General features: G+C 43.4%; 49 protein-coding genes, 6 tRNA genes, 1 rRNA gene and 2 pseudogenes (1 of these 58 cut by a window edge). 45 read left to right on the top strand and 13 right to left on the bottom strand.

The annotated features are described in order from the left end of the window. The 9 genes from EBO34_RS15250 to dnaA form a co-directional block, all read right to left on the bottom strand. Window positions 1-100 (bottom strand): 16S ribosomal RNA (locus EBO34_RS15250); the annotation flags it as partial. A 340-nt stretch (window positions 101-440) separates the two neighbouring features. Beyond that, complete coding sequence (locus EBO34_RS15245) at window positions 441-1,529, bottom strand: HD-GYP domain-containing protein (protein WP_122900040.1); 1,089 nt, start codon at window positions 1,527-1,529, stop codon at window positions 441-443. A 201-nt stretch (window positions 1,530-1,730) separates the two neighbouring features. Then, on the bottom strand, window positions 1,731-4,271 hold the full coding sequence (gene gyrA / locus EBO34_RS15240; RefSeq protein WP_122900038.1) for a DNA gyrase subunit A: 2,541 nt from the start codon (window positions 4,269-4,271) through the stop codon (window positions 1,731-1,733). A 145-nt stretch (window positions 4,272-4,416) separates the two neighbouring features. Next, window positions 4,417-6,327, bottom strand: a complete 1,911-nt coding sequence (gene gyrB, locus EBO34_RS15235) for a DNA topoisomerase (ATP-hydrolyzing) subunit B (RefSeq protein ID WP_183163904.1) — start codon at window positions 6,325-6,327, stop codon at window positions 4,417-4,419. Window positions 6,328-6,396: 69 nt separating this feature from the next. Continuing rightward, window positions 6,397-6,693: an extracellular matrix regulator RemB gene (gene remB, locus EBO34_RS15230; protein ID WP_122900034.1), complete on the bottom strand. Its 297-nt coding sequence runs from the start codon at window positions 6,691-6,693 to the stop codon at window positions 6,397-6,399. A gap of 10 nt (window positions 6,694-6,703) precedes the next feature. Next, window positions 6,704-7,825, bottom strand: a complete 1,122-nt coding sequence (gene recF / locus EBO34_RS15225) for a DNA replication/repair protein RecF (protein ID WP_122900032.1) — start codon at window positions 7,823-7,825, stop codon at window positions 6,704-6,706. Between the two features lie 36 nt (window positions 7,826-7,861). Next, window positions 7,862-8,074, bottom strand: a complete 213-nt coding sequence (yaaA, locus tag EBO34_RS15220) for a S4 domain-containing protein YaaA (RefSeq protein WP_122900030.1) — start codon at window positions 8,072-8,074, stop codon at window positions 7,862-7,864. A gap of 768 nt (window positions 8,075-8,842) precedes the next feature. Further along, on the bottom strand, window positions 8,843-9,985 hold the full coding sequence (dnaN, locus tag EBO34_RS15215) for a DNA polymerase III subunit beta (RefSeq protein WP_122900027.1): 1,143 nt from the start codon (window positions 9,983-9,985) through the stop codon (window positions 8,843-8,845). 208 nt (window positions 9,986-10,193) lie between these two features. Further along, window positions 10,194-11,549 carry a chromosomal replication initiator protein DnaA gene (dnaA, locus tag EBO34_RS15210; RefSeq protein ID WP_122900025.1) on the bottom strand — a complete coding sequence of 452 codons (1,356 nt, stop codon included), beginning with the start codon at window positions 11,547-11,549 and terminating at the stop codon, window positions 10,194-10,196. Window positions 11,550-12,614: 1,065 nt separating this feature from the next. On the opposite strand from dnaA, the gene rpmH reads away from it, so the two are divergent. From rpmH to noc, 9 genes are all read left to right on the top strand, one after another. Continuing rightward, the gene (rpmH, locus tag EBO34_RS15200) at window positions 12,615-12,752 is read left to right on the top strand and encodes a 50S ribosomal protein L34 (RefSeq protein ID WP_026691795.1); all 138 of its coding nucleotides are present in this window, start codon (window positions 12,615-12,617) and stop codon (window positions 12,750-12,752) included. Between the two features lie 264 nt (window positions 12,753-13,016). Then, window positions 13,017-13,379, top strand: coding sequence for a ribonuclease P protein component (rnpA, locus tag EBO34_RS15195; RefSeq protein WP_122900021.1), 363 nt, complete (start codon window positions 13,017-13,019; stop codon window positions 13,377-13,379). Window positions 13,380-13,390: 11 nt separating this feature from the next. Next, complete coding sequence (gene yidD, locus EBO34_RS15190; RefSeq protein ID WP_122900019.1) at window positions 13,391-13,624, top strand: membrane protein insertion efficiency factor YidD; 234 nt, start codon at window positions 13,391-13,393, stop codon at window positions 13,622-13,624. A gap of 50 nt (window positions 13,625-13,674) precedes the next feature. After that, entirely contained in the window at window positions 13,675-14,478 is an 804-nt protein-coding gene (spoIIIJ, locus tag EBO34_RS15185) for a YidC family membrane integrase SpoIIIJ (RefSeq protein ID WP_122900017.1), read from the top strand. Beyond that, a complete protein-coding gene (gene jag, locus EBO34_RS15180) occupies window positions 14,478-15,095 on the top strand; it encodes an RNA-binding cell elongation regulator Jag/EloR (protein WP_122900015.1) in 618 nt (205 codons plus the stop codon). The genes spoIIIJ and jag overlap by 1 nt, the downstream gene beginning before the upstream one ends. 678 nt (window positions 15,096-15,773) lie before the next feature. Further along, window positions 15,774-17,150, top strand: coding sequence for a tRNA uridine-5-carboxymethylaminomethyl(34) synthesis GTPase MnmE (mnmE, locus tag EBO34_RS15175; protein ID WP_122900013.1), 1,377 nt, complete (start codon window positions 15,774-15,776; stop codon window positions 17,148-17,150). Window positions 17,151-17,190: 40 nt separating this feature from the next. Next, on the top strand, window positions 17,191-19,095 hold the full coding sequence (gene mnmG, locus EBO34_RS15170; protein ID WP_122900012.1) for a tRNA uridine-5-carboxymethylaminomethyl(34) synthesis enzyme MnmG: 1,905 nt from the start codon (window positions 17,191-17,193) through the stop codon (window positions 19,093-19,095). Window positions 19,096-19,117: 22 nt separating this feature from the next. Beyond that, on the top strand, window positions 19,118-19,834 hold the full coding sequence (gene rsmG, locus EBO34_RS15165) for a 16S rRNA (guanine(527)-N(7))-methyltransferase RsmG (RefSeq protein WP_122900010.1): 717 nt from the start codon (window positions 19,118-19,120) through the stop codon (window positions 19,832-19,834). A gap of 140 nt (window positions 19,835-19,974) precedes the next feature. Beyond that, window positions 19,975-20,814: a nucleoid occlusion protein gene (gene noc, locus EBO34_RS15160; RefSeq protein WP_122900008.1), complete on the top strand. Its 840-nt coding sequence runs from the start codon at window positions 19,975-19,977 to the stop codon at window positions 20,812-20,814. A gap of 153 nt (window positions 20,815-20,967) precedes the next feature. Here the strand turns inward: noc and EBO34_RS15155 are convergent, their stop codons facing one another. Next, window positions 20,968-21,246: a hypothetical protein gene (locus EBO34_RS15155; RefSeq protein ID WP_122900006.1), complete on the bottom strand. Its 279-nt coding sequence runs from the start codon at window positions 21,244-21,246 to the stop codon at window positions 20,968-20,970. 231 nt (window positions 21,247-21,477) lie between these two features. Between EBO34_RS15155 and EBO34_RS15150 the strand changes: the two genes are divergently transcribed. The 5 genes and pseudogenes from EBO34_RS15150 (at window position 21,478) to EBO34_RS15135 (ending at window position 25,001) form a co-directional block, all read left to right on the top strand. Further along, entirely contained in the window at window positions 21,478-22,239 is a 762-nt protein-coding gene (locus tag EBO34_RS15150) for a ParA family protein (protein WP_122900003.1), read from the top strand. After that, window positions 22,232-23,074, top strand: coding sequence for a ParB/RepB/Spo0J family partition protein (locus tag EBO34_RS15145; protein ID WP_122900001.1), 843 nt, complete (start codon window positions 22,232-22,234; stop codon window positions 23,072-23,074). The genes EBO34_RS15150 and EBO34_RS15145 overlap by 8 nt, the downstream gene beginning before the upstream one ends. Before the next feature lie 77 nt (window positions 23,075-23,151). Beyond that, window positions 23,152-23,849 (top strand): annotated as a pseudogene (locus EBO34_RS20975) (aminotransferase class V-fold PLP-dependent enzyme). Beyond that, a complete protein-coding gene (locus EBO34_RS20965; RefSeq protein WP_249414111.1) occupies window positions 23,788-24,282 on the top strand; it encodes an aminotransferase class V-fold PLP-dependent enzyme in 495 nt (164 codons plus the stop codon). Before EBO34_RS20975 ends, EBO34_RS20965 begins: the two are co-directional and overlap by 62 nt. Before the next feature lie 11 nt (window positions 24,283-24,293). Then, a complete protein-coding gene (locus EBO34_RS15135; protein ID WP_122899999.1) occupies window positions 24,294-25,001 on the top strand; it encodes a DUF554 domain-containing protein in 708 nt (235 codons plus the stop codon). Between the two features lie 47 nt (window positions 25,002-25,048). On the opposite strand, the gene yyaC is transcribed toward EBO34_RS15135, so the two are convergent. Then, the gene (gene yyaC / locus EBO34_RS15130) at window positions 25,049-25,672 is read right to left on the bottom strand and encodes a spore protease YyaC (RefSeq protein ID WP_249414110.1); all 624 of its coding nucleotides are present in this window, start codon (window positions 25,670-25,672) and stop codon (window positions 25,049-25,051) included. Window positions 25,673-25,767: 95 nt separating this feature from the next. Between yyaC and EBO34_RS15125 the strand changes: the two genes are divergently transcribed. The 12 genes from EBO34_RS15125 (at window position 25,768) to EBO34_RS15070 (ending at window position 36,824) form a co-directional block, all read left to right on the top strand. Next, window positions 25,768-26,796, top strand: a complete 1,029-nt coding sequence (locus EBO34_RS15125) for a YkvI family membrane protein (protein ID WP_122899995.1) — start codon at window positions 25,768-25,770, stop codon at window positions 26,794-26,796. 105 nt (window positions 26,797-26,901) lie between these two features. Continuing rightward, window positions 26,902-27,099, top strand: coding sequence for a DUF951 domain-containing protein (locus EBO34_RS15120; protein WP_183163897.1), 198 nt, complete (start codon window positions 26,902-26,904; stop codon window positions 27,097-27,099). A gap of 217 nt (window positions 27,100-27,316) precedes the next feature. Further along, a complete protein-coding gene (gene ychF, locus EBO34_RS15115) occupies window positions 27,317-28,417 on the top strand; it encodes a redox-regulated ATPase YchF (protein WP_122899991.1) in 1,101 nt (366 codons plus the stop codon). Between the two features lie 123 nt (window positions 28,418-28,540). Continuing rightward, the gene (locus EBO34_RS20760; RefSeq protein ID WP_183163896.1) at window positions 28,541-28,699 is read left to right on the top strand and encodes a hypothetical protein; all 159 of its coding nucleotides are present in this window, start codon (window positions 28,541-28,543) and stop codon (window positions 28,697-28,699) included. Between the two features lie 347 nt (window positions 28,700-29,046). Further along, complete coding sequence (rpsF, locus tag EBO34_RS15105; RefSeq protein ID WP_122899986.1) at window positions 29,047-29,334, top strand: 30S ribosomal protein S6; 288 nt, start codon at window positions 29,047-29,049, stop codon at window positions 29,332-29,334. Window positions 29,335-29,375: 41 nt separating this feature from the next. Continuing rightward, on the top strand, window positions 29,376-29,879 hold the full coding sequence (gene ssb / locus EBO34_RS15100) for a single-stranded DNA-binding protein (RefSeq protein ID WP_122899984.1): 504 nt from the start codon (window positions 29,376-29,378) through the stop codon (window positions 29,877-29,879). A gap of 54 nt (window positions 29,880-29,933) precedes the next feature. Beyond that, on the top strand, window positions 29,934-30,164 hold the full coding sequence (gene rpsR / locus EBO34_RS15095; protein ID WP_122899982.1) for a 30S ribosomal protein S18: 231 nt from the start codon (window positions 29,934-29,936) through the stop codon (window positions 30,162-30,164). Window positions 30,165-30,384: 220 nt separating this feature from the next. Beyond that, window positions 30,385-31,320, top strand: coding sequence for a YybS family protein (locus EBO34_RS15090; RefSeq protein ID WP_122899980.1), 936 nt, complete (start codon window positions 30,385-30,387; stop codon window positions 31,318-31,320). 12 nt (window positions 31,321-31,332) lie between these two features. After that, window positions 31,333-33,300 (top strand): DHH family phosphoesterase, encoded by a 1,968-nt coding sequence (locus EBO34_RS15085; RefSeq protein WP_122899978.1) that lies wholly within the window; start codon window positions 31,333-31,335, stop codon window positions 33,298-33,300. Continuing rightward, window positions 33,300-33,743 carry a 50S ribosomal protein L9 gene (gene rplI, locus EBO34_RS15080; RefSeq protein WP_122899976.1) on the top strand — a complete coding sequence of 148 codons (444 nt, stop codon included), beginning with the start codon at window positions 33,300-33,302 and terminating at the stop codon, window positions 33,741-33,743. The genes EBO34_RS15085 and rplI overlap by 1 nt, the downstream gene beginning before the upstream one ends. 63 nt (window positions 33,744-33,806) lie before the next feature. Further along, entirely contained in the window at window positions 33,807-35,171 is a 1,365-nt protein-coding gene (gene dnaB / locus EBO34_RS15075; RefSeq protein WP_122899974.1) for a replicative DNA helicase, read from the top strand. 366 nt (window positions 35,172-35,537) lie between these two features. Continuing rightward, window positions 35,538-36,824 carry an adenylosuccinate synthase gene (locus EBO34_RS15070; RefSeq protein WP_122899972.1) on the top strand — a complete coding sequence of 429 codons (1,287 nt, stop codon included), beginning with the start codon at window positions 35,538-35,540 and terminating at the stop codon, window positions 36,822-36,824. A 464-nt stretch (window positions 36,825-37,288) separates the two neighbouring features. Here EBO34_RS15070 and EBO34_RS15065 read toward each other — a convergent pair whose 3' ends face one another. Further along, window positions 37,289-39,079 (bottom strand): ABC transporter substrate-binding protein, encoded by a 1,791-nt coding sequence (locus EBO34_RS15065; RefSeq protein WP_122899969.1) that lies wholly within the window; start codon window positions 39,077-39,079, stop codon window positions 37,289-37,291. Window positions 39,080-39,224: 145 nt separating this feature from the next. Here EBO34_RS15065 and EBO34_RS15060 point away from each other — a divergent pair, with 145 nt between their 5' ends. The 19 genes and pseudogenes from EBO34_RS15060 to EBO34_RS14965 all read left to right on the top strand — a co-directional run bounded on the left by EBO34_RS15060 (window position 39,225) and on the right by EBO34_RS14965 (window position 55,360). Next, window positions 39,225-40,136 (top strand): DMT family transporter, encoded by a 912-nt coding sequence (locus EBO34_RS15060; protein WP_122899967.1) that lies wholly within the window; start codon window positions 39,225-39,227, stop codon window positions 40,134-40,136. Between the two features lie 284 nt (window positions 40,137-40,420). After that, window positions 40,421-40,573, top strand: a pseudogene (locus EBO34_RS15055) (IS1595 family transposase); the annotation flags it as partial. A 777-nt stretch (window positions 40,574-41,350) separates the two neighbouring features. After that, window positions 41,351-41,426, top strand: a tRNA-Lys gene (locus EBO34_RS15045). Between the two features lie 23 nt (window positions 41,427-41,449). Further along, window positions 41,450-41,524 (top strand) — tRNA-Glu (locus tag EBO34_RS15040). A gap of 246 nt (window positions 41,525-41,770) precedes the next feature. Continuing rightward, a tRNA-Met gene (locus EBO34_RS15035) sits at window positions 41,771-41,847 on the top strand. A gap of 89 nt (window positions 41,848-41,936) precedes the next feature. Continuing rightward, window positions 41,937-42,012: transfer RNA gene (locus tag EBO34_RS15030), tRNA-Asp, on the top strand. Window positions 42,013-42,022: 10 nt separating this feature from the next. Then, window positions 42,023-42,098 (top strand) — tRNA-Phe (locus EBO34_RS15025). Window positions 42,099-42,111: 13 nt separating this feature from the next. Next, window positions 42,112-42,187 (top strand) — tRNA-Thr (locus tag EBO34_RS15020). 263 nt (window positions 42,188-42,450) lie between these two features. After that, complete coding sequence (locus EBO34_RS15015) at window positions 42,451-43,899, top strand: M23 family metallopeptidase (protein WP_183163895.1); 1,449 nt, start codon at window positions 42,451-42,453, stop codon at window positions 43,897-43,899. 671 nt (window positions 43,900-44,570) lie between these two features. Beyond that, window positions 44,571-45,281: a response regulator YycF gene (gene yycF, locus EBO34_RS15010; RefSeq protein ID WP_122899961.1), complete on the top strand. Its 711-nt coding sequence runs from the start codon at window positions 44,571-44,573 to the stop codon at window positions 45,279-45,281. A gap of 4 nt (window positions 45,282-45,285) precedes the next feature. Further along, window positions 45,286-47,115, top strand: coding sequence for a cell wall metabolism sensor histidine kinase WalK (gene walK, locus EBO34_RS15005; protein ID WP_122899959.1), 1,830 nt, complete (start codon window positions 45,286-45,288; stop codon window positions 47,113-47,115). Further along, entirely contained in the window at window positions 47,115-48,482 is a 1,368-nt protein-coding gene (locus EBO34_RS15000; RefSeq protein WP_122899957.1) for a YycH family regulatory protein, read from the top strand. Before walK ends, EBO34_RS15000 begins: the two co-directional genes overlap by 1 nt. A 1-nt stretch (window position 48,483) precedes the next feature. After that, on the top strand, window positions 48,484-49,284 hold the full coding sequence (locus tag EBO34_RS14995; RefSeq protein WP_183163894.1) for a two-component system regulatory protein YycI: 801 nt from the start codon (window positions 48,484-48,486) through the stop codon (window positions 49,282-49,284). 17 nt (window positions 49,285-49,301) lie between these two features. Further along, window positions 49,302-50,105, top strand: a complete 804-nt coding sequence (locus EBO34_RS14990; protein ID WP_122899954.1) for an MBL fold metallo-hydrolase — start codon at window positions 49,302-49,304, stop codon at window positions 50,103-50,105. 627 nt (window positions 50,106-50,732) lie between these two features. Continuing rightward, complete coding sequence (locus EBO34_RS14985; protein ID WP_122899952.1) at window positions 50,733-51,962, top strand: S1C family serine protease; 1,230 nt, start codon at window positions 50,733-50,735, stop codon at window positions 51,960-51,962. Window positions 51,963-52,297: 335 nt separating this feature from the next. Continuing rightward, complete coding sequence (locus EBO34_RS14980; protein ID WP_249414109.1) at window positions 52,298-52,459, top strand: CxxH/CxxC protein; 162 nt, start codon at window positions 52,298-52,300, stop codon at window positions 52,457-52,459. A gap of 69 nt (window positions 52,460-52,528) precedes the next feature. Further along, a complete protein-coding gene (rlmH, locus tag EBO34_RS14975; protein WP_122899947.1) occupies window positions 52,529-53,008 on the top strand; it encodes a 23S rRNA (pseudouridine(1915)-N(3))-methyltransferase RlmH in 480 nt (159 codons plus the stop codon). A 432-nt stretch (window positions 53,009-53,440) separates the two neighbouring features. After that, window positions 53,441-54,034, top strand: coding sequence for an SET domain-containing protein (locus tag EBO34_RS14970; RefSeq protein ID WP_122899945.1), 594 nt, complete (start codon window positions 53,441-53,443; stop codon window positions 54,032-54,034). Between the two features lie 9 nt (window positions 54,035-54,043). Then, window positions 54,044-55,360, top strand: a complete 1,317-nt coding sequence (locus EBO34_RS14965) for a YheC/YheD family protein (protein WP_122899943.1) — start codon at window positions 54,044-54,046, stop codon at window positions 55,358-55,360. 236 nt (window positions 55,361-55,596) lie between these two features. Here the strand turns inward: EBO34_RS14965 and EBO34_RS14960 are convergent, their stop codons facing one another. Continuing rightward, window positions 55,597-56,707, bottom strand: partial view of a DEAD/DEAH box helicase gene (locus EBO34_RS14960; RefSeq protein WP_122899941.1) — the end only. Its footprint extends 2,039 nt past the window's final position; 1,111 of the gene's 3,150 nt are visible here — the last part of the coding sequence; its start codon lies off the right edge, out of view; its stop codon occupies window positions 55,597-55,599.

Genomic DNA, 56,707 nt, shown 5'->3' with positions numbered 1-56,707 from the left:
CTGACGTCAGGGGAGCAAGCTCCCCATCAGTCCGCTCGACTTGCATGTATTAGGCACGCCGCCAGCGTTCGTCCTGAGCCAGGATCAAACTCTCCATAGAAAGTTTGATGTCTCTGACATCATTTAATTCATTCATTGACGGGATAATTTGTCATTATCCCACGTTTCGCTTGGCTTTTTGTTTAGTTTTCAAAGGTCACTGTCTTTCGTTTAGCGCTTGGCTTGTTTCCGAAGCGACTTGATTATCATACCATTTTCCGTTAACTTCCGTCAAGCTTTTTCTTAATCTTTCTTAAGAAGAATTTGATGATTATGTTATCACTGGAAAATGTTTGTTGCCTTGTCTTGAGCAACGAATATAAATATACCATGCGACTCACATGGAAACAAGAAGTTTTTAATAAATATTTTAAAATAATTTTACAGTCTTAATAAAATGGCTAATCGACTTTGGAATCAATAAACAGGGAAGTGGCATCAGAGAGTTTAAAAAGTTCGTTGGATGTTAACATGCGTAGAATAGGGCGGGTAGGTTCATTACTCTGTAAAAATACTATTACCCCTTCTTCCCCATTTGTTAAACGTACTTTTTCTCCAATTTTTAAATTAATCAACAGTGATTTTATTTTATCGATTACTAAAGGATCCAAAAGGCCGAAACATTCTTTACCTATGATCTCCAAAACCTTATATGGCGGCTGCCTCTTTTGATAGGGACGTTCGCATGTCATTGCATGGTACATGTCTGCTGCTGCAATAATTTTTGCAAACTGGTGGATACGGTCTCCTTTTATTTTGTTCGGGTATCCGCTGCCGTTTTCCCGTTCATGATGCTGAAGGACTCCTAGACGGGCCTGTTCAGAAACTCCCGTAACTCCTTCCAGCATGGAAAAACCATATCGTGGATGATCGTGTATTTCTTTAAACTGACCTTTCATGAGATTCTTATTTAACAGAATAGTGGAAGATACTTTTGACATTCCGCAATCAGCCATTAAAGCGCTGATCCCCAGCTGTACCAGATCTTTTTCCTGCAGATCAAGCCGTTCTCCTATCATATAACTGAGAACAGCCCTTGCTATGGCATGATGATAGTTGTAGTCAGTTACTGTGGACTGACGATGTAAGTGCAGCAGAATTTCAGGTTCAGGTTTTTCGGAAATGATTTTTAATAGAAGCTGCCGAATTCCATATGCGTCTATTTTTGTCCCACCCTGCCATTTTACAAAGAGCTTCTTATAATCTGCTACTGCTTCTTTGTAATTAATAATAAAATTGGCAGAGGGCTGAACACTCTCTTTATGATTATGAGTTGAATCTGCTTCTGTAATTATTTCAGAAGGAGAAAATATCCTTCCATCTGTCAGCTTCGCTTCTACAGGGACATCCTGAATAAAAAAGAGTTTCAGGGTAGTAATGTGCTTCTCAGTAATCGTTGTATTCTTTTTTATAAGAGGGCTGGTCCCCTTTTTATAGACGTCTTCTGAAATAATGCATCCCGGAACCAAATCGTTTATTTTTACTCTCATCTGAATACTCCCCTTGTTCTTACATACCTATAATTCCATATGAAAACGAAGCAATAGTCAATCGGACTATCTTTCCTTTTGATACGGCTCTGTATCTGCTTTTGCCTGAACTATCTATAACGCTTTTAAATATGAGAGGACAACAGGTACCTCCTATATAAACAAACGCCCCGCCGGATCCCAGCAGGGCGTTTAAGTACATTATTCTTCTGTGTCACTTTCAGAATCGGCCGTCTCATTTGCCGGCGGTTCTTCTTGTGTTTCTTCTTCTGCTTCTTCCGGTGCACCTTCTCCGTCCACATCTTCATCGATTTCTTCATCCTCGATGTTAACGAGGGCGACAGTGGATACGTGTTCTTCGTCTCCTACACGGATAAGTCGGACACCTTGAGTGTTCCGGCTTGTCTGGGAGATTTCGTTTACGTGCATACGGATGATAACACCTGAAGTTGTAATAATCATCAGATCATCGTCGTCGGAAACGACTTTAAGAGAAACAAGGTCACCGTTTTTGTCAGTGATATTGCATGTTTTAATCCCTTTACCGCCACGGGTCTGGACGCGGTATTCTTCAATAGTGGTACGCTTTCCGAATCCTTTTTCCGTAACAATAAGAACATCCTGGTCTTCATGGATGATATCCATCCCGACTACTTCATCGTCGTTTTGGAGAGTCACTCCTTTAACACCGGCTGCTGTTCTTCCCATAAGGCGGACATCTGATTCGTGGAATCGGATGGACATCCCTTTCTTCGTCCCTGCAATCATTTCCTGTTCTCCGTCGGTCAGACGCACGCCGTGAAGTTCATCTTCATCACGAAGATTGATAGCAAATAACCCTACTTTACGAATATTGGCGAACGCACTTAAGACTGATCGTTTCGTTACACCGTGTTTGGTCATAAAGAACAGGTACTTGTCATCTTCAAATTCTTCAATCGGGATGACAGTACTGATGTACTCATCCTGGTCAATCTGCAGAAGATTAATGATTGGAATTCCTTTTGCCATCCGGCCAAGGTCAGGGATTTCATACCCTTTCAAGCGGTACACTTTTCCTTTGTTTGTAAAGAATAAGAGTACGTTATGGGAATTTGTAATAAACAGATGCTGTACAAAGTCATCCGTATGCGTTCCCATTGCCTGAATACCTCGCCCTCCCCGCTTCTGACTTCGGTAGGTGGATACAGGCATACGCTTGATATAACCATTGTGACTCAGGGTAATAACAACATTTTGACGCGGAATAAGGTCTTCGTCTTCAAAGCTGTCTTCACCCAGTGTAATGACTGTCCGCCGGTCGTCACCGTAGCGGTCTTTAATATCAGTAAGCTCTTCGCGGATAATTTCAAGGACCTTTTCATTATCAGCCAAAATGGCTTTTAATTCCTGAATGCGTGCAAGAAGATCCTGGTACTCGGCTTCAATCTTGTCACGCTCGAGACCGGTAAGACGCTGCAAACGCATATCGAGGATGGCTTGAGCCTGCTCGTAGCTAAGCTCAAAGTTTTCCATCAGGCCGTTACGGGCAATATCTGTTGTCTGGGAGCCGCGGATAAGTGCGATGATTTCATCAATATGATCAAGTGCAATACGCAAGCCTTCGAGAATGTGAGCCCGTGCTTCTGCTTTTTTCAGTTCAAACGCTGTTCTTCTCCGGATAACTTCGATCTGGTGATCGATATAGTGGGAAAGAACAGAACGAAGGTCAAGGACTTTCGGCTGCCCGTTTACGAGAGCCAGCGTATTAATACCAAAGCTTGTCTGAAGAGCGGTTTGTTTGTAAAGGTTGTTCAACAGCACGTTGGCATTTGCATCTTTACGAAGCTCGATGACAATTCTCATCCCTGTACGGTCTGATTCGTCACGAAGATCTGTGATGCCGTCAATCTTTTTATCCCGCACAAGCTCGGCAATTTTTTCAATCAGTCTTGCTTTGTTTACCTGATACGGAAGCTCCGTCACAATGATGCGCGGCTTGCCTTTAATTTCATCAATTTCAGCTTTCGCACGAATGATAATCGAACCTTTACCAGTTTCATAAGCTTTACGAATGCCGGAAATTCCGACGATTTCTGCAGCTGTTGGAAAGTCTGGTCCCGGAATGTATTCCATGAGATCCTGGTTCGTAAGATCACGGTCCTTACTCAGGGCAAGAACACCGTCGATGACTTCATTCAGGTTATGAGGTGGAATATTAGTAGCCATTCCTACAGCAATCCCTGATGCTCCGTTAACTAAAAGGTTTGGAAATCTCGCTGGAAGGACGATCGGTTCGCGCTCGCTTCCATCATAGTTATCCTGATAATCGATTGTATCCTTATTGATATCCCGGACGACCTCCATGGATATTTTTGCAAGTTTTGCTTCAGTGTAACGCATCGCTGCAGCTGCATCTCCGTCCACAGAACCGAAGTTCCCGTGTCCGTCAACGAGCATGTAACGATAGCTGAAGTCCTGCGCCATCCGTACCATCGTTTCATAAACGGCAGAGTCACCGTGCGGGTGATACTTACCGATTACTTCCCCGACGATACGTGCGGATTTTTTATAGGCTTTATCCGGTGTCATGCCGAGTTCGTTCATGGCATACAAAATACGGCGGTGTACGGGCTTTAATCCGTCTCGTACATCCGGCAGTGCACGGCTGACGATAACACTCATGGCATAGTCCATGAAGGACGTCTTCATTTCCTGACTAATATTTATTTCTTTTACTCTGGATTGGTCTTGCTCAGACATTGCGCTTACCTCCGTTTTCTCTTAAGTCAAACGGGTCGGTATGATCCGTTCAGCTGTTCATTTCACATGAACATGTTAGCCTCTGTATTTAAAGACAGAAGCCCATGCAGGTGAAGGTTCACACTGCATGGCCACTGTATCTCTTTTATACATCAAGATTTTTCACGTAGTGGGCATTTTCCTGGATAAAGTCCCGACGTGGTTCTACCCGGTCTCCCATTAACATTTCGAAGACCTGATCAGCCAGCATCGCGTCTTCCATCGTCACTTGAAGTACTGTCCGGTTCGATGGATCCATTGTTGTTTCCCAAAGCTGAGTAGGGTTCATCTCCCCTAAACCTTTGTACCGCTGCAGACCTGGTTTTGGACTATCCGGAATTTCCGACAAAATCCTCTCCATTTCTTTCTCGTTATAGGCGTAGTGCACAACTTTCCCCTGTTGAATCTTGTATAGCGGCGGCTGTGCGATATAGATGTACCCTTCCTCAATCAACGGTCTCATATAACGGTACAGGAATGTAAGGAGAAGTGTCCTGATGTGGGCTCCATCAACATCCGCATCAGTCATGATGATGATTTTGTGATACCTTGCTTTTGTAATATCAAAGTCCTCGCCAATTCCAGTTCCAAGTGCAGTGATAATCGCCCGGACTTCATTGTTGGACAGGATTTTATCCAAACGTGCTTTCTCTACGTTAATGATTTTCCCCCGCAGCGGCAGGATTGCCTGGAAGTGACGGTCACGTCCTTGTTTAGCCGAACCACCGGCAGAGTCACCCTCTACGATATAAATCTCAGAAATAGACGCATCCTTGGAAGAGCAGTCTGCTAATTTCCCAGGCAATGAACTAACTTCAAGAGCTGACTTACGACGGGTCAGTTCACGGGCTTTTTTAGCCGCATCTCTTGCTCGGGAAGCAAGAATTCCTTTCTCCACAAGCTTACGTGCAACAGAAGGGTTCTCAGCCAGAAACTTGGATAAATGCTCTGTAAACAGAGAATCTGTAATCGTACGGGCTTCACTGTTTCCAAGCTTGGTCTTTGTCTGACCTTCGAATTGCGGATCCGGGATCTTTACGCTGATGATCCCCGTAAGTCCTTCACGGACGTCATCGCCCACAAGGTTTGGATCTGCTTCTTTAAACATATTGTTCCTGCGGGCGTAATCATTAATTACCCGGGTTAAAGCTGTTTTGAATCCGGACTCATGCGTCCCGCCTTCATGGGTATTGATATTATTGGCAAAAGAATAGAGGTTGCTCGCAAAGCCTTCGTTATACTGAATTGCGATTTCTATTGTCATGCCGTCTTTTTCGCCTTCCAAAAAGATCGGTGGCTCATGAATCGGTGCCTTTGTACGGTTTAAATGTTCTACGAATGAGGCAATACCGCCTTCATAGTAATACTCGGAACTTTTATCTTCTTCCCGCTCATCTGTAATAAAAATGCGCAGTCCTCTGTTCAGGAATGCAAGTTCACGCAGTCGGTTTGCAAGAATATCGTAGTCATACGTTTTCGTTTCAGTAAAAATTTCAGGGTCTGGTTCAAAACGGATAATCGTTCCCTGCTTTTCCGTATCGCCGATAACAGCAAGGTCTTCCTGAGGTACACCTTGTCTAAACTGCTGATAGTGAATCTTGCCTTCTTTATGAACTTCCACTTCCAGCACTGTTGAAAGGGCGTTTACTACAGAAGCCCCTACACCGTGCAGTCCCCCGGATACTTTGTATCCTCCGCCGCCAAATTTACCACCGGCATGGAGGACAGTCATAATAACCTCAACTGCAGGGCGGCCCATCTTCTCATGTATTCCAACCGGAATACCACGGCCGTTATCTTCAACTGTGATGCTGTTGTCTTCTCCGATCGTCACGCGGATCGTATCACAGTGCCCGCCCATCGCTTCGTCAATACTGTTGTCCACAATCTCCCACACTAAGTGGTGCAGACCGCGTACACTCGTGGAACCGATGTACATACCCGGGCGCTTTCTTACGGCTTCCAGGCCTTCTAATACTTGAATCTGACTTTCATCATAGGATTGCTGTTGATCAATGGTCACACTCTTCACCTACACTTCTTTGCAGTGGATGCACTGCATGGAATGATAATGTTAATAATGATTTCAATTAAACGATGAATCTTTATTTTCCGCTTTTTCGGTCTCATCTTCATCAAAGTCCACAGCCACGTTTGCACGCCGCTTCAGGGTGAGCGATGAAATTGGTGAAAGATAGACGCGTTCTACAGTTATAACAACTGACTTCACGAGATCCGGCGATATCTGTGTGATGTGGTCCTGTTCTTTCCCGTTAGTCAAAAAATCCTGGTTATCCTGCGACAATCCTCTGCTTTGATGATCAAGAATAGCCACTACATCTTTTGAACGAATCACCGTATCTCCGCCTAAATGGATAAACATATGAACCACCTCATTCTTTTCGCTTGACCGTTCCTTGTTCAACATAAAACAAACGGGCGTTCTGCAGCGTTTTGTGGTGTATACCGTCCACACTCGTTGTTGTTACAAACGTTTGTACTTTCCCCTGTATAGCATCGAGGAGATGGGATTGACGGTAATCATCCAGTTCAGATAATACGTCATCTAATAATAGAATCGGATATTCGCCGACTTTTTCATAGATTAATTCAATTTCTGCTAACTTCAGCGACAAAGCGGTTGTCCGCTGCTGCCCCTGAGAACCGTAGGTCTGTATGTCCCGGCCGTTAACAAAAAATTTCAAATCGTCCCGGTGAGGACCGATTAATGTTGTACCGCGAAACACTTCCCGGTCTCCCATATCATTAAACGCTTCTGTTAACTTACTTTTCATTGTCGACAAGTCCATGTCTTCTGATACGTCACATGTGGGAATATATCTAATCTCCAGCTTTTCAAGACCCCTGCTTATCTCAAAATGTATATCTTCGGCCCATTGCTGAAGTTTCTTTAAAAATGAAAAACGCTTCTGAATCACTTCTGCAGCAGACTCTGTCAACTGTTCAGTGATGACACTCAGCATTATATAATCCTCGTCTTTCCTGGATTTCTGCATGTTTTTCAATAACTGGTTCCGTTGTTTCAGTACTTTATGGTACCGGGCCAGATGGTAGAGATAGAGAGAGTGGATCTGTCCCATTTCCATATCAATAAAGCGCCGTCTTACCTGCGGACTCCCTTTTACCAGATTCAGATCCTCAGGAGCGAACATGACGATGTTGCACGTACCGATGTATTCACTGAGCCTGTTCTTTTCAAGGTGGTTAAGCTTCACTTTCTTTCCGCGCTGTGAAAATATCACTTCCATCTGAAGCGGGCCTGTCCTTTTTGTAAGTTTGCCTTGGATCTTTGCGAAGTCCTGGTCCCATCGTATAAGTTCTTTGTCCCGCGGTGTCCGGTGTGACTTAGCCATTGCAAGTACGTAGATGGCTTCCATCAAGTTTGTTTTACCCTGTGCGTTTTCCCCGATGATCACGTTCACTTCATTTTCAAAAGTCACGTGTACTTCCGGATAATTACGATAGTTTTTGACTGTCAGCTCGTCAATTTGCACGTTGAACCTCCTTGCCTGTCACAGGCAGGGAGCCGTTTATTCAAGAACAAACGCTTCGCCGCCTTCAAATCTAACAATGTCTCCAGGGTATAACTTTCGCCCTCGGCGGGTTTCTTCCTCATCATTGACGTAAACGATGTTTTCCTGCAGAAACCATTTGGCCATGCCGCCGGTATCAATGACCCCTGTCTCTTTTAACAACTGCCCAAGCGTCATGTATTCACCTTCGATTTTCACCGCTTCTTCCATCGATGGTCACTCACTTTCCGATTCCTGATATTTGCGCCTGATTATGTAAAAACGCAAATGGCCTCAAACTATATTGTACTAAAAGATGGACGATTTAGCCAACTTTCATTGTATGTTTAGTATAACCATTCGACATATTCCATGTAAAAACGACCTACTTACATGAATCCCTATCTATTTTACGTTGGTTCTCTTAAGCATGGAGGTTGATTTCCGCTCTCTTACGCTTCCGGATTCTGAGCATAGCCATCAAGATAAGGGATTGCACCAATTTATAAAGCTGTTGGTGTAGATGCAGCCGGAATGTCCTTCGCTTTCCGCGGAGGTGTCGGCGAGCCCCCACTTCCGCAGTAGTCTGTGGACATTTTGGCTACATCGACTCTCATTCACAAAATACGAAGGTTAACAAAAGTTAAAAATGAGAGCGTCCGTAGATTATCACCGACGATAATTCTTATTTATAGCAAAGAGGAGATTCTTCATGAAGAAACAGGATGTAAAAGTCTTGAGAACCCAAACAAAATACAATCTCATTTTTAAGTACACTAGGGCGGAAGGCGTCCGCCTGGAGCTGCTAAAATAATCCTAAGAGGCTCAGACAACAAATAAAATCAATTGCTGACTTCTTTTACTCCTTAATCACAAAGCTGAGGCCGGTTTATATACTTTACTAGCTTCCTTTCAAACGACAACGGGTTCAAAAGAGCGATTTTAAAAAGCTGCCGGGTCAGGCTACAGCCCGATCCGACAGCTTTATTACCTCTGGAATTAATACGTTCTTACAGGTGAAAAAAGGTGCAGCGTATAGTCATGATCCACAGGTTTTAATACAAACGGACTCATGGCCCCGGTGAAATCTACATGTATTTCAGAAGAATCGACAACCTTCAGAGCATCGATGAGGTTTTTCCCGTTAAAGGAAATGCGGAGCTCTTCCCCAGTAAGCTCAATCGCTTGCAGATCTTCCGTTACTTTTCCAACTTCAGGAGTTACAGAAGTAATCTCAATCTGTCCGTTATCCATTGTTTTCAGATTCACGACATTGTTCTTACCGTCTCTTGAAAGAAGCAATGAACGCTCGATCGCCTGAAGAAGAACTTTAGTATCCAGCTTCAGTCCTGTTTTAGACGTTGTCGGAATCATGTTCTCTGTTGCGGGATAATTGCCGTCAAGAAGCCGTGAGAAGAACAAGATGTTCTCAGCTTTAAACAAAATCTGATTTTCTGTGACGATAATATCGATCCATTCTTCAGAGTCGTCGAGAATCTTACTTAGTTCACCCAGGCTGCGCCCAGGGATAATCACATTTGAAAATTCAAGATCATCAGTATTGGTCTCCACTTTCGCTTTTCTCATTGCGAGACGGTGGCTGTCTGTTGATGTACAAATCAGTTCTCCGTCTTCAATCTTCCAGTGAACACCTGTGAGCACCGGTCTTGTTTCTACAGTGGAAACAGCAAAGCCAGTCTGGCGAATGATATTTTTCAGGAGATCTGTCGGCAGCTTAAACACACTGTCCTCTTCAATTTGAGGAAGGCGTGGATATTCTTCCGGATCGAGTCCATTAAGGTTAAAAACCGAAGAACCTGATTTCAGTGTTGTTGCGAACTGGTCCTGCACAGTCACTTCAATCTTGTTTTCAGGAAGTTTTTTTACAATATCCGCGAATACTTTTGCCTGAAGAACAATGCTTCCTTCTTCCTCAATTTCCACGTATTCGTTTTCTTCATCCTCTTTTGGAATAAAGCATTCAATAGAAATGTCAGAGTCACTTCCTGTCAGTGTGACGCCTTCTTCTGACGCATCAATTTTGATACCTGTAAGAATTGGAATCGTCGTTCTCGATGAAATGGCTTTTGATACGTGTTGTACGCTTTGCACAAATTGTTCCCGTTGAATAGTAAATTTCATGGTTTTCCCCTCTTTTCATTTCGGTTGAATCTTTATTTATCTCAGTCGGTTTTATTATTTATTTTTAAGAATAAAAGAACGTAGTAATCGTAATAGGCGCTGTGTAAATGTGGATAAGTGAGAAAAAACCCAGAAGGGACAAGTTATCCACTTGTGGACAAGCTGTTGATAAACCTGTACCGGTTATTCACACTGTGCACAGAAGCAATCAGCCTGATTTTAGTTGATCAGTAATGTTTTGCACCTGCTTTTGCAGTTCCTGATCACTCGTCAGAAGCCTTGAGATTTTTTCGTGTGCGTGAATGACAGTTGTGTGATCACGTCCTCCGAATTCCCCGCCGATTTTCGGCAGTGAATTATCCGTCAGTTCTCTTGAGAGATACATGGCGATCTGTCTTGGAAATGCGACAGTCTTTGTACGTTTTTTCGCTTTCATTTCTTCTACACGCACGTTGAAGTTTTCTGCTACTGCACGCTGCACATCTGTAATAGTAATTGTTTTTGGCTTGGAGTTCGGAATAATATCCTTTAATGCAACAGCTGCAAGATCGGCATTCATGTCCTGGTTAATAAGGGAAGAATAGGCAACAACACGGATTAGTGCCCCTTCAAGTTCACGGATGTTCGTATCAATTTGATTGGCAATATAAAGCATGACTTCATTAGGAATATCAAGATTTTCCGCTTTCGCTTTTTTACGAAGTATGGCAATCCTGGTCTCCAGATCCGGTGGCGTGATATCTGTAATCAGCCCCCACTCAAATCGCGAACGAAGTCTGTCTTCGAGTGTCGGAATTTCTTTTGGGGGCCTGTCACTGGAAATAACAATCTGCTTCCGTTCCTCGTGCAGTGCATTGAATGTATGGAAAAACTCCTCTTGAGTCTGTTCTTTTCCTGCAAGGAACTGAATATCATCTATTAAAAGCACGTCCACATTTCGATATTTATTGCGGAAGTTGACGGCTTTATTATCACGGATGGAATTAATAAATTCGTTTGTAAATTTTTCCGAACTTAAATAAACCACCTTTGCATCAGGATTATGATCAATTACATAATGGCCGATCGCATGCATTAAGTGGGTTTTCCCGAGTCCGACCCCACCATAAATGAAAAGTGGGTTATAAGCTTTGGCCGGAGCTTCCGCCACTGCAAGGGAGGCAGCGTGTGCAAAGCGGTTGCCGCTGCCGATGACAAATGTATCGAAAGTATATTTAGGATTCAGCATATGCTTTGGTGTTTCATTATCATCTTTCACAGCAGGTTTTTTCGGCTGCTTCATCTTCTCTATCAGATCCAGATTTTCTTCCTGCTCGTCTTTTGGAATTACAAAACGGACATGAAGCTCTGCTCCTGTCAATTCCTGCAGTGTTTCTGAGATCAATCCGGAATACCGGTTTTCAAGCCAGTCCCTGGCAAACTCATTTGGTGCCACTATTGTCATTGTATCCTGGTCAATGGCTTCAGCTTTTGTTGATTTAAGCCACGTTTCAAAGCTCGGTTTGCTGACTTTCTCTTCAATATTTTTGAGGGCCTGTTCCCAAAGATCACTTAAATTCTCCAACCGTCTACCTCCTTCAACTTACATTCTGTTCCACAACAGATGAGCCGACCACTTTATTAGAAAGTCAGCTTGTATAACAATTGTATAACGCTAGAAATAATGTTGAATATATATTAATGGGTATACAATGTGGAAAAACAGTATTATAGTAGAAACTCAGAAATACACGTTGTGCACACCTGTGTGGATAAAACAATCAAGATGCCGTGTATAACTATCCACAAAGTTGTACACAGCTGTGGATAGTTATCATTTTAACACAGGTTCTCCACTGAAAAAACAAGAATATATTATCAAAAAAGAAGAACGCTCTCAATAAGTTTCGCGAGTTATCCACAAAGTTCCACGGGTTGTGTTTTTCTTTTTTCCACAACACAAGATCATGTGTAAAACTTGTCGAAAGGCCTGTGTGGAAAACGAAAATAATGTAGAAAGTTGTCCACAGCATATTTTTTGCCCGTACTGTACAATGCATTTATTAAAAGAACTCTTGAAAGACTTTGCGTTTAAAGCGGTGTTGATTTCTGCTTTCTTTAATGTGGATGATTGGCGATCCGCAAGGGTCATACAAGGGGATGAAAAGTGTGGGGAGGCTGCAACGACATTTTTTAGAAAAGGCGTTGATTGGAGTGAATGCGCGAAACTCCTGGGGGAAAAGCGAGTTCCGGGAGACCCCGGAAGCGCAAGGGACTGAGGATCGAGCCGCCCGCAGAACGTGCAATGAGCGCAAAACAACATCTAACTTTAAGAGCCTGTTTTAAGAAAATGGACTTCATTTTGAGTGTCCTCTTCTTTCTCTCGGCGACTGAAGTTATGCCCACGGAAAGCGTCCGCCTGTAGCAGAATGTACCTTTATAAGAGCAATAACCTTTACGAAAAGCGTTTAATAAAGATCAATGGAGTATAAAAAATTCAGGAGAAAGAAATTTGACTGGATCCCAGGGGAAAATGAACTGTTTTTTAAAAAGGAAGATTCTGTTCAGGAAATAACCTTGACATTCAGCCCGGGAATTTTTATACTTTACAAGACTGTTTATATGGATATTTCCCAGGAGGTGTAAATAGATGGGTAAACCAACTTTCAATCCCAACAACCGTAAGCGTAAAAAAGTACACGGTTTTCGTAATCGCATGAGTACGAAAAACGGCCGTAGAGTATTGGCGAATCGTCGCCGTAAAGGAAGAAAAGTACTATCTGCTTAAAAAAGGCCACTGACCGCTCAGTGGTCTTTTTTTCCTTATCGAGTTAGCGACGGGGGATCAATGACATCAGTGTGGTCGGTAATGAGGGGAACAATGGGGCTGAACGCTCTTTGTTCCCATCTTTCATGTGTGCACCTGATTAAAACCCGGCCTTACGTTGTCTGGTTTTTCATGCGTGCATTAGATATAATGAAATTTGAGTGTCATTCGGGCTCTTTTCAAGTTAAAATTAAAATGCCCGGCTGAACAAAGGTGGACATCCCCATGAAAAAGCGCTATCGGCTGAAAAAAAATCAGGACTTTCAACTCGTTTTCAAAGGCGGCTTCTCTGTAGCCAACCGCCAGTTTGTTGTTTATCAGAAAAAGACACAGGAAAATGACCATTTTCGTGTCGGGCTGTCTGTGAGCAAAAAAGTAGGCAATGCGGTAACGAGAAACAGAGTGAAACGTCTGATTCGTGAAGTGATCCGTGAAGTTGAACCGCAGATGAAAAAGCAGCAGGATTATGTGATTATCGCCAGAAAGCCGACAGCAGAAATGAATTTTCATGAAGTCCGTAAAAGCCTGCTTCATGTCCTGAAGCGTGGAAAGATTATTAAACCCGCAGGCGGCAGAAGCGTGAAGTGAGGTCATGAAATATGAAATGGCTGTTTATTGGCCTGATCCGATTTTACCAGAAGTACATTTCCCGGTTTACACCGCCCACCTGCCGATTTTATCCAACATGTTCCCAATACGGAATTGAAGCGTATCAACGGTTTGGGGCGCTAAAAGGGACATGGCTGACGGTTAAAAGAATAGTGAAATGTCAACCCTTTCATCCAGGAGGGATTGAACCCGTTCCTGAAAAAAAAGACAAATCATCCGTGTGATAATGATATAGATATTTTTATGCTTCAATGAAAGCAAGGGAGGATCCATCGTGTTAAGAAAATTTGGATTAGTGTCAGTCTTACTCTTTTTAATGGTCATTATGACGGGCTGTTTTAACATTAATGAGCCGATCAACAGTACAAACGGCGGCATCTGGGACAGCTATTTTGTTTATCCTTTGTCCTGGTTGATGATTACGATTGCTGAAGCATTAGGAAACAGCTATGGTTTTGCGATTATTATCGTAACGATTTTACTTCGTATACTTATTTTACCGCTTATGATCAAGCAGACGAAGAGTACGAAGGCAATGCAGGCACTTCAGCCTGATATGGCAGCTCTTCGTGAAAAATACAGTGCAAAAGATCAGCAGACGCAACAGAAATTGCAGCAGGAAATGATGCAGTTGTTCCAGAAACATGGAGTAAACCCACTTGCAGGGTGTTTCCCGATTCTGATTCAAATGCCGATTCTGATTGCCTTTTACCACGCGATCATGCGTACACCTCAGATTAACCCGGGAGTCGACCCTTCCTATACAGGTGATCCTCAGCAGTTCCTGTGGTTTGAACTTGGTATGGCAGATCCGTATTTCATCCTTCCGCTGATTGCGGGTGCAACAACATTTATTCAGCAGAAGATGATGATGGTAACAGACAACCCGCAAATGAAAATGCTTATGTATATCATGCCGGTCATGATCATGGCATTCGCCGCGTTTTTCCCGGCTGCACTTGCCCTTTACTGGGTTATCGGTAACATCTTTATGATTGTTCAGACATATTTCATTACAGGTCCGAATGTTGGAAAAGATAAGAATGCTGAGCCGAACACAGGGGGAGCGAAGAAATAGTGAAAAAAGTGACTGTTTCAGGTAAAACTGTTGATGAAGCGATCGAGCTGGCCATTGAAAAGCTAGGGGTAAGCCGCGAACAGGCTGATATTCGTATTATTGAAGAAGCTCAAAAGGGTTTTTTAGGCATCATCGGAGGCAAACCAGCTGTTGTTGAAGCAGCTGTGAAGCCGGATCCGTTAAAAGAAGCCCTGACGTTTTTGCGTGAAACCATCGATAAGATGGGAGTTACGGCAAGTGTTTCCCACGAAGTGAACAAGGATACGGTCTCCTTTAATATTGAAGGGGAGGAAATCGGGATCCTCATCGGGAAAAGAGGCCAGACGCTCGATTCTCTTCAGTATCTTGTTAATCTTGTAGCGAACAAAAATTCAGAGCAGTATTTAAGAATCGTACTTGATGCAGAAGGATACCGTGAGCGCCGCAGGGAATCTCTTGAGAAGCTCGCACTCCGTCTCGGAGACAAGGCATTAAGGACCGGGCAGGAGGTCCGTCTTGAGCCAATGAACGCCCTTGAGAGAAAGATCATTCATACGACGCTTCAGAATGTAAAGGGCGTAGGCACGTATTCGGATGGAAAAGAGCCGAACCGCCGTATCGTTGTTACACCTAAATAATCAACCAGTCACCTGAGAATTCACTTTTAAACGGAAACCCGCTGCATGTGTGCAGCGGGTTTTTTTATTGATGTTGACCCAAAAGGTTGATTTTTACCTTTTGGGTCAATATCGAGGCAATGAGCGGAGTCATTGCCAATCTACTGTGACCTTTTGAGACACCCTTTATAGGTCGGGTGGATGCGCAATTTGTCGTAATATGACTAATTCTCTTTAAATCGCCGAAAGTTCTGCAAAAATGCTTCTGAAGTCTGCAAAAACGGACCGAAGTTCCTCATAATATCACCGAAAGTCTGCATAAACAGGCTGAAGTTCTCCTTAACCAATTCTTCCTGAATCCTTATTCGAAGAAACCCTCTCCACCTGGATCCATTTTTGCTTTAACGCCCTTGATTTTGTATCGCAAAATCTAAAAATGTGGATAGCGGAGCGAAGGACAGTTACCCACATGTGGAAACGGTTATATTGACTTATTTTCGTCCAAGCTGATAAGGGATACTGTGGATAAAAACATCTTTTTCATTTACCTGCTGCCCGGACAGCACTTCAGTTTCCTTTATTGTCCTTTTGTTAAAAAGGCTATTGTGGTATTCTAATATTTTGGATACAGTTTTTTATTTACCCCATTAACAATAAATGATCGAATAAATGAATGAAGCGAAAGAGAGGTGAAGGGGAATGGAACTGGATACAATCGCAGCGATTTCAACACCGATGGGAGAAGGAGCGATCGGGATTGTAAGAATCAGCGGAGATGATGCGATCGCCATTGCAGACCGCCTGTATAAAGGGAGACGTACCCTCACTGAAGCAGACACCCATACCATTAACTACGGACATATTGTTGATCCGAAAACAGAAGAAACAATCGAGGAAGTTATGATCAGTGTGATGCATGCGCCGAGGACTTTCACAAAAGAAAACCTGGTTGAGATTAACTGTCACGGGGGACTTGTTTCTGTAAACCGTGTTTTGCAGATGGCTTTAAATGAAGGAGCGAGACTTGCAGAGCCTGGTGAGTTTACAAAGCGTGCCTTTCTAAACGGCCGCATAGACTTGTCTCAGGCAGAAGGAGTCATGGACTTGATCCGTGCGAAAACGGACCGTGCCATGAATGTGGCCATGAGTCAGGTAGAGGGACGGTTGTCGAGCAGGATTCAAAAGCTCAGACAGGAACTTTTAGAAACGGTTGCTCATGTAGAAGTGAACATTGATTATCCCGAATACGACGCAGAAGAGATGACTCTGGATATCTTAAAGGAGAAAGCAGGGTATGTAAGAGATGAGATCAATTATTTACTGCAGACCGCCCAGCAGGGAAAAATTCTTCGTGAAGGTCTGTCCACGGTTATTATCGGCAGGCCAAACGTAGGGAAGTCATCTTTGTTAAACAGTCTTGTTCATGAAAACAAAGCGATTGTAACTGATATCCCCGGAACGACGCGTGACGTTATTGAGGAATATGTGAATGTTCGCGGCGTGCCTCTTCGCCTGCTTGATACTGCAGGAATCAGGGAAACAGAAGATGTAGTAGAGAAAATCGGAGTTGAAAGATCAAGGAAGCTTGTAAGTGAAGCCGAACTCGTTCTTTTGGTCCTGAACAATAATGAATCGCTCACGGAAGAAGACGAGAAGCTCCTCACAATCAGTGAAGGCAGGGACTCAATCATCATCGTTAACAAGACGGATCTTGAGTCAAAGCTTGATATGGAACGGGTGAGGGAACTGGCAGGGAGCCGCACCGTTCTTACAACCTCCCTTTTGAAAGATGAAGGCATTGATGAGCTTGAAGAAGCAATCAAGGAGCTCTTTTTTGAAGGAGACCTTGATTCAGGTGATATGACATACGTGTCGAACTCCCGTCACATCGCTCTGTTAAATCAGGCGAGCAGGACGATTGACGATGCCCTGTCATCTGTAGATGCAGGTATGCCGGTAGATATGGTTCAAATCGATATTACAAAAGCATGGGAACTGCTTGGTGAAGTGATTGGTGACAGCGTGAATGAAAGCTTGATTGATCAATTGTTCTCCCAGTTCTGTTTAGGAAAATAAATGTACGTGTACGAAAGTTTGATTAAGGAGGTAAATCCCAATGAATTATCAAGGTGGAGAATATGATGTCATTGTCATCGGTGCAGGTCATGCAGGGGTGGAGGCAGGGCTTGCTTCTGCCCGCATGGGCGCAAACACGCTTATGCTGACCCTTAACCTGGATGCTGTTGCCTACATGCCTTGTAACCCCTCAGTTGGGGGGCCTGCAAAGGGAATCGTCGTACGGGAGATCGATGCACTGGGCGGCGAAATGGGCCGTAATATCGACAAAACCCATATTCAAATGCGGATGCTGAACACAGGTAAAGGGCCTGCAGTACGTGCACTGCGTGCGCAGGCAGACAAATTTTTGTATCAGCATGAAATGAAAAAGACCATTGAGGAAACACCGAACCTGTTATTGCGGCAGGGGATGGTCGAAGAGCTTATTATTGAAGACGGAGTTTGTAAAGGTGTTGTGACCCAGACAGGTGCCGAGTACCGTTCGAAAGCGGTTGTTGTTACTACGGGAACATACCTTCGGGGGAAAGTCATTTTAGGTGACCTCGCATACGACAGCGGACCGAACAACATGCAGCCGTCGGTAAACCTGAGCCATAACCTGAAAGATCTCGGCTTTGAGATGGTCCGCTTTAAGACCGGAACACCGCCTCGTGTAAACAGCCAGACGATCGACTATTCAAAAACGGAAATTCAGCCGGGGGACGATGTTCCACGAGCATTTTCATATGAAACGACTAAATATATAACGGACCAGCTTCCGTGCTGGCTTACTTATACAAATGATGAGACGCACGAAATTATTAACAGCAATCTTCAGCGTTCACCAATGTATTCAGGTATGATCGAAGGGACAGGACCAAGATACTGTCCGTCAATTGAAGATAAAATTGTCCGTTTCAGCGATAAACCCCGTCACCAGATCTTCCTGGAACCGGAAGGAAGAAATACGTCAGAAGTTTATGTACAGGGGCTTTCAACGAGTCTGCCCGAAGATATCCAGCTGAACATGCTTAAGACCATTCCAGGTCTTGAAGAGGTTCGGATGATGCGGCCGGGCTATGCAATTGAGTATGATGCCATGGTACCAACCCAGCTATGGCCGTCACTTGAAACGAAAAAAATCGACTCTTTATTTACAGCAGGTCAGATTAACGGCACGAGTGGATACGAAGAAGCAGCCGGGCAGGGCCTCATGGCCGGGATCAACGCTGCACTTAAAGTCCAGGACAAAGAGCCATTAATTCTGGATAGATCTGATGCGTATATCGGCGTTTTAATTGATGACCTCGTGACAAAAGGGACAAACGAGCCGTACAGGCTGCTCACTTCCCGGGCTGAATACCGTCTACTGTTGAGACATGACAACGCCGACCTCCGCCTCACAGAGCGCGGACACGAGATTGGCTTGATCTCAGACGAGCGATTTGCCCGTTTTGAAGAGAAGAAACAAGCGATTGCCGGCGAGATTAAACGACTTGAAAAAACTACTATTAAAGTTTCCGATGAAGCACAGGCTCTCCTTGAATCGATTCCTTCTTCGCCATTAAAAGATGCCATGAATGCAACGGTTCTTTTAAAAAGACCGGAAGTGAACTACAGCCATGTAGCACAGCTGACACCGCCACAGAAAGAACTGGACGAAGACGTGCAGGAGCAGGTGGAGATTCAGCTGAAGTACCAAGGGTATATTGCCAAGCAGCTTGAGCAGGTTCAGCGTCTTAAGAAGATGGAAACAAAGAAACTTCCAGTGGACCTTGACTATATGTCCATCAGCGGACTGGCCATGGAAGCGAGACAAAAGCTTTCAGAAGTACGTCCACTTACGATGGCCCAGGCATCCCGGGTATCGGGTGTGACACCGGCCGATGTCTCTGTTCTGCTTGTTTACATGGAGCAGGGCCGGTTAAAAAAAGTGCACGCATCAAATAAAGCTGAATCCTGACGTCAGCAGAAAAGGTGAGAGCATGAACGTACAAGAATTTCAACAAGAGCTTAAAAAAAGAGGAATCACTCTGAGCGATCATCAGCTGTCTCAGTTTGAGCGTTACTTTCACATTCTCGTAGACTGGAATGAACGCATGAATCTCACAGCCATTACTGCCAAAGAAGAAGTCTATTTAAAGCATTTTTTCGATTCAGTTTCGGCGGCTTTTTACCATGATTTTAATTCAGTTGAAACAGTAGTGGACATCGGTGCCGGAGCCGGCTTTCCAAGCCTGCCCCTTAAAATCTGCTTTCCGCATCTTGACGTGACGATTGTCGATTCGCTGAATAAGCGGATCACATTTCTTCACGCGCTGGCAGAAGAACTCGATCTTACAGGGGTATCGTTTTATCATGACCGGGCAGAAACGTTCGGTAAGAAAAAGGAACACCGTGAACACTTTGATGTGGCTATGGCTCGTGCAGTGGCAAGACTGCCTGTTTTAAGCGAGCTGTGCATTCCTCTCGTAAAAAAAGACGGCACATTTCTGGCAATGAAAGGTGCAGGAGCAAAAAATGAGCTCAGCGAGTCGAAAAAGGCATTCTCCCTTTTAGGCGGGGAACTGATTGAAGCGAATCAATTTACCCTTCCTCAGGAAGAAAGCGAACGATCCATTATTAAAATCAAAAAAGTGAATCAGACCCCGGGTAAATTTCCACGAAAACCGGGCACTCCGAACAAGCAGCCCCTGGTGTAAAACGCGGCTGAATGAATGATTCGGAAAAAGAGACAGTGAAAAACCACGATTTTTAGCGTAATTTTTACCCGCAGTCTAGCAGGATTCTCTTGTGATTTTCTCGAAATGGAGTAAGGTAGTTTTCAGAAGGTGGTGTCGCCATGAAGCAGTCGTTGTCACGCTTGTTTGGCTTGAATGAAAAACAACAAGAAGAAGTTGAAGTGAGTGACAGAGAGGAAATAAGGCAGCTTCCCGTTGCAGATATTGTTCCGAACCGGTACCAGCCCCGTACTGTGTTTCAGGATGAACGAATTGAAGAACTGGCTCAGACGATCAAGACCCACGGCATTATTCAGCCGATTGTCGTCCGTGAGCGGGACGGGAAATTTGAGATTATTGCAGGAGAACGTCGCTGGCGTGCAGTAACCAAGCTTGGGTGGGAAACGATTCCCGGCGTAGTAAAAGAATTTAATGATGCCCAGACGGCATCCGTTGCACTTATTGAAAACCTGCAGCGGGAAGGATTAACCTCCATAGAAGAAGCGATGGCATATGCAAAGCTGATCGATATTCACGGTCTCACACAGGAAAGTCTTGCTCAGCGACTCGGGAAAGGGCAGTCTACGGTTGCAAATAAACTGAGACTCCTGCACCTTCCCCAGGAAGTACAGGACGCCCTCATGGGCCGCTTGATTACAGAACGCCATGCACGTGCGTTAATTTCACTGAAAGATGATGAAAAACAAATCAAACTCCTTGCTCGGATTATTGAGGAGGAACTGAACGTAAAGCAGACTGAAGAACAGGTTAAGCGCATGATTGAACCAAAACCGGAAAAGAAAAAGCCGATCCGTAAAGGTTATTCCAGGGATATGCGTCTGGCTATGAACACGATCCGCCAGTCCCTCGACATGGTGGCGCAGTCCGGAATGGAGCTGGATACAAACGAAGAAGAAAATGATGATTACTATCAGTTCACAATCCGTATTCCTAAATCGTAAATGAACGTATACAAAAAAGCATTCGGCCTCTTTTTAAACAGGGCGAATGCTTTCTTTTTTTGGGGAAATGGACTAAACCGTTAATCCCGACTGCAAACCCGTTAATCAGCCAAAAAAAGGACTGCACTTTTATGCAGTCCTTAGACAAGGGCCTTATTTTTCCAGAAGGGGAATATAAAACACAAGTGTTCTGCCGTCAAGTGCTGCCTGCAGGCGGTAGACAAGCTGGTGTCCGGCGTCATTGGCCTCTTTTGTGGTCAGTTTTCCTTGTTCGTAATGATCTGCCCACTGCATCACGGCCTTTTTTACGAGAGGGGAAATTGTCAATTCTCCGATTTCAAGGTTAGCTGCGCAGTGAGAGCACGTAAGGGGATTCTCACTGTCTGACTGCAGGTGAATTGATTGTAAAGGTGTTTCGCATAAACAGTACATCGTCTGATCAGCCTTTCTTCTAGGAATGGTCGACATTTTTCCTGATTATCTATATAGGTATTTTATCATTTTTCTCAACCGTACTTCCGTTTTTCGGCGGTTTTCGTGGTAAAATAAAACGAGTTACAGAATATTTCGATCGTTTCGGAAAATAGCGACCAGAATGTTTTTATCATGCAGAAAGAATCAGTTTCACTTAATAAAGGAACGTGAAGTCAGGTAGGTGACGAGATGGGAAAGGTAATTGCCATCGCAAATCAGAAAGGCGGCGTCGGAAAAACGACGACTGCAGTTAATTTAAGCGCGTGTCTTGCTGCCCAGGGACAGCGTGTGTTGATCATTGACGTAGACCCACAGGGAAATACAACGAGCGGGGTTGGTATTGATAAAGGTGATATTGATGAGTGCATTTATAATGTCCTTGTTGAAGATGCAGACCCAAAAAAAGTGATTCAGCCTACGTCGACGGAACGACTTCATATTCTGCCATCAACGATTCAGCTGGCAGGTGCAGAAATAGAGCTTGTTCCGACTATTTCCCGGGAAGTAAGATTAAAGCGGGCAATCGATCAGGTAACAAAAGATTACGACTACATTATTATTGACTGCCCTCCATCTCTCGGGCTTTTGACGATTAATTCTCTGACTGCTGCGGACAGCGTGCTTATTCCGGTGCAGTGCGAGTACTATGCTCTCGAAGGCCTCAGTCAGTTACTGAATACAGTGAGGCTCGTACAAAAGCACCTGAATCAGCAGCTGGCGATTGAAGGCGTACTGCTTACAATGCTGGATGCACGGACAAACCTCGGTATACAGGTGATTGAAGAAGTGAAAAAGTACTTCCGGGAAAAAGTCTTCCAGACGATTATTCCAAGGAACGTCCGTCTTGGTGAAGCACCGAGTCACGGTGAACCGATTATTACGTACGACCCCCGATCCAAAGGGGCCGAAGTATATACAGAACTAGCGAAGGAAGTGGTGTCAAATGGGTAAAGGTCTAGGAAGAGGTATTCAGGCACTCTTTCCGGATGATGAAAAGCAAGAAAAAGTCGATGAGATCAGCATCAGTGAGCTCAGGCCGAACCCTTATCAGCCGCGGAAGCAGTTCAGTGACGAAGCAATTGACGAATTGAAGACGTCCATTGCCCAGCATGGAGTACTTCAGCCGATTATTGTAAGAAAAAGCATTAAAGGGTACGAAATTGTTGTTGGAGAACGCCGGTTCCGTGCTGCAAGAGCAGCGGATTTAAAAACGATCCCGGCTGTCGTGCGGCAGCTCACAGAAGATGAAATGATGGAAATCGCACTGATCGAAAACATTCAGCGGGAAGATCTGAATGCTCTGGAAGAAGCGAAAGCCTATCAGAAATTGATGGAGCATCTCCAGATTACACAGGATGAGCTGGCGAAAAAACTCGGTAAGAGCCGTCCCCATATTGCCAATCATTTAAGGCTTCTTCAGCTTCCCCAGCTTGCCCAGCAGTTTCTCGCTGAAGGAAAGCTCTCCATGGGACACGGCCGTGCCCTTCTTGGATTAAAAAATAAAGAGCAGATTCCGGCAACGATTCAAAAGGTCGTTAACGAAAAGCTGAGTGTAAGACAGCTCGAAGAATATGTTCAAAAGGTCAATGTAGCCGTTTCACGTGAAACGAAGGACAAAAAGAAACAGGTATCCCCATTTGTCAGAGAACGGGAAGCATCACTGAAAAAATATTTCGGCACGAATGTACAAATCAAGCAAGGTAAGAAAAAGGGCAAGATTGAGATCGACTTCTTTTCTGAGGACGATTTGGACCGGATTCTTACGTTACTCGACCGTGAAGGATAACAATGATCGTAAGTGAGACCATCCCCGACGGTGGTCTTTTTTTGCAGGCTTAGTACGAGTTGGATCGGAGGGATAGGATGATTTATTTGGACAATGCTGCTTCAAGTTTTCCAAAACCTGAAGGAAGCGATGTCGGAAGCGGTTCTTCTTACGGGGCTAATCCCGGAAGAAGTGGTCACCGTCTGGCAAGAAAGGCGTCTTCAGTTATCAGAGACTGCCGCAAAGAACTGGCTGCTTTATTTGACTGTCAAAGGGAGGATCATGTGCTTTTTTATCAAAATGCCACGACAGCGCTGAACCAGGCAATCTCCGGCTTTCCTTTTCAAAAGGGGATCATGTCGTTGCCACAGTGTTTGAACATAATGCTGTCCGCCGTCCGTTGGAACGGCTGAGAAAAGGGTGTAGAGGTAAGCTATATGGAGCCTGATGAAACTGGAAGCTTTACGAAAGGTGTTTTGGAAAGCGCGCTAAAGCCTGAGACCAGAATGGTCGTTGCCACACATGCATCGAATGTGACAGGGGAGATCCTCCCGGCTGCCCAGTGGGGAGATGTGTTAAAAAGCGGAAAGAGACCGTTTTTTTAGTCGATGCTTCTCAGACAGCCGGAATTATTCCTGTTTCAATGAATGACGGCATTGATATGCTTGGATTTCCGGGTCATAAAGGAATGCTGGGTCCACAGGGAATCGGTGTATTGATGGTTCAGCCGGGAATTGAACTCCCCTCTGATTTACGGTGGTACCGGCAGCCATTCCGAAGAACCTGGTCAGCCTGATATCTGGCCGGAAGGGATGGAGAGCGGCACGCTGAATACGCCCGGTATTGCAGGCCTGCTTAAGAGCGCGCAGGCGCTGAAGGCTGTCGGAGTAAAAAAGATTGGGGAACATGAACGAATACTTGGGCAGATGCTTGCAGACGCCCTGGGGAAAATAAACGGTGTTCGTGTTTTTTCAGGAAAAGGGGAAAGACTTGGGGTCGTTTCATTTATGATTGAAGGAGTGGATGCACATGAAACAGCGATGATTCTGGACCAACACTACGACATTGCTGTACGCAGCGGTGTTCACTGCGCTCCTTTGTCCCATCAGTATCTGGATACGTCAAAAAGCGGACTCGTCCGGGCAAGTGCAGGATTGTATAATACAAAAAATGACATCCAGACCCTCTCTCGGGCCGTGGAAGAGATAAAAGAAGGTTTACTTGGATAGGAGAATGACAGATGGTGTTACTCGGTACTCTCGTAAATGGATTGACTATCATTATCGGGGCTTACATAGGAGTTAAGCTGCAACGCATTCCGGAAAAGATGAAAGAAACAGTGATGAAAGCCATCGGTCTTGCCGTCATTATCCTGGGAATCACGATGGCTCTTGAAGGCCAGGAATTTCTTCTCGTTATTTTCAGTCTCGCTCTGGGAGGAATCCTTGGGGAACGTATGAATATTGAAGGGAAACTCAATCAGTTGGGCGGCGTTCTTGGGAAAAGAATGAAACGAGGCAGTGAAAGTTCTAATATTGCAGAAGGGTTTGTAGCAGCAACACTGTTATTTGTAGTAGGTGCTATGGCGATTATCGGTGCCTTGGACAGTGGACTTCGGGGAGATCATTCGGTACTTTTGACGAAGAGTGTCCTTGATGGTTTCTCTTCCATTATCTTTGCGGCCACACTCGGGATTGGTGTGATGTTCTCTTCCATTCCAGTCATCCTTTATCAAGGATCGATTGCTCTTGGGGCAGCATATATCGTAGCGTTTGTACCGGAAGAACTTCTTGATTTAATGGTCAGTGAAATTACTGCTGTGGGCGGGATTATGATTCTCGCGATTGGGTTAAACATTGTCGGGATTAAACCGGTGAGGGTGGCGAATCTGCTTCCGGCAATTCCTCTTGCAGTGTTGTTCGTTTTCATTATCAATACGATTGCATAAAAAAAGTCTGCCTCAGAAAGGTCTGTTCTCCTTTTGAGGCAGACTTTTTATGTCTGTGATTTTGTCTGTGTGAGTGTTGGCCAGGTGAACTTCTTTCTTGGTGCAGAGAGACCCCGTGTAGCATGGATAATAGCTTTGGACATTACTTCTGCCATTTCCATGACAACAGAAAGGCGGGTATTCTGCAGGACCATCATCTCCATAAATCCTCCCACATTGACAATACCCGTCATGTGATAGTCACCGACCGGAGGCAGCTGTTTTTTTACAGCAGATCCCGGTTTCAGGGGACCTTCAGCGAGACAGACATAGCCGACACTGGTTGAGCGTCCGAGACAGGCATCGATGGCTAAAATCAGCGGATTATCGTACGTATGTTCAATATGTGCGAGTGTTTCTTCCAGATTAACGGCGTGTACCGGGTTCGTGAGCGTTCCGTACACATGATAGCTTCGTACAGGCTGTTCTTCCAGCCTCTTTCCGATGAGCGGACCAAGACTGTCACCTGTTGACCGGTCCGAACCAATACATACAATCACCAGATCCCTTTTCTTTTCAGCTGCCAGCATCGTCTTAAGATGGGTTGACAGTTCAATAGCAGCGTTTGTGTCTTTAGCATGGATGCGGTAAGGGGAAGGGCGGTGATTTTGAAAAAGTTGTCCACGAAACATCATACAACCCCCTGTTCCCAAATAGTATTAACAGTATACGGAATCTTTCACGAATCTATACGTCCCAAAAATGGCAGGAAGAGGGGAAAGAGACCATGTGGCTATCAGGTTTAAAATGGATGTTTCTGATTATAGGCACCATTATTGGTGCAGGCTACGCTTCAGGGAGAGAGCTGTGGGAGTTCTTCGGAAGTGAAAGCGGCCTGGCCATCGTATTATTTGCAATTCTGTTTTTCATTTGCTGTTACGTACTGATGACAATCAGCCATCAGAACCGGACAGAACATTATATGCCTGTATTGAGGAAGCTGATGGGGAAACGGCTTACAGGTGTCTATGATTATATGATCATTCTCTATTTGTTCTCCACAACCATTATTATGATCGCGGGTGGAGGAGCTACGCTTGAGGTTCTTCATATCCCTTACTGGTACGGTGTATCCATCATTTCAATGCTTCTTGTGCTGCTCTTTGTGTGGGGGATATCCGGAATGACCTCCATGAATGCCGTCATCATCCCGGTCCTCATTGTATTTTTGGTTGGTACGCTCTTTGTTTTTCAGTGGACCACAGGGTTTGAAATTACCTTTGATTTAACTGCCCAGCATAACTGGCCCACAGCGTTTACATTTACAGCTTTAAACATCCTTCCACTTGTAGCGGTGCTGGCAGCTATCGGGAAAAAAATCAGACATCCAGGTGAAATCTGGATTGCCAGCTTCGGAAGTGCGCTTGTTATGGGGGTTATTTCATTTTTGTATAATGAATCACTGCTGATTGTAGCTCATGAAGTAATGTTATATGAAATACCCTTATTTGCTATTTTGAAGCATTATCCTTACTTTATGGTTCTCGTCATGTCCGGCCTCCTGTGGGCTGCCATCTACACAACAGCGGCTTCTGGAATGCTCGGACTTTGTACAAGGTTCAGGGAATATGTGAGCCTGCCTTTCTGGCTGATTGCTCTCGTTCTGACTGCGTTGATGATTCCACTCACAACCATTGGGTTTTCAACTCTTATTGCTATACTTTATCCGCTGTACGGGTTACTAAACCTCTACATTCTTGCTGCGATTCTTCTTTATCCGATTCTCCACCGCTTTGATGAAAGGCCGGTTCCTTAAGCAGGAGTGAAATTGAAAGAATGGAAAGGGAAATCCTCTTTACTAAACTTAGTGGTAGTGTTGTATAATATCAGCAAAGGAACGAGGGCGAAGAGGTGATTAATGATGCCGGACAAGACATTTCAACTGCACGATGTTGTCGAGATGAAAAAGCCTCATCCGTGCGGGGAGAACCGGTGGAAGATTATTCGGATGGGAATGGATATCCGTATCAAATGTATGGGGTGCGACCACAGCGTCATGCTTCCAAGAAAAGAGTTTGGTAAAAAAATGAAAAAGGTGCTTGAACACCACGAAGAATAAAGGGCATGCCCGCGACTCTGAAAAAGAGCTGCGGGCTTTTTTGCAGGTTATGAATGTGAGGGGCAAAACCTAACCACACACCGTCTTGCGCTTTTGCCTGAGACTATCTATAATTGGGAAGGATGAAATTGTCGCGAAAATCACGTAATTATAGACGAAATAAAAACGTAGGTTGTCCGCCGAGCGGGCAAGCACGACGAATAAAGGAGCATGCTTTATGGCATTAACAACAGGAATCGTTGGTTTACCAAACGTAGGAAAATCAACACTATTCAATGCAATTACCCAGGCAGGAGCGGAGTCAGCCAACTATCCGTTCTGTACCATTGACCCGAACGTGGGGATCGTGGAAGTACCTGACGAAAGGCTCGACAAGCTTACAGAACTGGTTGATCCCCATAAAACAGTTCCGACTGCCTTTGAATTCACAGACATTGCCGGTATCGTTGAGGGAGCCAGCAAAGGGGAAGGGCTCGGAAACAAATTCTTATCACACATCCGTCAGGTAGACGCAATCTCTCACGTTGTCCGTTGTTTTGAAGACGAAAACATCACTCACGTGTCGGGGAGCGTAGATCCGATCCGTGATATTCAGATTATCAACCTCGAACTTATTCTTGCCGATATGGAAACAGTGGAGAAGCGTCTGGCAAAAGTGAGTAAGATGGCTCGCCAAAAAGACAAGGATGCCATGTTCGAGCTTGAGATCCTTGAAAAATTCCGTGATGCTTTTGAAAACGAAATGCCGGCACGAAGCGTAAGTCTCACAGAAGAACAGGACAAGTTTGCAAAAGGTATGCACCTTCTTACTAAAAAGCCGGTTCTTTACGCGGCAAACGTAAGTGAAGACGAAATTGTTGATCCAAGCAGCAACGAAAACGTGCAGAAGGTCCGTGAGTTTGCAGCGCAAGAAAACTCTGAAGTGATTGTTGTCTGTGCGAAAATTGAATCTGAAATTGCCGAGCTTGACGGTGAAGAAAAGCAGGAGTTCCTTGATGACCTGGGCATTGCTGAATCAGGGCTTGATCAGTTGATTAAAGCTGCCTACAATCTTCTCGGTCTTGAAACGTATTTTACTGCAGGTAAGCAGGAAGTCCGTGCGTGGACGATCAAGCACGGTACCAAAGCACCCCAGGCTGCCGGTGTGATTCACACCGACTTTGAGCGTGGATTTATCCGTGCTGAAGTCGTTGCCTACGAGGATCTCGTAGCTGCAGGAAACATGACTGTGGCAAAAGAAAACGGGAAGGTCCGTCTTGAAGGAAAAGAGTACATTGTAAAAGACGGAGACGTCGTTCATTTCCGTTTCAATGTGTAATATAAAAATGAGAAGAACTCCTGCTGGGGAAGCAGGGGTTCTTTTTTTGTCGTTTTTGCAGGGTGGGGGGGTCTTTGAGCAGGTAATCGCTTGGCGATTTATGATTTTTAAGGAGCCGGGTAAATGGATTCAGGAATGATGTTTGATTTTAAGGAGTCTGTTGGCAGGATTAATGAAAAACGAATCATATTCAGGAATAGGGAAGAAGATTTAAGGATAATAATTTTATTTTTAAGGGATCTATCGATTACTTTCAGGAATAAATATGCAGGCTGTTGCTGAAAGATCATTTTCGGAAACACCGTTGTAATCATGCAGCCGAAATGGCCGAGACTACCGCGGTAGTGGGAGTCCGGGTGAGACCCGCAGTGCGGAGTACGAGGAGGCTCGCCGGCACTGCAGCGGACAAGGCAACAACATCAATATTCTCCTAAATTCCTATAATTTCTTATTAACGACTCAGGAACTCATATCCTCATTTAAATATTCCATTTATAAAAAAATCCCCATCAATCTTGTCTTTTCAAAAAAACCCTGCTATAATTGACAATTGCGAGCAAAAGAGAAATATGCTTGCTCCTTGCTCCTCAAAACGAGGAGCCGCTAAGTCCAAAAGGAGGTGGAAAAACATGCGCAAATACGAAATTATGTACATTGTACGTCCTAACCTTGAAGAAGCAGCTACTAAAGAAATCGTAGAACGTTACAACAAGGTTTTGACTGACAACGGCGCAGAAGTGGAAAAGGTTGAGGAAGTAGGAAAGAAACGTCTTGCTTACGAAATCGATGACTTTAATGAAGGTTACTACGTAATCCTTAAAGTGAACTCTAACCCAGAGGCCATTTCTGAGTTCGATCGTTTGGTGAAAATCAACGAAAACATCTTACGCAGAATCGCTGTTCGCGACGACGAATAGCAGGTAAATAAAGATTAAAAGAATGGGGAGGAGTTCGACTTATGATTAACCGCGTTGTGTTAGTCGGAAGACTAACAAAAGATCCTGAGTTACGCTATACAGCAAACGGCATTGCAGTTGCAACATTTACACTTGCAGTTAACCGTCCTTTTTCCAACCAGCAGGGAAACCGTGAAGCGGACTTTCTGAACATTGTTGTTTGGAGAAAGCAAGCGGAAAACGTAGCAAACTACTTGAAAAAAGGTAGCATGGCCGGTGTGGACGGACGAGTTCAGAGCCGTAGCTACGACAATAACGAAGGACGCCGCGTCTTTATCACGGAAATTGTAGCTGAGAGTGTACAATTCCTTGAAACAAAAGGCGGAGGCGGTGGTGGAAACCGCGAGCAATCCGGCGGCGGAAACTACGGTCAAAGCAACGATGGTTATCAAAACAACCCAGGTCAGCAATCCGGCGGACGTGGGGGACAGTCGGACTTCTCAGATGACCCATTTGCAAATGACGGCAAACCAATCGACATTAATGATGACGATCTGCCGTTCTAATCACGCTTTAAATGACGTGTAAATATAAAAATTCTAAAAGAAGGAGGGGTTCAAATGGCCCGTCGTGGACGTCCAAAACGTCGTAAAGTTTGTTTCTTCACTGTAAACAAAATTACGAAAATCGATTATAAAGATGTAGACTTGCTTAAACGATTCGTTTCTGAGCGTGGAAAAATTCTTCCTCGCCGTGTAACAGGAACTTCTGCAAAGTACCAGCGTCAATTGACTCGCGCAATCAAGCGCTCCCGTCAAATGGCACTACTTCCATTCGTTACTGGTGAGTAATTACCAGCTCGAAAAACCCGTTACCTATTTGGTAGCGGGTTTTTGGTTATTTAGCTGTACCCACTGCATTTGTGTTGAAGAATAACCATTATACGATTAATTTTTTTTTGCGATGATACCTGACCAGACGTTCCAGGGCTCATCTGTTTGATTTTGTTCTTTCTCTTTATCTCATGCTACAATAAGAAACGATGAAACCGTATGTGAAACGAGGGAACCAATGATGAACGAAACAAGCCCGATCAAAGAGGGCGCTTTATATATAGGGATTTACCTGCTCCTGATTATGGCAACACTGTTTGTGCCGGTGATCAGTCTGTTCACGATGTTTTTACTTCCTGTCCCGTTTATTATTTTTGCAGCTAAACATGGGTTAAGGCCGGCAATCTTCTTAATGACAGTAAGCTTTGCTGTATTACTGATCATTGCCTACCCGCTGGCCATAATCTTTACCATCACGTTTGCTTCGACCGGGGTCGTCATCGGCGAACTTTACCGGAGAAAGAAAACAGCTTTTGGTGTTCTCCTTGGCGGTTCCCTGACATTTATTGCAGCCATTATTTTAAACTTTATAGGAAGTATCGTCATTCTTGATGTTCATCCAATCGAGAGCGTTCAGGACGCGCTCTATGAATCTGTTGAGACAACAGAATCACTACTGCCGATGCTCGGTCAGGACGACACATTTGAAACGGCAGCCGGGTTCATTGACGGACTCACAACGGTGACGCCGGCATTGTTTATTATCCTGGGGATCTCCTACGCTTTTACAGTCCAGTGGATCGCGTCATTTATTCTGAGAAAAAGAAAAGTGGACGTCACTAGGTTTCCACCTTTGCGTGAGTGGGGTTTTCCGAAATCATTTATCTGGTATTATCTGATTATGTATATCTTTATCTACTTTGTGGATATGGAAGAAGGGTCAGCCCTTTATATGGCTATGTATAACCTCCTTCCGATCCTGGAACTGATCATGGTAATCCAGGGTCTTGCATGTATCTTTTTCTTTTTCCATGTGAAAAAAATTCACAAAGCAGTGCCGGTGGCTATATTATTTTTGGGAATCCTTTTCCCACCTTTACTGTATCTCATCCGCATTTTAGGTATAATTGATTTAGTGTTTGACCTAAGGAAACGAATGGACACAAACAGGTAGGAGTTGTGAGGAATGCCTAATTTCTTAATGAAGCGGTGGCATGGCTATCACGTCGTGGCGTTACTGGGGATTGCCATCTTATTTACCGGAATTTTAACCTATTATCAATGGCAGATCGGCCTGGTCGGCTTTCTTGGTATTGCCATCGTTTTTATATTTGTTTTGAGAGCCCGCATCCAGTTTGAAAAAGATCTGACGGATTATGTGTCCACACTCTCATACAGAGTCAACAAAGCTGGTGAAGAGGCAGTGATGAAACTGCCGATCGGAATGGTCCTCTATAACGAAGCGGGGATCATTCAGTGGGTTAACCCGTATATGTCCGCTCTTCTTGCAGATGACGTACTTGGGGAGAATGTTGATATTATTTCTGAAGACCTGCCTGTGCTGATGGAAGATGAGGGAAAAGAGTTTCTCCTTACTCTGGGAGAACGGAAATACCGGGTTGTCAACGAATCGAATGAGCGCCTTCTGTACTTTTTTAATGCTACGGAAGAGCAGGAAATAAAAGAACTGTTCGAACGGGATAAGACCGTTATCGGACTCATTTATCTTGATAACTATGACGAGGTCACACAGGGGATGGAAGACCAGCTGAGAAGCAAACTTCTGACCCACGTCACAAATGTATTGAATTCTTGGGCGAAAGATCAGGATATCTTTCTCAGAAGGATTGCCTCGGACCGGTTTATTGCGATCTTTAACGAAGAAGCCCTTTATAACCTGGAAGAAGACCGCTTTACGCTTCTGGATGAAGTGAGAGAGGGTACCGCCCAGGAGAAAGTAGCCCTCACCCTTAGTATCGGTGTTGGAAGCGGGCATTCTTCCCTCCGTGAGCTTGGAGCTCTTGCCCAGTCAAGTCTGGACCTGGCTCTAGGGCGTGGGGGGGACCAGGTGGCCATCAAACAGAGCGATGGTAAAGTACGCTTTTACGGCGGAAAATCAAATGCTATGGAAAAGCGTACACGAGTTCGTGCAAGGGTCATATCCCATGCGATCCGGGATTTTGTAAAAGAAAGTGACCGGGTCATTATTATGGGTCACAAAAACCCTGATATGGATTCCATCGGAGCTGCTATCGGAATGTTGAAGATCGCTCAAGTAAATAACAAGGACGCTTTTATCGTCCTGGATCCGGACAATGTGAACCAGAGTGTTCATAAGCTTCTTGAAGCCATTCAGGATCATGACGATCTCTGGGCTCATTTCATTACCCCTGAGGAAGCCCGGGAGGAAATGACCGATGAGACCCTGATGGTCGTGGTAGATACACACAAACCGTCCCTTTGTATTGATACAAAACTTCTGGATCGCGTGGAGCGGATTATTGTTATTGACCACCACAGACGGGGAGAAGAATTCATTGAAGAAGCGGTACTCGTCTATATGGAGCCATATGCTTCATCAACAGCAGAACTTGTAACAGAGCTCCTTGAATATCAGCCGAACCATCCGAACCTTGACGTTCTTGAAGCTACTGCCCTGTTATCGGGTATTATCATAGATACAAAGAGCTTTGCCATACGTACGGGATCGAGAACGTTCGATGCTGCGTCGTATCTGAAAAGTCAGGGTGCAGACACGACACTTGTACAAAAGCTGATGAAAGAAGATCTGGATCAGTATGTGAAGCGGGCGAATTTAGTCGAAAGAGCATATATTTACACTGCCGGTACGGCCATTGCCAGGGGTGAGGAAAACCAGACCTATAACCAGGTATTAATCGCTCAGGCAGCTGACACTCTGCTTACGATGAATAACGTGGTTGCCTCGTTTGTCATCTCGGAACTGGAAGACGGACGTGTGAGCATAAGTGCCCGCTCCCTTGGGGAAATAAACGTACAGGTTATTATGGAAAACATGCATGGCGGAGGTCATCTGACCAATGCAGCTACCCAGATCTCCGGCATGTCACTGGAAGAAGCGGAAGACTTACTGAAAGAGAAAATAGATGATTATTTTAAAGGGGGACAATCGTAATGAAAGTGATTTTCCTGCAGGATGTAAAAGGAAAAGGTAAAAAAGGGGAAGTTAAAAACGTGGCAGAAGGGTATGCACGAAACTACCTTCTGAAAAATAATCTCGCAGTGGAAGCAAACAGCGGGAATATGAAAGACCTTGAAATGAAAAAAGAAAGCCAGAATAAAAAGGCTCAGCAGGAACTGGAAGAAGCGGAAGCCTTTAAGGATAAGCTTGAAAAAACAACAGTTGAAGTAAAAGCGAAAGCAGGAGAAGGCGGGCGTCTTTTCGGTGCTGTAACTAGCAAGCAAATCGCCGATACGCTTAAGAAAATGAAGATGAAAGTCGACAAGCGTAAGATCGACCTAGATGACCCGATCCGGGCATTGGGGTACCGAAACGTCGATATTAAAATCCACCCGAAAGTCACGGCCACTGTAAAAGTCCATGTGATAGAAGAGTAAGATCTACCCTGCTGCAGGGACTGTTTCCTGCAGCTCAGACTCACTAATGAAGGGGCGATTCCTATGAGTGATCTTTTTGCTGATCGTACCCCGCCACAGAATATTGAAGCAGAACAAGCCGTGCTTGGTGCCATCTTTATTAATGATGAAGCCATCGTCACGGCTTCTGAGCGCTTAGTACCAGACGACTTTTACCGTGCTGCGCACCAGCGGATTTACACGGTGATGCTCACACTTTCTGAAAAAGGAGAGCCGGTCGACCTTGTCACGGTTACGTCTGAACTGCAAACGCGTAAGTGGCTTGAAGAAATTGGCGGTGTGACGTATCTCAGTGATCTCGCAAATGCTGTACCTACGGCGGCAAACGTCGAATATTACAGTCAGATGGTTGAAGAAAAATCTCTGCTCAGAAGGCTTATTCGGGTAGCCACAAACATTGCAGCTGACGGCTATGCAGCTGAAGATGAAGTAGACGCCATTTTAAACGAAGCTGAGAAGACCATTCTCGAAGTTTCTCATAAAAAGAATACGAGCGCATTTAAAGACATCAAAGACGTTCTTGTAAATGCCTATGACAACATTGAAATGCTTCAAAATCAAAGCGGGGAAATTACAGGGATTCCAACAGGGTTTAAGGAGCTGGATTCCATGACAGCAGGATTCCAGCGAAATGACCTTATCATTGTGGCAGCCCGTCCGTCTGTAGGTAAGACGGCTTTTGCCCTGAATATCAGTCAGAACGTAGCTACGAGAACCGATGAGAACGTAGCGATTTTCAGTCTGGAGATGGGGGCAGAGCAACTGATCATGCGTATGCTCTGTGCCGAGGGAAACATTGACGCCCAGCGCCTCCGTACAGGTGATCTGAATGATGAAGACTGGCAGAAGCTGACGATGGCAATGGGAAGCCTGTCCAAGGCCGGAATCTACATTGATGACACCCCTGGTGTAAGAGTAAATGATATTCGTGCTAAATGCCGCCGTCTCAAGCAGGAAAAAGGCCTCGGGATGATCATGATTGACTACCTTCAGCTCATCCAGGGTGACGCCCGAAGCGGAGAAGGCCGTCAGCAGGAAGTAAGTGAAATCTCCCGTTCCCTGAAAGGGCTGGCACGTGAACTTGAGGTGCCGGTTATTGCACTGTCACAGCTGAGCCGTGGCGTAGAGTCCCGTCAGGACAAACGCCCGATGATGAGTGACATCCGGGAATCAGGAAGTATTGAGCAGGACGCCGATATCGTAGCTTTCCTCTACCGTGATGATTACTACGATAAAGAGTCCGAGAACAAAGATATCATTGAAATCATCATCGCCAAGCAGCGTAACGGTCCGGTAGGGACGTGCGAACTGGCTTTCGTAAAAGAATTCAACAAGTTCGTGAATCTTGAACGGCGTTACGATGAGGGAAGCATTCCCCCAGGTGCGTAACACTTTTGATAAACCCTTTCCAAATTGGTGGAGAGGGTTTTTTCAGGTTTATGTCTATTTCTGTCATTTGGTCGATAAATGCTGACAGTGGTTGATAAATTCACCTTAAGGGTCGATAAATCGAAATTAAAGGTCGATAAAAATCCAATAGAGGTGGATAAATCAAAATTAGATCCGTTCAAGCCACTTCTCACCCTGCCCTCAACACGCAACTCCAACACACGAACGAAAAATCTCAAAATCTCTCTAATTGTTCGGATTTGAGTTGACTCATGAACATTCTATTGATAAACTTACTGTGGTTTAATGAAAAGCTAAAATTCAGGGAACGTTAATAGCGTTTAATATAAGTGGAGGTGCTCATCCATGCCATCGGTTGTTGTGGTAGGAACTCAGTGGGGAGACGAAGGAAAAGGAAAGATTACAGACTACTTGTCTGAACAGGCGGAGCTCGTTGCCCGCTACCAGGGAGGAAACAATGCCGGACATACGATCGTGTTCGGTGGTGAAAAGTACAAGCTTCACCTCATTCCTTCAGGGATTTTTTATAGTGATAAAACATGTGTTATCGGGAACGGAATGGTTATTGACCCGAAAGCACTCGTAAAAGAGCTGAAGTATCTTCATGACAAAGGCGTCGATACGAGCAACCTTCGTATCAGTAACCGTGCCCATGTTATTCTTCCATACCATTTAAAGCTTGATATCGTAGAAGAAGAAAGCAAAGGTGCAAACAAAATTGGTACAACAAAAAAGGGGATTGGTCCGGCATACATGGACAAAGCAGCACGTGTAGGTATCCGTATTGCCGATCTTCTTGATAAAGAAACGTTTGAGGAAAAGCTCGATATCAATCTTCGTGATAAAAACCGTCTTCTCGAGAAAGTGTATGAAGTAGAAGGCTTTAAAAAAGAAGACATTTTAGATGAGTACTTTAACTACGGCCAGGAAATTGCCCATTATGTAACAGATACGTCAGTTGTTTTAAACGACGCTCTTGATTCAGGACGCCGTGTATTGTTTGAAGGTGCCCAGGGAGTAATGCTTGACCTCGACCAGGGTACGTACCCGTTTGTTACATCATCCAACCCAATTGCCGGAGGTGTAACGATTGGATCCGGTGTTGGTCCTTCTAAGATCAACCATGTTGTCGGTGTATCAAAAGCGTATACGACACGTGTAGGTGATGGTCCTTTCCCGACAGAATTAACAGACGAAATCGGTGACCGGATCCGTGAAGTAGGTAACGAATATGGAACGACGACCGGACGCCCCCGCCGTGTAGGGTGGTTTGACAGTGTTGTTGTCCGCCACGCTCGCCGTGTTAGTGGAATTACAGACTTGTCTTTAAACTCCATTGACGTCCTTTCAGGAATTAAAAAGCTTAAAATTTGTGTTGCTTATGAATACAAAGGGGAAATCATTGAGGAATTCCCGGCAAGCCTTAAAGTGCTGGCTGAGTGTAAGCCGGTATATGAGGAGCTTGAGGGCTGGGACGAAGACATCACAGGTGTGAAGTCTCTTCATGAACTTCCTAAAAACGCCCTGTATTATGTGGAGCGGGTATCACAGCTTACAGGAATCCCATTGAGTGTATTCTCTGTAGGACCTGACAGAAGCCAGACAAACATGGTCCGCGGTGTATTTGCATAAAATCATTTTCAAAAAAGCCAGACCTGCATGACGGGAAACCGTTGTGCAGTTTTTTTATAGGATTGAATTAGTTGAATACGATGAAGCGCTCGATCGCGAAATGGGAAAAGTATTCAACCAAAGAGGTCATCAGATGGTCCTCCATTTAAGAAGGAACAGTCACAACCATTCAGGAATAAATGGCTGTACACGTCACATTTAAAGTTCATCAGCTTCAGCAGGTAAATGTGAACGGACGTAAAAAGCATGACAATAAGCACCACCAGATAAAGACAAGGGGAGAAGATAAAAACAGCTGAATTTTATTTAATGAGTATCCCCTTAGCTCAGAAAATCAAGAAATTAAAGAAAAGCGGAGAATTTCTCCGCTTTTAATTTAATTGCTTTTTATTCAACTAACGCTCCCCGTTAGCATAAGTACAACTCTTCACATACTTAGGGATGTTTCATTTTGTACAAATTATTCATTGATACGACCCTAGTTGTTCTCTGTAAAACAAATCCTTGAGGGGAACCAATCCATTGGTACTTAGAGACACCCCCATTAAATTTTGATCATATAACGCTTTTTGGAAAGTCCAATACAAGGGAACAGTAACACAGCTTTTACATAATAATGCATCAATTTTAGTAAATACTTCTATTCTTTGTTGTATTTCTTCTTGTTGGAAAGCATTATTCAAAGTTCTTTCTATGGTCACTTTATTTTGTTGGTCAATAAGGTTATTTATAACTCCTGTTTGAGATTCGACCAAATTATAGAGGGATATTTCTTCTGATTCTTCGGTGACAAATTCTGAAAGTACTAGGTCAGCATTTTTAACATTATTTATAAAGGTGGAAAATGGAAACTGCTTGGTCTCAATTGTAATCCCATGTTTTTTACACTCATTTTGTATCCATTTTACATCTTCTGAATTTGGTGAAAGATCATATGTCATTAGGGTTAATGGTTCTTTGATTTTATAATCATAGGGTTCACGATCATACTTTCCATCCTGAGAAGAAGAATGTTGTTTGATAAAGGAATTGGCAGGTTCATACCTTGGATAACCTAGATCCTTTACCATTTTCATTTTGTTTAGTATTACTGACAGTTTTCTTCTTATGCCCTCATTCGTTCGTATTTTTTCTTTATTCATATTCCACATGAGATACTTTACAGATAATCTTCTTCTTTCAATATACTGTAGTTGATTATCATCTTTCCTGGTTGTAAAAGGAATGTAAAAAATCGGTTCCCGATTAGTATCGTATAGATTAAGATATTTTTCGATAGATGGCAGTATAAAAATATCAATCTCATCTATGTGTGCTCGTTCTTGAAAATAGTCGTGATGGACTGATAGTTTAAGAAAATTTGATTCGTGTTCTTTAATTCTGTAAGGACCTGTCCCTAAGGGGAGTTTAGTAAACTCATCCATTGACTTGTTAGCATAATTATTAGGTACAATTGAACATTTCGGTGAAGTAATAAGGAAGAGCCAGTGAAACAAACTCTTGCTAAAAGAAAACTGTACCACGTACTTACCTATACATTTAATCGTCTCCAAATCTTTTACAATCCATTTAGATGGTGTTTTCTTTAACCTTTCAAAAGAAAACTTAATATCCTCTGCTACAAGATGTTTTGAGTCATGAAACGAAACCCCTTTTCTTAAATAAAATGTGTAAGTCTTTCCATCACGATCTATCTCCCAATAATGTGAGAGACACGGTTCTATTTCCTTTTTTTCTTCGTTATATGTAACTAATGTATTAAATATTTGTTTTACAAAATGTCTTTCTGTTTGCCTTTCGACTTGTGAAGGGTCTAAAGAGTAAAGAGACCGAAAATATGGAATTTTTAAATACTCACTTTCGTAATCGTCATTTCTGGGTTTCTTAGAATAAGTTCCAAAGAGCTTATTAATAAACGTATTAATCAATTGATGGCTTTCGTTTAAATGGGGATCATGCTCTAATATAGAAATGAGTCGTTCAATATCTTCCGTTTTAGGAGAATATTTTTCATACCTCTCAAACATTTCTTCCAGTGATTTTAAAAAAGTAATATTTGTTGTATTACCTCTTCCTTTTCCTCTAATAACCTTAATCCATTTTTCACCTTCCATTTTATTTAGGACATGAATAACATTTCGCTCCGAACAAGCTAACTCTTTGCTAATTGCATATCTTGTAACACTCGTTTGATGCTCTCTCTGAATTTCTGCAAATGTAATAAAGAGCCTAATATAATATTCAATTAACCTCATTAGCGGACCTCCGATTTAAAAGGTGAAATAACTATAATTAATTTACACTTTTTATTCCCCTTTTATCAAATATAATCAATATATGTAATCAAAGTATTTATTTTGACCTTTAAAACAGCAAAGTATGATTGGATGGTGCAACATAATGAGTAATATTCAAAAAGGACATCTTTTTAATATGATTTCCGTTTTAATGTTAGCGGTAGGACCTCTATTGTCGAAGTTTGGACTGCTGCAAATTTCTCCTTCTAAAGCAGCCTTAATAAATGTACTAACAATTATAGCTGCCTGTGTATTATTAGGACTATTTACGAAGAATTATGTAAAATTTTATTTTGAAAAAAACATTATACTGTTAGCTGTATTTAACTCTTTAGGAATCATCTTTCTATTTCTAAGTATCGATTTACTTTCGCCAGTGGAAATTGGTTTTCTAGGAAGGTTCTATACGGTGTTTGCAGTAATTTTATCTGTGTTTTTTTTGAATGAAAATTTATCTAGAAAAGAATTGTTTTTCATTACTTTTGCTGTTCTTGGTACTTTTCTGTTTGTTGATACAGGTGGTGATTACACTAATAATTTAGTTGGTAGTCTTTTTGCTCTTTTATATACATTCTTCTTTGCATTAACAAATATTTTTATTAAAAAAACGCTGTCTAAACAAAAGAGCTCTAACTCGATCATGTTCACTAATAACAGTATTTCATTACTTATTATCATTATTTACACATTAATCATGGGGGAACTTTTTTATGGGGACTATTCATTTGAAGGAATTGGTTATTTAGTCTTATCAACACTTTTAGGAGGATTCCTTGGGACACTATTGTTATACGAAGCATTAAAGTATTTACGATTTTCTATTGCTAATGTTACTAGAGCCTTTAGTCCATTGTTACTTGCGGTTATTTCTTATCCCTTCTTTCCAATTGAGATAACAGTTAAAAATACATTAGGTGCCATAATCTTGATACTCTCCATTCTTTTACTATCCACGGGAGATAAGAAAGAAAAGGCAGATGAAAAAACCAAAGTAACTTCTAAAAGCGCAAAATAAAAGACAATTTAAAACAATAACTGAAAGGGTGAACCACCGCCTTCGAGGCGGTTCAGTTTTTGTTAACCTCCCCGTTAGTTTAAGTACATTCCGAGCAATCTATTCCCTAATTTTAACATATTATACAGGTCTTCATTATGGCTTTTCCGATTATTTCAAAAACTCCTCTAAAAATTACATTCATTTGCTTACTAATTCTCGGTGTGTGATGGTCTTAACCGCCATACAATGATGAAGAAGACGGCTGAATAATTCATCTTCATGGTGTCTTCTATTAAACCTTTCATAAAATCAGACAAGCCATGAAACAGCGGGATGCACGCTATAAATTAGCTGGTATCGTTGAATTTGACGATGCTTTCTTTGGTGCTCCCAAAGAAAGCGGCAAAAGAGGTCGCGGTACCGATAAAACAAAGGTCCTTGTTGGATTATCGTTAAATAAAAAAGGGCATCCCCTGGTAGGAGGGACTTTTCATGGGTTGGATGCGAGGCACCTTCAATCCTGCATCAGCCATGCTGTTTTGTATGTCACAGCCACTTCTTTCGCTAATTTCATCGCTGATACCCCTCTTTTATCAGAGGCAATCAGGTAGATGGCTAGGAACCATTTGGTCCGTTCGCGTTTTCTCCATGACAGTTCCAACCGTCACCGTCGATTGATATAATCTGTGCTTGATAGTCTTTGTAACGAAGCACTCTTTATGACCGCATTTCTCGCATACGTAACCGTCTGACCACTTAAACTGAAACAACTGGTCATGACACGCATCCTCTGTTGCGAATACCTTTTGGAAAGTGATTAAATTCATTTCCGAGTAATTGGTCATTAAGATACACCCCTAAAGAACGAACGTATGTTTGTTTAATATTATACCAAACATACGTTCCTGAGTGTAGCTATTCTGAGCTAAAGGGATACTCATTTTCAGTAACTGCGCTCATTACTTCAAAGGAGTTCACCATAAAGGATCTCCACTTTTTTATGTGATCAAAAATCACTGTCAAAAAGACGATTAGCCTGCTTTTTTCAGGGGAAGTATAAAGTAAATCTCTACTTTCTTTAATGAATAGTATGAAATCTGTTGAAAACTTGAATATAATCCGTTATTGTTGATAAGGATGTTTTGTGAAGGAATCCTATTTGTAAAAAACTTTTCAAAATGTCTTGCATTGATCTTTAAAAGGTGATAATATATTCCTTGTCGCCAAGAAATGAGCCATTAGCTCAGTTGGTAGAGCATCTGACTTTTAATCAGAGGGTCGAAGGTTCGAGTCCTTCATGGCTCACCATTTTACTTTTTATACCCCACAGTGGCCCGTTGGTCAAGTGGTTAAGACACCGCCCTTTCACGGCGGTAACACGGGTTCGAATCCCGTACGGGTCACCATTTTAAATAAAGATTTGCTTTATTTAAAAGCTTAGGGTATAATAAGTTTTGTTGCTTCACATACTTAATAAGGTGAAGAGAACAACATCATTTCTAAAGCGTCACTTTGTAACGGCGCGGGATGGAGCAACGAGCAGTACATCGTTGCATAAACCCCAAGTTGCCTCGACGGATATACTGCGTAGCATAAGCTTGCAGAGGAAGAGGTAGCATCTTGTTTAGCATCGTCCGTATGCTATGTAACGGCGCGGGATGGAGCAGTCTGGTAGCTCGTCGGGCTCATAACCCGAAGGTCGGAGGTTCAAATCCTCCTCCCGCAACCAATTTAACATTGCTTGCCCGGCATATTTTTTTTGCAAAAATGACCGGACGTGCAGTTTCATAGACTATAGATTACATAATCATTGTTTAAGGTCCCGTGGTGTAGCGGTTAACATGCCTGCCTGTCACGCAGGAGATCGCCGGTTCGATCCCGGTCGGGACCGCCATTTAAATGTTGGCTCGATAGCTCAGTCGGTAGAGCAGAGGACTGAAAATCCTCGTGTCGGCGGTTCGATTCCGTCTCGAGCCACCATTTTATACTAATTGCTGGCCTAGCTCAATTGGTAGAGCAACTGACTTGTAATCAGTAGGTTGGGGGTTCAAGTCCTCTGGCCAGCACCACACACATATATATAATATCAAACCTATTCTGAAATACAGGATAGGTTTTTCTTATGGGATTACATCTCAATTCGCAGCAAATCGTCTGATGACATACACTAGAATCCGACACGGTTTTACAATTAATGACACGAATAATACAATTCATTTACAGATTTGTGATAGAACCCACTATTGGAACGAGATATGATAGAATGATCCCGGATAAGAGTAGGACAATATATCTACTTTTTACCAGCAACAAGAAAATTCTGGAGGACTATATGTTTACTCAAACCAATTCTGTACAAAATATACTCACATACATAGGAGGGGCTGTACTCGGTCTTACAGCATTTCTTCTGCTCTCTTTTCCTGCTTCAGCTCAAATACCTGATGATGACAGTGTAGAGGCAGACCAATCAGAGGGAATCAGCACGCTATATCATGTTCACTACGGTGACACATTTGTCGGGTTTGTTGATGATAAATCTGAAGTATATGACATTGTCGATGAGAAAGTGGATGCTTTCGACGAAGATGATGAAGTCCGCCTCACTACAGCGGAGGAGATTCAGGTTATTCCCGAGCGTGTTTTTCATGCAAAAGCCCTTAATGATGTGACGATTGAAAAATTGGAAGAAATCCTTGAAATTAAGGCAGAGGCCCATGAGCTTACTGTTGATGGTGAACATACGGGTTATTTAAGCGCTGCTTTTGAAAAAGAAGACTTTATCCGTTTCTGGAAGCTTGAATATGTAACGGAAGATGAACTTGATGTCTTTGAAAAAGATGAAGACGTGGAACTTGAAGAAGGTGACACAATGATTCTTGATATCTATTTATCTGACGATCTTGAATCAGAGGAAGTTCTTGTGGATCCTGACGAACTTCAGTCAAAGGAAGAGCTTGTAGAAATTTTGGAAACAGGAGCTCATGATGAAACAGAATATGAAGTTGAGGAAGGAGATGTGCTGGGAACGATTGCAGCAGATCATGACCTTTCTGTTAAAGAGCTTCTTGATGCAAACGAAGACCTGGATGAAGAAAATTCAATAAGTGAAGGTGACACTCTGACTGTTTACAACAGCGCACCTCTTTTGCATGTTGTTGTAGAAAAGGTGAAAAAAGAAAGTAAAGAGATTCCCTATGAGACAAAAACGGAAGAAGACAGCGACATGGATAAAGGCAAGACGGAAGTGAAGCAGTCTGGTGAAGAAGGCGAGAAAGTAGTAGAAAAGAAAATAATCTCTGAAAATGGCAGTACCGTTTCTACTGAAACGGTTGAAGAAGAGACCGTTTCAGAGCCTGAAGACCGCATCGTGATAAAAGGGACGAAGGAAACGGCGTCCCGGGGAAGTGGAAAGCTTGAATGGCCGGCTGTCGGAGGTTATATCTCAAGTCCAAAAGGACAACGCTGGGGACGACTCCATAAGGGAATTGATATCGCCCGCCCTTCAAGTCCTGAGATCAGGGCAGCAGAATCTGGAACGGTGACGTCGGCAAAAACAGAGAGCGGTTATGGAAAAACGGTCCGCATCCGTCACAGTAACGGGCTGGAAACATTATACGCCCATCTTGACAGTATGAGTGTAAGCGCCGGTGATTCCGTATCGAGAGGAGAAGATATAGGGATCATGGGTGAAACCGGAACAGCAACCGGCGTTCATCTGCACTTTGAAGTGTACAAAGATGGAGAGCTTGAAGACCCTGAAGATTACGTTAGCAAGTAAAAAATATTACTAAAAGAGGCTGTGTCAGACATATGACGCAGTCTTTTTTTGGCCTTTATCGTAAAGGTTGTTACAGATTGTCAGAGACCCCTGTGGTATTAGGGACCAGGCAAGACGCCGCAGAGCTTCAGGAAAGCACTGAAAAAATCAAAAGCTGTAATTTACTTAACCACATTAGGGATCTGTTGTCGCCAAAAAGAATAATTTCTACTAAAAGATCTTAAAACTTTATTTTTATAAAGATCATTATTGTTTTAAAAAGCGTTGAATGCAGCGAATGCGCGACACTCCTACGGGAGGGAAGAGCGGTTACAGCACGAACAAGCTGCATGTTGCTTCGACACAGATATCTGCGTAGCGTTACTGGTAGAGGAAGAAGCAGGTATAAGCCTCCTGTAGGCTCACCGGCGTCCCCGCGGAAAGTGCAATAAGCGTAAATCAACAGCTGAGTTTAAAAGAGCCACTCTAAAAGAAGTGCGAACAGTATCATTGTTATAAAAACAGCGTTTTTAATAACCTATCAGACTGGTAATTTACCAGTTTCATGCAGGTACAACCTTGACTGCAACTGTGATAGAATATAAGAGGATACGTCTGGAAAATCGGCAATTTTAACAAAAAGTGTGCGGGTTTAGAGCCGCCACGGACTATAAATGGAAGCTGGTGGTAAAATGGACAAGCAAAAAATCCTTGTGGTTGACGATGAGCAGCCCATTGCAGATATTTTACAGTTCGGATTGGAAAAAGAAGGGTTTAACGTGATTTGTGCCTACGACGGCAATGAAGCCGTTGAAAAAGTAAAAGAGCACGTACCTGACCTTATATTATTAGATATTATGCTTCCGTACAGAGATGGAATGGAAGTGTGCAGGGAAGTCCGTAAAACGTATGATATGCCTATTATTATGCTGACTGCGAAAGACTCGGAAATTGATAAAGTACTCGGCCTCGAACTCGGAGCAGATGATTACGTAACAAAGCCTTTCAGTACACGGGAGCTTATTGCCCGTGTTAAAGCAAACCTGCGACGTAATCAGAAGTCCCAGGAGCCTGAGCAGGATAACAAGGTCATTCAGGTCGGACCGCTTCTTGTTCAGCCTGATGCCTACCTGGTGACGAAACGCGGTGAGCCGATTGAGCTTACTCATCGTGAATTTGAGCTAGTGCATTATTTAGCGAAGCATCTTGGACAGGTCATGACACGGGAGCACCTGCTTCAGGCGGTATGGGGGTATGACTACTTCGGTGACGTACGGACAGTGGACGTTACGGTCAGACGCCTTCGTGAAAAAGTAGAAGACAACCCTAGTCATCCGACATGGATTGTCACAAGACGCGGGGTTGGTTACTACTTACGCAACGCAACCGATCAGGAGAGTTGATTGAATGAAAAAGGTGCGCTTTTATAAGTCAATTCACGTAAAGATCGTTATTATTTACGTGCTTTTGATTTTAATAGCGATGCAGGTCATCGGTGTATATTTTTCGCAGCAGCTTGAAGACAGGCTGGTTGAGAACCATAGTGAGATGATAAGTGACAGAGCGAACCTTCTGGTCTATAACGTTCAGCAGGAGATTCTTGAGGAGCGGGAAGAGGGCGATGAAAGTCTTGAGAGTGATATTAATAATGTTCTTGATCAGCTCTTTGATATAGCCAACGCAAAGGCCCAGGTTGTGGATTCAAACAAAACCATTATCGGCACTTCCGAACAGGAGGAGCGTATAAGGCTTGAAGGTCAGCGGACGACCAACATGCGTATTACACGGACGCTTGTCACAGGACAGGGCGATACCATTCCTATGAGGCGTGAGCTTGACGGAGACCGGGTTTCAGTTATTACCGAGCCTGTGTTTGATGTGGAAGAAGGCCAGGATATTATCGGGGCCATTTACATTGAAGCCTCTTTGGAAGATATTTATGCCCAGGTGCAGCAGATTAACCAGATTCTTATGACAGGTACGGTCATTGCCCTTGCGATCACCGTTGTCCTTGGTGTGCTTCTGGCGCAGACCATAACAAGACCGATTGTAGACATGAAGAAACAAGCACATGTAATGGGAAAAGGGGATTTCTCCAGAAGTGTTACAGTTTACGGAGATGATGAGATCGGTCAGCTTGCCCGTGCTTTTAACAATCTGACAATAAAACTCCAGGACGCTAACGCCACGACAGAAGGGGAGCGGCGAAAGCTTTCCAGCGTTCTTACTCACATGACAGATGGGGTTATTGCAACGGATAAAAACGGAAATGTGATTTTGATGAACCGTCGTGCAGAAGAGATGCTGGAGCGCACTCAGGAGGAGACCCTCGGTGAAAAACTGACGGATGTACTGCACTTAAAAGGGGTTATGAAGATGGAGGATCTGTATGATTACAACGATCCGCTTCTTCTTGACATGGATACAGTGGAGGATGACTCCTTCTTCGAGGCGCATTTCTCTGTTATTTCAAAAGAAAATGGTGAGCAAAACGGGCTTATTGCTGTATTGCATGACGTAACGGAGCAGGAAAAAGTCGAACAGGAGCGCCGTGAATTTGTAGCAAATGTGTCGCATGAGCTCAGAACGCCTCTCACTTCCATGAAAAGCTACCTGGAGGCGCTGGCTGATGGCGCACTGGATACGGATGTGGCACCCCGTTTTATTAATGTCACGCAAAATGAAACCGAGCGGATGATTCGTCTCGTTAATGATTTACTGCAGCTGTCAAAAATGGACAGTAAGGACTACCAGATGACGATGAATTCCATGAACCTTACATCATTTGTGGAGCAGGTTCTTGACCGCTTTGAAATGTCGACAAAAAACCAGTCGATTACATTTAAGCGTAAGCTCCCCGATGAACCGCTGTTTGTTTACGGTGACCGGGATAAACTGACGCAGCTTCTTGATAACATCGTATCCAATGCCGTGAAGTATTCACCTCAGGGCGGTACGATTACATGCAGTGTGAAAGTGGAAAAAGGACGCGTGATTATCAGCGTGCAGGATGAAGGAGTCGGTATCCCGAAAGACAGTATTCCGCACGTGTTTGACCGTTTTTACCGAGTGGATAAAGCAAGAACAAGGAGCCTTGGGGGAACCGGACTGGGCCTTGCGATTGCCAAAGAAATTATCAACGCCCACGGCGGCGATATCTGGGTAAGCAGTGAGTGGGGCAAAGGAACACGAATGTCGTTCAGCCTGCCGGTTCCTGAGGAGGCAAAAGAAGCATAATGGCCATGGAACATTTTAAAACCGTCCTTCTTTGGATTCTCATTCTCACAAGTGTGGGTCTGACCTATTCAATCTGGACCTTTCAGCCTGATTACAGTCCTCTTGGTTCGTCGGAAACAATTGAAAGTCCTGATATAGGAGAGCAGAAGTCATTTTCTAATTTTCTTATGCCTGAAAGTATAACTGTTCATGAAAATGATATTCATTACTGGCTGGCTCCCGGGGAAGAGCGCTTTATGACGCAGATCGAAGCGATACTTGATTTTGAGTATGAGCGTGTGCTTGATATCTCCAGGAGGGAAGTGCCGCAGCTGAATCAGCCGGCCCGGGCGCTGGATTTCAAGTTTAAATCTCCGATCCCCGGAGACGTGATTAATGAGCTTTTCGACTTTGGGGAACAGTCAATGGGAATTACATCAGTAGACAGGATCTATCTGTCAAGGTCCAATACATCGTCAGCGAGTGAAGTGGTTGCCCGGTTTATTTCCTATGCAGATGAAGAAATCTATCAGGTTGATGCCAATATCAGCTATGAACAGCTCGTTGCCTTATATGAAGGAGAACGAGAGCACCTTTATGAAGCGGAAGGTCTTGAGTTTGAAGAAGGAACGTACGGCAATTATGCCTATCTCCCTCTTGAACCACCGCCAATGAGAGAGCTCACATATAACTGGGATTCGACTTCAGAGCAGGATATGCGCACGGTGATGTTCAGCGATCCTGATTTTGTAACAGAGTACCAGCGGGGTGCAACCGTTCGTATGTATTCAGATGGAAGCCGTTTCCTTGAGATCACCCGCCGCGGAAGTGGAAACGTAATGAAGTTCGAGCATCAGCGTACAGGGACTTTTGATGAGGATGAAACAGATACCCACGTATTAATTGATGCATTGGATTTTATCAATACCCGGGGCGGATGGACCGAGAGCTATACCATCGATGAATGGCAGCATGGTTTTAACGACACGGTTTTGTATCGTTTAAATATGGATGAGCTTTCGGTCCTTGCCGGATCATCGAATCAGGATCTGTACTTTACGAAAGAGATAACCCGTTCGGGCAGTCAGATTACGAAGTACGAGCGTCCTCTATTCCGCCTTGACGGGCAGTTTGATCAGGATAAGGTTACACCTCTTGAATCACTTCAAGAAGTTCAGTCCTATTTGGAACAGATGGAAGAGTTTGATCCCCGCAGTATTGAAGATATGCGGATTGGTTATTACATGGACAGTTCCAGTAACTTCATGATTTTTTATCCGGACTGGTTTATTAAACGGGGGAACTGGCAGCGGTTTAGTGAAATCCGGGAAGAGTATGAGAACCGTGAAGATGAGGAAGTTGAAGAAGAAACAGAGGAGGAGGCATAGGATGGACTGGAGCAGAGCAAAAACAATCCTTATTGTTACGTTTTTCTGCCTGAATGTGTTTCTGGTGTATCAGCTGATCGAAAAGCGCAGTGATTCAAGCCAGTTAGGCGTGATGGCCCAGCCCAGCTTCCAGGACCTCCTCCAGAACCAAAACCTTGAGATTGAGCTTAGTGATCCAAGCCGGACACCAACAGGCTATCACGTAACTGGATTTCCAAGAGCGTTTAATGAAGAAGAAGTGAAGGTTGATTACGAAGGTCAGGAAGTGGAGATCGACCGGCAGGAGTATGAAATTGTCGTTGAGCTTGAGGAGCCCCACAGGCTGATTCCGAGCAATTTGTCCGGAAGTGTAAACGCCTTTCTTGGAGGAAATCTCTTAAACGGTGATGAGTATGCCTTCGGGTATTTTAACGAAGAAGAGGGTTATATCCGCGCTTTTCAGACTCACAAAGATGAGCTTTTACGTTATTTAAGCGGAGATTCCCATGTGAAGCTTGAAGTGAATGAAGACATGGAAATTGAGCGGTATTCACAGCGTTATCTCGACCTCACGCCGCAACTGGAACAGGAGCAGGAGCTGATTTCACCTCTTCAGGCAATTGAAGCGCTTATTGAAGCGAACCTGGTCGGGACGGACCTGACGATCGGTGATGATGATGTTGAACTGGGCTATTATAATGTCTATCAGAATGAAGTGAGTGCACCGGAGTTTTACGCACCGATGTGGCGTATTATGCTCGATGACCGTTACCGTTATGTGAATGCCCTTGACGGGGATGTTGTGCGAAACCGAAATGACTGACTGGAGTGACATACAGCATGAGCTTACGATTCAGTGTGTTGGCCAGTGGAAGCACAGGCAACGCAATTTATGTTGAAACGGACAATCAGCGTGTGCTTATTGATGCAGGTTTGAGCGGGAAGAAGATGGAAGCGTTATTTGAAAAGAATGACCTTGATCCGTCTTCCCTTGACGCTCTGTTCATCACTCATGAGCACAGCGATCATATTAAAGGTGCCGGTATTTTTGCCAGGCGCTATCAGCTTCCCATCTATGCGAACGCAAAAACGTGGAACGCCATGGATGCCATGCTCGGAAAGCTTTCACCGGATCAGAAGTTTCATTTTGAAGTGGAAGATACGAAAGTATTCGGCGACATGGATGTTCAATCCTTCGGTGTTTCCCACGATGCGGCAGAGCCGATGTTCTTTACCTTTGCCCACGGCGGACGGAAGCTGTCGGTCATCACCGACACCGGCTATGTGAGTGAGCGGATGAAAGGGATTGTGGGCGAAGCCGATGCATATGTGTTTGAGTCCAATCATGATATGAACATGCTGCGTATGGGACGGTATCCGTGGAGTGTGAAGCGCCGGATTCTGAGTGATCTCGGTCACGTATCGAACGAGGATGCAGCACATGCCATGGCGGATATTCTTGATACGAACGATAAACCGACGAGCATCTACCTTGCGCACCTGAGTAAAGACAATAACATGAAAGACCTTGCCCGTATGACGGTAAAACAGACGCTGGAGGAAAGAGGCTACCAGGAAGGAGGGAAGTCATTAAAGCTCTATGACACCGATCCTGACCGCCCTACAGCACTGACGACCGTCTAAGCAATGAGCAGAACCTCTGTCCTCCATGGAAAGGACAGGGGGAAAGCCATTGCTTTTTTTATACCCTTACGCCATTTCGTAAAGCTCCGCTGAACGCCATCCGCTCGCTTTCCGCGGCGGTGCCGGCGAGCCTCCTCGGGCTCTGCCCTGCGGGGTCTCTCCTGGCCCCCAATGACGCAGGAGTCTCGCTTTTGGCGTTCAGCTCGCTTGACAAAAAAGGAAACAGTCCTTCACATATAATAAAAATTTTCACTAACTAAGATGTATGCTTATCTATTATAAAAACCGATTTGTTCCGAAAAAAAGAGTATTGATGACGAAAAAACCAGGTGCCGTTATACTGGGAGAGTACAGTAAAAAAAACAGAGCGGCTATTCGACAAGAGCAACGCTGTTTTTTACTTTGTGTCGTTTTTCTTTATTCCCTGAAATAGTCTAAAATTCGTCAAAATGGGAAATCGTAGTTGTGTATGGAAAATTATCGAAAATAACCCGTCTGAATAGACGGGCAACGCTGGATTTTATAAAATATAATCAAAGTATGAGTGATTGGACTCGGTACTTTTCTCACCCGTGGTGGGAGGTTCTTCTTTACAAAGAAACAGAGTTTATAAAGGAGGGTCAAGGAATGGGGTATTACGATAATCATACACAGTCCCGCAGCAGCAAGGAAAAGCGGTCTTCAAAAAGGACAGGCGCTGCTTCTTTTCTGGGGGCGGTGTTTGGCGCACTTCTCGTTGTATTTTCAGTCCCTGTTCTGGCATCCAACGGCTTTTTGCCCTACGATGTGGTGCCGAAAACAGCGGGAAATGAAGAAGCTGTGGAGACGATGACAGAGAGCGGGGAGTCCGTACCTGAAATGCAGGGCGTAAATGTAGCCGTGACTTCTGAAGTCATTGAAGCAGTTGAACAGGTAAACGATGCGGTAGTAGGTGTTGTAAACATCCGTCAGTCATCTGGCGGCGGTTTTTGGGAACGCGGCGGTGAAGGTACAGGATCAGGCGTCGTGTATAAGAAAGAAGGAGACGATGCCTTTATTGTAACCAACCAGCACGTGATCGACAGTGCACAGGAAATTGATGTGACTCTCTCTGACGGCTCGCGGATTCCTGCAGAGCTTGTTGGAGAAGATGCCCTTACAGATTTAGCTGTACTTAAAGTAGACGCAGACAAAGTAGATACAGTTGCAGAGTTTGGCAACTCTGATACATTGCGGCCGGGAGAGCCGGCTATTGCGATCGGGAACCCTCTCTCCTTTGAAGGATCGGTGACACTGGGTATTATCAGTGCCGTAGAGAGAAGTATTCCGATCGATACAAGCGGAAACGGGCAGCCGGACTGGAATGCAGAAGTGCTTCAGACCGATGCAGCCATCAACCCGGGTAACAGCGGAGGTGCCCTGTTAAACATACAGGGACAGGTGATCGGCATTAACTCTATGAAGATTGCCCAGCAGTCCGTCGAAGGAATCGGATTTGCCATTCCGACTGCGATTGCAGGTCCGGTCATTGAAGATTTAGAGGAGTTTGGAGAAGTGCGGAGACCGCAAATAGGCGTCTTTATCCGATCGCTTCAGGAGATTCCGAGCTTCCACTGGCATGATACACTGGGACTTCCTGAAGATGTGACCGGCGGTGTGTATGTAGAAGGGACAACAGAAGGGTCCCCTGCCGCTGATGCAGGTATGCGCGAGGGAGACGTGATTGTGGCCCTGGACGGGGAAGAGGTTAAGGATACCCACGACCTCCGGAAGTTCCTGTATACAGAAAAATCGATCGGCGACACAGTGGAAGTGTCGTTCTACCGTAATGGTGAAGAACAGCAGGTTGAAATGACACTGGAGCAGCAGATTTCTTAGATATCAGGACCAGGAGATAAGCGTCCCCTGGTTCTTTTTGTTGTCCGTTAAAGATTGGTGTCGAGAGGTCCTTACAGGATTTTATGGATAGTCAGGTCGTTCGTCAGACTTTACGCTGGATGGTCTGCCCGATACCTTGGCTTTGAACCGATCTTTCTATACAATAGAGAAGGTATGAATAAGTTATCCATAAATGTGGATAAGTTATATGGATATCATTTCCCATATCTTCTGCAACCTAACGGAGAGTAAGGGTTTACAACAAAAAGTTATCCACAGAACCGTGTTGATAACTGAATATAAAGAACAGAAAAACAACGATACAGGAGGACTAGATGATGTATTTCAGCTGCAGTGAGCACATAGATATGGCAATCGAGGATATTGTCGATTATTACGCTCTTCCACCAAAAATCGACAAACTCACAGAGGAAGAACAGTTGTCCACAGCTTGCAAATACTGTGATAGCAAGGCTTTGTACCGAATCGACAAATAACTCCACAGAAAAACTGTGGAAATGTGGATAACTATTGTGGAAAACTATTCTGAGAGGGGTTATGCACCTGTGAATATCACCATCGTAACCGTCGGAAAACTAAAAGAGAAGTACTTAAAACAGGGAATTGCCGAATACACCAAACGCCTGTCGGCTTATGCGAACGTTCAGGTTGTGGAAGTTCCTGACGAGAAAGCACCTGAAAACATGAGCGAAGCAGACATGCAGATCGTCAAAGAAAAAGAGGGAGCGCGGATCTTAGGGAAAATCAGCCCCGACACCCACGTAATCGCCCTGGCGATCGAAGGACAGAAATGGACGTCGGAGCGCCTCGCCAAAGAAATGGATAACCTGGCCACCTACGGCAAAAGCAAAGTCGCCTTTGTGATCGGCGGATCAGTCGGTCTGAGTAATGAGGTCTTGCAGCGTGCGAACGGGAAGCTGTCGTTTTCAGATATGACATTCCCGCATCAATTGATGAGGTTGATTTTAGTGGAGCAGGTGTATCGGGCGTTTAAGATTAATCGGGGGGAACCGTATCATAAGTAGATGAAGTTTTAAAAAAAATTTCGTAAGCGCAAAATAGGGTAGACAAGTTCCAAAGACCTGACCAAAAATTCACTTTCCTTACAAATACACTCTATATTTTTCATAATCGGGAGATACTCCACCTTCATGATTGGAAATTTAATTTCCGACCTCCATGAGTATTTTATTAGACATAATAAGTACTGAGCTCATTCACATTCCTGTTTGATAGTTTTTTCACTCGTATTACTTTCTCCTTTAGTCTACCTCGTTTCCGACTGCATATAATCCAATTTCCTTGTTCTCTCCTATTAAATATTCCTTAGTTCAGCTGTTTCTCTTAAAACTGAAGCGTCAGTGTTCTTCCTATATTAGTTTATTTATCATTTATTGGAACGGAAAAAACAGGACCACATATAATGATCAGAACTAAAAACAAAGGAGAGGTCAGTAATGATTCATCCAGACACTGAGCTTCGCTATGTAAATGATGAAATAGGGTTTGGAGTGTTTGCGACAAAGTTCATTCCAAAGGGAACAATAGTATGGGCACTAGATGATTTAGACCAAGTGCTCGATCCTTCCTTCGTTGAGAGTCTTGATTATCAAAGGAGAAATCAGGTAAAAAAATATTCGTATCGAGATCATAAAGGAAGATACATTCTTAGCTGGGATTTAGGACAATTTGTAAATCACAGCTTCAAAGCGAATTGTATAAGTACGCCTTATGATTCGGAAATTGCCATCAAAGACATCGAACCAGGGACACAGTTAACGGACGAGTATGGCTGTTTGAATTTAGAGGAGCCATTTGCATGTCTACCTGAAAAAGGAGTGGAGAGAACTTACGTATGTAAGGACGACTTACTCGAGTATTACAAAGAATGGGACCAATTGCTTTTAGATGCTTATCAATTTGTTGACAAAGTTGAACAGCCGCTTGGTTTCCTGATTCCAAGCGAGGATAAAAAGAAAATGAAACTTGCTGCAGAACAGAAAGAAGTAATTGAGTCAATAAAATCTCTTTACTTTGAAGACAAACCATAGGGGGAAGAGATGTCGTTTACTATTGTAAAGGCGATAAAGTCATCGAGACGCTCTCTTAGGATAAATCCTATTTTAGCTGATAAAATAGGCCTAAATAAGAAAAGAAAGAGAATAGGCATTTGTTATGGAAATCGTCAATATGAAGTAACAATGTATATAACTAAAAAGGTATCTAAGGAAGTTATTGAAATAGATCAAAGCAGTATTGATAAATTAATGATTGATACTTGCTATCGTTATAACTGCCAATATGAAGATGGTAAATTAATCATTGGTCCTTTAATAGGTCTACTATTCACTCATAAAAAAAGATTTTTAGAAAAGCGTTTATCTAATGAAGATAAGAAAAAAAGGTATGACGTCTATGCAAAAATGATGGAAAAGATAGGTGGGGTAATTTATTTTTTTGCAACGGATCAAATAAATTATCGAAAAAAACAAATAAAAGGGTATGTCTATAACAAATCTACATCTACTTGGGATGAAAAGGTTTTTCCTTTTCCGGGAGTTATTTATCGTAAGGTGTCCGTATCAAAGGAGTTAGAAAAGAAAATGAAAGGAAAGATATTAAATTCATATCGTTTTAATAAATATGAATTTTGGAAAATGTTAAAGGACCATGATAAAATAGCAAAACACTTACCTGAAACGACCAATGAGATTACAAAAAGCAGGTTAGACGATCTATTAAGAAATTATGATACAGTAATATTAAAGCATACAAAAAAGAAATTAGGATATGGAATCTACCTAATTACAAGGGAAAAAGATAACTATATCGTTACAAAAAACTTAACATATGACTCTATCTGTATATCTAATGATGAAATGGTAGAATTCTTAGAAAAACATAAGGATAATTCTATCTTTCAGCAATTTATTTCTTTAAAAACGTATGAAAATCGAAAAATTGACTATCGTTTAATATTCACAAAGGATGTAAAGGAAAAATGGGAATGTAAAGGTATTCTAGGTTGGTTAGGTGCTGTTGGAGGGTTTACCATTCATACGTTAGTTGAAACGAATGGGCGAACACTTGAAGAGATGCTTAAAATACAATTTGATTATACCCCAGAACAAATAGCAAGAAAGAAAGAGGAAATGATAAAAATTGGAAAGAAAGTTGCTGTGGCATTAGATGCAACTGAACACCTGTATATGGATTTTGGCTTAGATTTTGGGTTAGATGAAAATGAAAAGATCTGGATCTTTGAAGCAAATGTACACCAACAACTTTTGTCTCCTCTTTATCTTGATGACTATGATATGTTTGAACAAATTATAGAGTGTGTCATAAGGTATTTAGAGAAAAAAGCTATGAGCTAGCATTTGGATGTGCTAGCTCTTATTTTTTTATTAAGATAATTATACAAAGATGAACATAGTTACAAAGCGTTTATAAAAATGGTATTAAAAAATGTTCTTTATGTTGGTAGTTAGGAAAGTGAATTAGAAACCTTACTTAGATATAACACGGTGAACCTTGTCACAAATATTCATCAAGCTCATTTCCATAATGCTGTTCATCACAGTGACAAAAAGCTTTTATACTTTTAAACCATCTATAATATATTTTTATTTGCCTTCGGTACCAGATAAGCAGGCATTTCCTCGTCGAGCTCCCAGACAATACTCATTGGTTTACTTCCTGAATGCTTGATATACTTGGCTGTTCCTAAAAAGATAAAAGGGGACGCGATGCTTCCTTTTACTTTTTTGTATTCCCTGACAAACAGGGCAATTTTGCTGCCGTTTTTACGGTGGTGAATGTATCGTTGACTGGTAGGGCTTTCTTCACTTACCCGGCTTTGTGTCTGCCAGTGAAAGAGTTTCTCATTAATCGCATAATCCTCGTAAAGAGTGGAGGGGGAGAAGTCCTTTTCTGATTTGTTCAGCGTAATGAAGAAGATGTCCAAGTCCTTGTCTTTAAAGTGTTTGACTCCTTCACGAAAGGCCGGGCTTTTTTCCTCGCTGTAAAAATCAAATCCTGCAAGGATCTGGGCTGTTGAGTACTGGCTGTGAACCTGGAGCGGGCATGGGAACTGAAAGTTTGATTCCAGCTCAATTGTTTCCAAATTATCATAAAGGACAGCTAAAATCTGTTCTATTTCATAAACAAATCCCGGGTGTTCGAGAATTTTTTCTGTTCCTTCATGAATAGAAGAGAACCCTTCTTTTTCAGGATGACGTTGATAAAAAGAATAATAAAACATGTTGAGCATGAGTTCCTGTTCTTTACTCTCTATTTGTCTATCTTTAATATACTTTCTTAAAAATGCCAGCAGCTTCTGAGAATTCAGGTGAAGCAAGTTGGGGAGGCGGCTTGTAAGCCACTTCTCTTTTTCATAGTAAAAATCATCAATAAGTTCTGCTTCAGCTGACAGTCGAAGAAAGCTTCGATCCTTATTTCCGCCATAAAAATCATAGAGGTCAAGATGATAATGTGTAAGAACGTTATTCAGTGTTACAGGCCGGCCGGTATCCTGTTCAAAGGTCTTCAGCTTGGATATAAGATTGCCTTTCGTGTTTGTGGAAGAGCGAATGTTTCTTAGGATATATTCTTTAGCCTGCTTTTCCAGTTGAACAAAACAGCCTTTCGGTAGGTTGAAAAAGCCATTCTCAACATAGTGTTGAACGGAATGCTTTGAATTACCGATTAATGCGCGCAGCTTT

Source organism: Alteribacter keqinensis (assembly GCF_003710255.1).
GTDB classification, from domain to species: domain Bacteria; phylum Bacillota; class Bacilli; order Bacillales; family Salisediminibacteriaceae; genus Alteribacter; species Alteribacter keqinensis.
The sequence above is the reverse complement of the archived record's forward strand: the minus strand, read 5'-3'. Positions and strand labels throughout refer to the sequence as shown.

What these genes read in the sequence shown, in the direction of transcription:
- EBO34_RS15245 (WP_122900040.1), bottom strand. Translation starts at nt 1,529, where the DNA reads ATGAGAGTAAAAATAAACGATTTGGTTCCGGGATGCATTATTTCAGAA.
- gyrA (WP_122900038.1), bottom strand. Translation starts at nt 4,271, where the DNA reads ATGTCTGAGCAAGACCAATCCAGAGTAAAAGAAATAAATATTAGTCAG.
- remB (WP_122900034.1), bottom strand. Translation starts at nt 6,693, where the DNA reads ATGTTTATCCATTTAGGCGGAGATACGGTGATTCGTTCAAAAGATGTA.
- yaaA (WP_122900030.1), bottom strand. Translation starts at nt 8,074, where the DNA reads ATGGAAGAAGCGGTGAAAATCGAAGGTGAATACATGACGCTTGGGCAG.
- dnaN (WP_122900027.1), bottom strand. Translation starts at nt 9,985, where the DNA reads ATGAAATTTACTATTCAACGGGAACAATTTGTGCAAAGCGTACAACAC.
- rpmH (WP_026691795.1), top strand. Translation starts at nt 12,615, where the DNA reads ATGGGTAAACCAACTTTCAATCCCAACAACCGTAAGCGTAAAAAAGTA.
- rnpA (WP_122900021.1), top strand. Translation starts at nt 13,017, where the DNA reads ATGAAAAAGCGCTATCGGCTGAAAAAAAATCAGGACTTTCAACTCGTT.
- yidD (WP_122900019.1), top strand. Translation starts at nt 13,391, where the DNA reads ATGAAATGGCTGTTTATTGGCCTGATCCGATTTTACCAGAAGTACATT.
- mnmE (WP_122900013.1), top strand. Translation starts at nt 15,774, where the DNA reads ATGGAACTGGATACAATCGCAGCGATTTCAACACCGATGGGAGAAGGA.
- mnmG (WP_122900012.1), top strand. Translation starts at nt 17,191, where the DNA reads ATGAATTATCAAGGTGGAGAATATGATGTCATTGTCATCGGTGCAGGT.
- rsmG (WP_122900010.1), top strand. Translation starts at nt 19,118, where the DNA reads ATGAACGTACAAGAATTTCAACAAGAGCTTAAAAAAAGAGGAATCACT.
- noc (WP_122900008.1), top strand. Translation starts at nt 19,975, where the DNA reads ATGAAGCAGTCGTTGTCACGCTTGTTTGGCTTGAATGAAAAACAACAA.
- EBO34_RS15155 (WP_122900006.1), bottom strand. Translation starts at nt 21,246, where the DNA reads ATGTACTGTTTATGCGAAACACCTTTACAATCAATTCACCTGCAGTCA.
- EBO34_RS15150 (WP_122900003.1), top strand. Translation starts at nt 21,478, where the DNA reads ATGGGAAAGGTAATTGCCATCGCAAATCAGAAAGGCGGCGTCGGAAAA.
- EBO34_RS15145 (WP_122900001.1), top strand. Translation starts at nt 22,232, where the DNA reads ATGGGTAAAGGTCTAGGAAGAGGTATTCAGGCACTCTTTCCGGATGAT.
- EBO34_RS15135 (WP_122899999.1), top strand. Translation starts at nt 24,294, where the DNA reads ATGGTGTTACTCGGTACTCTCGTAAATGGATTGACTATCATTATCGGG.
- yyaC (WP_249414110.1), bottom strand. Translation starts at nt 25,672, where the DNA reads ATGTTTCGTGGACAACTTTTTCAAAATCACCGCCCTTCCCCTTACCGC.
- EBO34_RS15125 (WP_122899995.1), top strand. Translation starts at nt 25,768, where the DNA reads ATGTGGCTATCAGGTTTAAAATGGATGTTTCTGATTATAGGCACCATT.
- EBO34_RS15120 (WP_183163897.1), top strand. Translation starts at nt 26,902, where the DNA reads ATGCCGGACAAGACATTTCAACTGCACGATGTTGTCGAGATGAAAAAG.
- ychF (WP_122899991.1), top strand. Translation starts at nt 27,317, where the DNA reads ATGGCATTAACAACAGGAATCGTTGGTTTACCAAACGTAGGAAAATCA.
- EBO34_RS20760 (WP_183163896.1), top strand. Translation starts at nt 28,541, where the DNA reads ATGGATTCAGGAATGATGTTTGATTTTAAGGAGTCTGTTGGCAGGATT.
- rpsF (WP_122899986.1), top strand. Translation starts at nt 29,047, where the DNA reads ATGCGCAAATACGAAATTATGTACATTGTACGTCCTAACCTTGAAGAA.
- ssb (WP_122899984.1), top strand. Translation starts at nt 29,376, where the DNA reads ATGATTAACCGCGTTGTGTTAGTCGGAAGACTAACAAAAGATCCTGAG.
- rpsR (WP_122899982.1), top strand. Translation starts at nt 29,934, where the DNA reads ATGGCCCGTCGTGGACGTCCAAAACGTCGTAAAGTTTGTTTCTTCACT.
- EBO34_RS15090 (WP_122899980.1), top strand. Translation starts at nt 30,385, where the DNA reads ATGATGAACGAAACAAGCCCGATCAAAGAGGGCGCTTTATATATAGGG.
- EBO34_RS15085 (WP_122899978.1), top strand. Translation starts at nt 31,333, where the DNA reads ATGCCTAATTTCTTAATGAAGCGGTGGCATGGCTATCACGTCGTGGCG.
- rplI (WP_122899976.1), top strand. Translation starts at nt 33,300, where the DNA reads ATGAAAGTGATTTTCCTGCAGGATGTAAAAGGAAAAGGTAAAAAAGGG.
- dnaB (WP_122899974.1), top strand. Translation starts at nt 33,807, where the DNA reads ATGAGTGATCTTTTTGCTGATCGTACCCCGCCACAGAATATTGAAGCA.
- EBO34_RS15070 (WP_122899972.1), top strand. Translation starts at nt 35,538, where the DNA reads ATGCCATCGGTTGTTGTGGTAGGAACTCAGTGGGGAGACGAAGGAAAA.
- EBO34_RS15065 (WP_122899969.1), bottom strand. Translation starts at nt 39,079, where the DNA reads ATGAGGTTAATTGAATATTATATTAGGCTCTTTATTACATTTGCAGAA.
- EBO34_RS15060 (WP_122899967.1), top strand. Translation starts at nt 39,225, where the DNA reads ATGAGTAATATTCAAAAAGGACATCTTTTTAATATGATTTCCGTTTTA.
- EBO34_RS15015 (WP_183163895.1), top strand. Translation starts at nt 42,451, where the DNA reads ATGTTTACTCAAACCAATTCTGTACAAAATATACTCACATACATAGGA.
- yycF (WP_122899961.1), top strand. Translation starts at nt 44,571, where the DNA reads ATGGACAAGCAAAAAATCCTTGTGGTTGACGATGAGCAGCCCATTGCA.
- walK (WP_122899959.1), top strand. Translation starts at nt 45,286, where the DNA reads ATGAAAAAGGTGCGCTTTTATAAGTCAATTCACGTAAAGATCGTTATT.
- EBO34_RS15000 (WP_122899957.1), top strand. Translation starts at nt 47,115, where the DNA reads ATGGCCATGGAACATTTTAAAACCGTCCTTCTTTGGATTCTCATTCTC.
- EBO34_RS14995 (WP_183163894.1), top strand. Translation starts at nt 48,484, where the DNA reads ATGGACTGGAGCAGAGCAAAAACAATCCTTATTGTTACGTTTTTCTGC.
- EBO34_RS14990 (WP_122899954.1), top strand. Translation starts at nt 49,302, where the DNA reads ATGAGCTTACGATTCAGTGTGTTGGCCAGTGGAAGCACAGGCAACGCA.
- EBO34_RS14985 (WP_122899952.1), top strand. Translation starts at nt 50,733, where the DNA reads ATGGGGTATTACGATAATCATACACAGTCCCGCAGCAGCAAGGAAAAG.
- EBO34_RS14980 (WP_249414109.1), top strand. Translation starts at nt 52,298, where the DNA reads ATGATGTATTTCAGCTGCAGTGAGCACATAGATATGGCAATCGAGGAT.
- EBO34_RS14970 (WP_122899945.1), top strand. Translation starts at nt 53,441, where the DNA reads ATGATTCATCCAGACACTGAGCTTCGCTATGTAAATGATGAAATAGGG.
- EBO34_RS14965 (WP_122899943.1), top strand. Translation starts at nt 54,044, where the DNA reads ATGTCGTTTACTATTGTAAAGGCGATAAAGTCATCGAGACGCTCTCTT.